The sequence below is a fragment of the Carnobacterium sp. CP1 genome, assembly GCF_001483965.1.
Taxonomy (GTDB): Bacteria; Bacillota; Bacilli; order Lactobacillales; family Carnobacteriaceae; genus Carnobacterium_A; species Carnobacterium_A antarcticum.
This window is the reverse complement of sequence record NZ_CP010796.1, coordinates 1-57,671: the sequence shown is the minus strand read 5'-3', so window position 1 is coordinate 57,671 and position 57,671 is coordinate 1. Positions and strand designations below refer to the sequence as shown.

Here is a 57,671-nt window from a genome sequence, read left to right as displayed (position 1 = left end):
AATCAAACCCTGGTCCTAAGTTAGCCGTTGTCGCAGGTACTTGGATCGTTATCATATCAATGCCGCGCCTTTTCTTAAATGATCCCGCATATCTTCTAAATCATCCATTTTAGCGATTGGGATTTCAGTTACACTCATCGCTGTGTCGGGGTCTTTCAATCCGTTGCCTGTAAAGATACAGACCACTGTTTCTCCTTGTTGAATAGCGCCGCTTTTTACATTTTTGATCACACCAGCTAGCGAAGCTGCCGACCCAGGTTCGATAAATACGCCATCCATCGCCGCAATTTTTTTATAAGCTTCAATGATTTCATCATCTGTGACAGACTCAATGATTCCCTTAGATTCATCACGTGCAGCTTCAGCTAAATTCCAGCTAGCAGGATTTCCGATGCGAATAGCTGTTGCAATCGTTTCTGGCTGCTCGATCACTTTTCCTTTCACGATTGCAGCGGCGCCTTCAGCTTCAAAACCATGCATTCTAGGCAGACCCGTTTGATGCAAATCGTTCCATTCTTTGAACCCTTTCCAATAAGCAGAAATATTGCCGGCGTTGCCGACAGGAATCGCTAAAACATCGGGTGCTTTTTCAAGTGCTTCACAAATTTCAAAAGCTCCTGTTTTCTGTCCTTCCAAACGATAAGGGTTAACAGAATTCACTAACGTTACAGCCTCTGTTTCAGCCAATTGACGAACAGCAGTTAAAGCTTCATCAAAATTTCCCTGAATCGAAATGATATCAGCTCCATACATCACTGCTTGTGCTAATTTTCCTAAAGCTATCTTCCCTTCAGGAATAACGATATAAGCTTTCAAGCCCGCACGAGTTGCATAAGCAGCCGCTGAAGCGCTGGTATTTCCTGTAGAAGCACAGATGATCGCTTTTGCGCCCTCTTCCTTTGCTTTGGCTACAGCCATGACCATTCCTCGATCTTTAAAAGAACCAGTAGGGTTTAATCCTTCATATTTTCCATATAGAGTTACCCCTAATGTTTCAGACAAATTAGGTAAAGAAATCAATGGTGTATTTCCTTCGCTTAATGAAATCATAGGTGTGTTTTCAGTGACCGGCAGCAACTCTTTGTATTTATCTAATAAGCCTTTGTACATTATTTCCCCTCCATAACTTTAAAGCACGCCAATAATTTCATGCCTTCGGTTTCTTTCAGTGTGCTGAGAACAGCTTTTTGTTGAATTTTATTCATTGTATGTGTCACAATAACCACTTTAGCAGACGCTTCCGGAAGCGGTTGTTGGATGATTTGGTCAAATCCAACAGCTGATTTGCTGAAAATAGTGGTCAATTCTAAGAAACGTCCTGTTTGGTCTTGCATTTCAATGGCAATGTAATATTTAGATTCCACCGCTTTATCTTCCGTAATCGTAGTCTCGTGCTGATAAGAATTAAAGACGTTTCCTGTAGTACCCAAACCGATATTTTTAGCAACTGTAATAACATCACTAACCACACTAGTAGCTGTTGGCAACGCCCCGGCTCCTGGTCCATAAAACATCGTTTCGCCAACTGCTGCTCCAACAACAAAAACAGCATTATTTTCGTTTTGAACGCCCGCTAAAGGGTGGTTTTCTGGTACGAGCACAGGTCCAACATCTACATGTACACTACTGTCGTTCATTCCAACAGCTGAACCGATGAGCTTGATTCGGTAACCTAAACGTTTAGCCATTTCGATATCTGCCAGTTTAACATTGCGAATGCCTCTTGTTTCAATTTGATCTAATTCAACATTCATTCCAAATGCCAGCCGTGTTAGAATCACCATTTTTCTAGCAGCATCGATCCCATCTACATCATTGGTCGGATCGCTCTCAGCAAAACCTAAATCTTGCGCTTTTTTCAATGCTTCTTCATATGTTTTGTTTTTGTTCGTCATTTCAGACAGCATAAAATTGGTTGTCCCATTCACAATACCGAAGACCTTTTGGATATTGTCTGAAGCTAGGCTGTCAACGATCGTTCTTAAAATAGGTATGCCGCCTGCTACGCTGGCTTCATAATATAGGTCACAATGGTACTCTTTTGCTAAGGCAACCAGTTCATTTCCATGAAGAGCGATCAAGTCTTTATTAGCCGTTACTACATGTTTGCCTGCTCTTAAAGCTTGAGTGATATAATCTTTAGCTATTTCAATGCTTCCCATGACTTCTATGACAATATCGATTTCAGGATCCTCTAAAATAGCCGCTGCATCTGTAGTCAGCTCGATTCCTTCAGATAAGGCTCCACGATTTTTTTCGGTGTTTCGAACCAACACTTTTTTTACATTCAATTCTTCGCCTGTTACTTGGCTGATTTTATTTTCATGGTGTTTCAGAATGCTGAGGACGCCACTTCCAACTGTTCCAAAGCCTAAAATCCCGACTTGTAATTGTTTCTTCATCCTTAAGATCCTCCTTTATTTTCATTACATGATTAAAACATTTTAATGCAATCCTAATTGTACACAGGATTAAGTATACCTAATTATTAATAAGATAACTACCCCTTACTGTAGTAAAAATTGCACTTAAGCAGAAACCTACAAGCAGCAATCAAATCCTTGGAGATAGTTAAAAGCTTTAAAATAAAAAAAAGAGAACAACTATGGGCGCTCCCATCTTTGTTCTTCTCTTTGATTTTTAATCTTGCAACAATTCAAAAATTTCAATTGCAACTAAATCCAAATCATCAAATTGGTAAATTTGGTGAGTTGAACTATCTTCTAATTCAAAAGTAGCAGTTTTCGCATCATAAGAAATCGAGCAACGTTCGTTACCTTCCTTTTCGAATCTACGAACTTGAACTTCACTATCTTTATCCTCTAGCATAGCTTCCAATCGACGTATGATCGCCTGTAATTGTGAAGGTTTCATAATCTCGTGCCCCTTTCAAACTTGACTCAGTAATTATTTTAACAGATTTCCCTTCAAAAGACAGTAAACTCATCTCTTTTTCATAAAAAAAATACTTTTTAAATAGGCAAATTTGGAGCAAAGCTTATGATAACACTCTTTGTTAGGTTATTGGATGAAAAATTTTTATAGGCTAAATAAAAAAATAGCAATCTCAGCATCGCTAAGATTGCTATTTTTTATTTTATTGGTCGTTTTCCTTCAGACCACCAAAGTTTGATAAAAGCTTGCGTTCCATCTTCTCCGTGACCGTTTTTTTCCAATTTTTCATACAGTTGTTCAGCTAAATCAGTAGAAGGCAATTCAATTCCCATCCTCTTAGCTTCATCCAACGCAATTTTCAAGTCTTTCACAAAATGTTTTACAAAGAATCCAGGTGAAAAGTCTTCTCGTAAAATTCGCGGACCATAATTAGTTAATGACCAGTTATTGGCACTTCCGCCTCCAACAGTGTCTAAGACTTTGTCTAAATCTAATTCTGCTGCATCTGAATAGACTAGCAATTCTGTCATCCCAGTCATAGTGCCAGCAACCATGATTTGATTGGCCATCTTAGTGTGTTGACCTTTTCCAGCAGATCCTTGTAAATTTACTTTGCTTGAAAATACTTTAAATATAGGTTCCGCCTTAGTATAAGCTGCTTCGTCGCCTCCTACCATTATGGTTAAGGTGCCTTTTTGTGCTCCTAGATCTCCGCCAGAAACCGGAGCATCTAACACAGATATCCCTTTTTCTTTTCCGGCTTCATAAATTTTCAATGCCAAAGAGGGAGTACTGGTAGTCATATCTACTAAAATATGGTCAGCTGTAGCTGCTTGGAAGATACCTTTTTCACCAAAATAAGTTTCTTCCACATCTTTTGGATAACCGACGATCGTAAAAACAACGTCGCTTTTTTCTGTAACTGCTGCAGGATTTTCAACCCACGCAGCACCTAAGGAAACAAGTTCATCGGTCTTACTCTTAGTACGATTGTAAACATTGACGGGATAACCAGCTTTCAATAAATGTTTTACGATGGATGAGCCCATTACACCCGTTCCTATAAAGCCAATTTTTTTCATCTCTTTTTAGCAGCTCCTTTTCATTCCAATGATTATAGTATACCATCTCAATGGAATTCTGCATAAAAAACGCTTTAACACGTTCCCGTTAATTTAAGTAGATGAGCATCTTTTTTAACATTTCTAATGTATTCAAGTAAATAAACTGAACCCCAATTCTTCTTTAGCTATTGGCTTGCTGCTGATAAAACTCCAACCAGACTTGAGCCAAACGCTCTTCGGAATAAGCTTCGCTCCCAGCTAATGCTTTTTGAAGCAAGTTTCGGTAAAAAACTGGATCGTTCTTTAATTGTTCGATTTTCGCTTTCATTTCTCCTTTATCTTTAGCGGCTGCATAATAGCCCTCTAATATTGGCAAGTACAATGATAAATCCCGCAAGATTACTGGAGTTTCACAAGAAAAGGCTTCGAGAATGCACATAGGAAACAATTCCTCGTAGGAAGGCAGTAAAAAAACATCAGCCATATTATAATAATTGAGCATTTCTTCTCGTTTGAGTATCCCAGTAAACAGCAAATTCTCAGGAGGGTGTTCCATTAGCTTTTTAAATTTCTCGTACCCATCGGTTATTTTTCCAAATGAAAAACCTCCTGCCCAGATAAACTGGATCTCTGGCATTTCTTCAGCGAGAGCAGCAAAATCCAGGACTCCTTTTCGTTCTTGGACCTGCCCAGCACCCAAAACAATAAACTGGTCTTTCGACAGTCCTAAAGCAATTTTCAGCTGTTGGATAGTTTTAGGTTCTAAACGGTGAAACTCCGTTTTTGTTACAAAATTTGGGATATACGTAACGTTTTCCTTTGCTATTCCATATTTTGCCAATTCCTTAATAAACGATGGATTAACTACTACTAAATGGTCCATTCGTTTATAAAAAGCTATTACATAATAGAAAAAAAGTTTTTCTATCCACTTCGGCAACTGGATGCTTCCTTTTAGCGTAGATGGCAAAAAATGAACATAACCAACTCGTCTACCAAAACGCCGTCTAAAAAAAGTACTAATATAATAAGTTGGATCAATGGTATGATAATGGCTGATTTGCGTTTTAGTGTAACGGTTGATTGAAACAACCAGACTAGCGCTGTGATACTTTTTTAATAAATGAACTAGCTCCTGATAAGCACTGCCTACGCCTTGCCCTGCTACTCTATCAGCAGAGGAGAACATCGTTAAGTGAATCATTTTCTTCCCCTCCTTACTTAAAAAATCATTTGTTAAAACGAATGGCTGCTTCTTTTTCATATGAATATTGTCGAATGGTTTCTCTATAAAATTGAAGGACTTTTTCGCAAAACACCTCCGATGAGATTGAATTTAAAACTACTTTGCGTTCTTCTTCACTTTTTTCGCGTTTTTTAACTTGGCTTAGATAACGACAGATTGCTTCTGCTATTTCTTCATCTTCTTGAAACAATGCTCCAAAACCGCCGATTTGCAGCAAATTCTCCGTATAATCATTTACGCGTGCAATGATATCTGTTCCAGAAGCAATTGCTTCGATATAAGTCAACCCTTGCGATTCTGAATCAGAAGCGCTCACAAATAAATCAGCTGCTTGATAATATGCATGTACCTGTGAGCTTTCAACTTCACCGACAAAAATAATACTATCGGTCAATGCTAAAGAATCAACCAGATTTTCAAGTTCTTTTTTAGCAGGACCATCGCCAACAATCACTAATTTAGCAGTTGACTGCTGTTGCAAAACATCAGGCATCGCCTTAATGAGCAATTCGATGCTTTTTTCTTTTGCGACACGGCTTAGCGATAATAATAAAGGAGCGTCTGCAGAGATATTAAGTTCTTCTCGAATAGCACGATTAGCTAATGTTTCAAAGCGTTTCAAATCGACTCCTGTCGGGATCACTTCTATTTTTTGTGTCACTCCATAGTTTAATAGCTGACGCTTAGCTTTTACGCTTGGTGCAATAACAGCAGCAGATTGATTGCAAAAAAATTTCGATGCTAGCTTCACATGGGTTGGCCGAACGACTTTTCCTTTTGCAATATAATGAAGATAATCTTCATACATTGTATGATACGTATGCACACAAGGAATTTTTAATTGGTAAGCTACATATTTCCCTGTTAACCCTAAACTGAATTCTGTTTGAGTGTGAACGATATCTAACTGCAATTCTTTTGCCCTCTTTAAAGCACGATGAGCTCCTTTGATAGCCACACGCCGGTCTTGGAAAGAAAAGAATGGAACACTCGTAAAACGTACGATGTCTTCTTCCTCTCCATGAACCTTTGGATCTGTGGTCGTAAAAATAAACACCTCATGACCTTGATTTAGAAGCTCTTCTTTCAACGTCTTAATGGAGGTCGCAACGCCACTTACTTGCGGGAAATAAGTGTCTGTAAAGATTCCGATCTTCATGAATTTTCACCCCTTTATCTAATTATACTTGTTTTTTTTAAAAACCATAAATTTTAGCCTTTTTCACAAGTTAAACCACTACTGCATTTCAATAAATCGCTCTTATGTCTTTAGTATACTTAAAAAATAACGTTTCGCCTCCAACTAAAGCAGGATTTTTTTTAATGCGGCTCCCTTTTTTGGTTTTTTTATAAATTCTCTTACTCATCAACTGTTGTTCAAAGACAAAAAAAGCTGTAAGAATCAATTGATGATTCTTACAGCTTTTTTATTTAATGCTTATTTTGTATACGTTTCTACTAATTTAACTACTTCTTCAGCAGTGTCACAATCGTTGATTGCTTTTTCTGCTAATTCAGCCATTTTCGTAGTATCTAACCGTTTCATAAGACTGCGTGTTTTTAGAATGCTTGATGCACTCATAGAGAACTCATCCAAACCTAATCCCATTAATAATGGAACAGCTGTTTGATCTCCAGCCATTTCGCCACACATACCAGTCCATTTGCCCTCTTTATGAGAAGCATCAATCACGTTTTTAATCAAACGTAAGATTGCTGGATTGTATGGTTGGTAAAGATAAGAAACACGTTCATTCATACGGTCTGCTGCCATTGTGTATTGAATCAAATCATTCGTTCCAATACTGAAGAAATCAACTTCTTTAGCAAATTTGTCTGCAATTACAGCTGCTGCTGGAATTTCAATCATGATACCAACTTCGATATCTTCTGAAACTTCGATGCCTTCATTTACTAATTTTTCTTTTTCTTCAAGCAACATACCTTTAGCTTGACGGAATTCGCCTAAAGTTGCGATCATAGGGAACATGATACGCAATTTACCAAACACAGATGCACGTAAAAGTGCACGTAATTGGGTTCTAAACATATCCGGTTCAGCTAAACAAATACGAATTGCACGGTAGCCTAAGAATGGGTTCATTTCATGCGGCAATGTCAAGTAAGGCAATTCCTTGTCTCCACCAATATCCATTGTCCGTACGACAACAGCTTTATCTCCCATTCCTTCTAAAACAGCTTTATAAGCTTCAAATTGGGCTTCTTCTGTTGGGAAATCCGGTGAATCCATGTAAAGAAATTCTGTTCGGTATAATCCAACAGCTTCTCCGCCGTTATCTTTGACACTCACTAAATCTTTAGGCGTTCCAATGTTAGCAGCTAATTCAATGTGTTTGCCATCAGCTGTAAGAGTTTTTTCGTTCTTCAATTTATTCCATTCAGCTTTTTGAGCTGCAAATTGAGACGCTTTCTCTTCGTATTCAGATACATCTGCAGTTTCTGGGTGAACCAAAACATCCCCTTGTAAACCATCCACAATTAGAAGATCGCCTTCTTTTACAATAGCTGTAATTTCTTTTGTTCCTACGATTGCAGGAATTTCAAGTGAACGAGCCATGATTGCAGAGTGAGACGTACGGCCACCAATATCCGTTACAAATGCTTTTACAAATTTACGGTTTAATTGTGCGGTATCGCTTGGGGTTAAATCATGTGCAATGACAATTACTTCTTCATCAATCATTGATGGGTTTGGTAATTTCACTCCCAACAAATGACTTAATACACGTTTAGTAACATCTTTAATGTCAGCTGCACGTTCTTGCATATAAGGATTGTCTTCCATTCCTTCGAAAATGCCGATAAACATATCCGTCACTTCTTTTAATGCACTTTCAGTGTTCACTTTGTTATCTCTTATGTTACTTTCGATGCTCCCAATTAATTCAGGGTCAGAAAGAACCATCAAATGAGCATCAAAAACTTGAGCTTCTTCTTCGCCTAAAGCTTCAGCAGCTTTAGTACGAATCAGCTCAAGTTCTTGAGTAGCTTTATTTAACGCATTTTTCAAACGTTCAATTTCTGAATCAGAATTTTCAACTGAGAATTTGTCGAAAGATAAATCGGGTTCAACAAGTAAATAAGCTTTTGCTATTGCAATGCCATCACTTGCCGCAATCCCTTTCAATTTTTCAACCATTACTCAGCTAAACCTTCTTTCTTCATCGTTTCTTCGATGCTGTTGATTGCTTCAGCTTCGTCAGTTCCATCGGCAGTAATCACAACTTCTGCACCTTGGCCAACGCCTAAAGACATAACACCCATGATAGATTTTAAGTTAACAGATTTACCTTTATATTCTAGGTTGATATCTGAATTGAATTTGCTCGCTGTTTGCACCAATAAAGTTGCAGGACGTGCATGAATCCCTGTTTCAGCTATTACATGAAAATCGCGTTTTTCCATAATGTTTGATCTCCTTTTAGTAAATAATAATTTATCAGGGCCACTCTCAAATGACTGTTTCTTCCAAATAAAACGCATTGAAACAAACATTCCATGAAATAACCCTTTCATCTTTATAGACTACCATTTTTAAGTAGTTTCTACAACCATTTTCTCTTTTTCTTTTGTATTTTCCCTGTATATTCTTTACTCAGCGAAAGTTTGATACCGGAAAACAACTTCTCCATTGTGCTTTGCTTCACCAATAATCTGATCTTTTTTTTCATGGTTCAGCCATATTTCTCTGAATTGCATGAAGTCTTCTTTTGCTATCAACAGTTCTTTTAAATCTCCATTGATTAGTTTTTCAACTTCATTTGCCATCTCTCCGCTTTCCATTTCTTCACTTCTTTCATCTTTTAATCTTTATAATTGTAATGCATTTTTTTACTAAAAGATAGTGCATTACACTTGAAAGTCAGACAAGGTCAGTGTATAATAAGAACATAAGGTCAGGGAAGGTCAGAGAAAGGTCATGTACAGTTGATTTTCAATTCTCCAGTACTGAATCGTTCATCCGCCCTTTTCTTGTAAACTTTAATTACTGAAAGGTTGTGCATGTTATGTTATGTCAAAACTGTAATCAACGAGATGCAACAATTCATTTATATACAAATATGAATGGCCAAAAAGGTCAATTAGATATTTGCCAAAATTGTTATCAACTACTAAAAAACGCTAATGAAAGTGGAAGTTCCAGAAATAATCGTCCTACACCTCAAGATCCTTTTGGATTCGGCGGATTGGATAACTTCTTCCGTTCTATGCAAAATCCAACTGGTCAAGGTGTACCACCGACTCAAAGTGGCGGCAATTCCGGAAACGGACAACCGCCTACTAATAAAAAAAGTGGTTTATTAGGCGAATACGGTACGAATTTAACAGATTTAGCTAGAACTGGAGCTATCGATCCTATTATCGGACGAGATAAAGAAATCGAACGAGTCATTGAGATTCTAAATCGTCGAACAAAAAATAATCCAGTTTTAATTGGCGAACCTGGGGTTGGTAAAACGGCAGTCGTTGAAGGACTAGCTCAAAAAATCGTTGACGCAGAAGTTCCTCAAAAACTAATGGATAAAGAAGTTATTCGTCTTGATGTAGCTTCTCTTGTTCAAGGAACCGGTATCCGGGGACAGTTTGAAGAGCGGATGCAACAATTGATCGATGAGTTGAAAAAGAATCCGCAAATCATTCTCTTTATTGATGAAGTGCATGAAATAGTTGGTGCTGGTAGTGCTGAAGGCAGCATGGATGCCGGAAATATTTTGAAACCAGCATTAGCGCGTGGCGAATTGCAGATGGTCGGTGCAACAACATTAAAAGAATACCGTTCAATCGAAAAAGACGCTGCTTTAGAAAGACGGATGCAGCCTGTCCGGGTAAGCGAACCGACTGTTGATGAAACAGTCGCGATTCTAAAAGGAATTCAAAAGAAATATGAAGATTACCATCAAGTCGCTTATACGGATGAAGCCATTAAAGATGCCGTCATGCTATCACATCGCTACATCCAAGATCGTTTCTTGCCAGATAAAGCAATTGATTTGCTAGACGAATCCGGTTCTAAGAAAAACTTGACGATTCAAGCAATCGATCCAAAAATGATTGAAGATAAAATTGCTGAAGCTGCACATCAGAAACAATTAGCTTTACAGCAAGAAGATTATGAAAAAGCCGCTTTTTATCGTGACCAAGCAACTAAATTTGCGGCAATGCGCGATCAACAACAACCCGATTCGGAACGCCCGGTTGTGACTGAACAAGATATGGTCAATATTATTGAAATGAAAACCAATATCCCAGTTGGGGAATTAAAAGAAAAAGAACAAACCCAATTAAGAAACTTAGGTACGGAATTAAGCAAACATGTGATTGGACAGGATCAAGCAATTGATAAAATTTCCAAAGCTATTCGCAGAAGCCGTATTGGATTGAACAAGAAAAATCGCCCAATTGGTTCTTTCTTATTCGTAGGGCCAACTGGTGTTGGTAAGACAGAGCTAGCCAAACAATTGGCGCTAGAGTTATTTGGAAATAAAGAAGCTTATATCCGATTCGATATGAGTGAATATATGGAAAAACACAGTGTTGCTAAGCTGATCGGTTCTCCTCCAGGATATGTTGGATATGATGAAGCTGGACAATTGACTGAAAAAGTTCGTCATAATCCTTATAGTATTTTACTATTGGACGAAATCGAAAAAGCCCATCCAGATGTCTTGCATATGTTCTTGCAAATTTTGGAAGATGGTCGTTTAACCGATGCACAAGGACGCACAGTCAGCTTTAAAGACACTATTATCATTATGACGAGTAATGCTGGCACAGGATCTGTGGAAGCTAATGTCGGTTTTGCTGCCGCTTCTAAAGGAAATCAAAAATCCGTTTTAAATCAGCTCACTGATTTCTTTAAACCTGAATTCATTAACCGCTTCGATGCGATCGTTGAATTCAATTCTTTAAAGAAGGAGCACCTGCTTGTCATCGTGGATCTAATGCTGCATGATGTTAATGAGATGTTGAAAGACCAAAACATTTCAATTGAAGCAGATCAACAGGCGAAAGAAAAATTAACTGAACTAGGTTATGATCCTCAATTAGGGGCTCGTCCATTGCGCCGTGTTATTCAAGAACAAATAGAAGATCGCATTGCTGACTTCTATCTTGACCACCCTGAAAGCAAGGACTTGGTCGCTACAGTCAATGATGCTGGTGAAATAGTCGTAAACGCTAGACAAACAGAACCTTCTATCGTTCAAACCCATCAAAACGATACTAAAGAAAACTAATTATTGATTAAAACGAGTTTGAGACTTTTCTCAAGCTCGTTTTTTTGTTTTTTCATTTGCACTCTGTATTGACTATCTGTTTTATAGAACATTAATTATTAAATCTCTGTTAAAAGTGATAGCTTTCTTATTTTCAATATGAAAAAACAATGATTCAGCTAATATGCTTTGAGTTTAGCCGGTTTTAATTATATAATACTCTTAACATATACGTTATAAAAAGAGGTGAACTGCAATGAAATTAATTGATGTCACAAATAACCATACAGCTTTAGTAACGGAACAACTTGGAAATACAGATGCCAACTTTATTAAAGTCTATTCTTTAGGTCCAACTACGGTAGTTTTTTCAGGTGCTCCTACTCATAAAGACGTTCTTTTATTAAATAAAGAACGCAATATTAAAAATGCAGAAATACAGTACGCTATTGATCATATTTTACAAACTACACCAAATAATGTAGACATTTTGCATGCACCTAATATTGTTGAGCTTTCAATACCTGTTAACGACTAGCAGCTGATTGCATTATTTTTTGCTCTTTTTTATTTTTTTGTTAAGCTTAATAAAAAGAACGCCTTTTTTTTGAAGGCGTTCTTTTTATTCTTGAGTCTCTTAAATTTGATACTAAAAAATCAGAACAGCGACAATTATCATCTTTCATTAGACGACTTACTCATTTTCCAATACAGTCAATTCAGCTGCACCTAGTTTTTGTATTCTAAAGCTTCCGGCCAGAACAGCACTACACTATTATCTTCGGCTCTGCTTCCCGAGACAAATGCATCTTTTCCGGGCTTTAAGGCTAGGATTCCTTCATCATAGAGATGCTCCACAGCATCTACGATATCTCCATCAGAAAGCGTCCCCTTAAGACCATCCATTTTTTCTTTTATACCCTCTCCGCTTTTATAAATAGAAATAATTTCATTTCTTAATTCTTCTTGATTCAATATGAACCCCTCCTGTCTATTAATTTAAATAAAGTATAACAATTAATGTAAGGGTTTTCCGTTTTTCTGTTTTGTCCTGCCCTGATCAACGTTAAAAAGACCAAGCAACTGTATACATCAGCATAACTTGGTCTCTTATCAAAAACTCAAAAAATTTAGTACTTATTTTCAAAAATTGATGGCTGCAGCTTACAACAGCGAAGACAACTCTACATTCGGATATTTATCCGCAAACCATCGCATGGCAAATTGATTCTCAAATAAGAATAACGGATGATCGTAGCGATCGCGTACCAATAAATTACGACTAGAAGACATATTGACATCTAAATCTTCTGGTTTGATCCAGCGGGCAATTTTGCTTCCAATTGGAGTCATGATCACTTCTGAATTGTATTCATGTAACATCCGGTATTGAAATACTTCAAACTGTAACTGCCCCACTGCCCCAAGAATATAATCTTCTGTATGGTATGTTTTATATAATTGGATGGCTCCTTCTTGAACAAGCTGTTGAACTCCTTTATGGAATGATTTTTGCTTCATGACGTTTTTAGCAGAAACTTTCATAAAAAGTTCAGGTGTAAATTGTGGCAATTTCTCAAATTCAACATTTAATTTGCCCTCGAAAATAGTATCTCCAATTTGGAAATTTCCCGTATCGTAAAGACCGATGATATCTCCAGCTACCGCTCGTTGAACTGTCTCGCGGCTTTCAGCCATAAACTGAGTTGAATTAGACAGTTTTATTTTCTTTTTCGTTCTTGCCAGTGTGACATCCATCCCTCGATCAAATTCACCCGAACAAATCCGGATAAAGGCAATACGGTCACGATGGGCCGGATTCATGTTAGCTTGAATTTTAAAGACGAATCCTGAAAACTCATTTGTGTAAGGATCGACTTCTTCCCCTGCTGTATCTTTGTGCGCTGTTGGACTTGGTGCAAACTCAAGAAAAGTGTCTAAAAATGTTTGGACACCAAAATTCGTTAGCGCTGAACCAAAGAAGACAGGAGTTAGTTCGCCATTAGCGATTTTCTCTTCTGAAAAAGCATTTCCCGCTTCATTCAACAATTCAATGTCTTCTAAAGCTTGTGTGTATAAAGAAGACTTTTTAATAGGATGGTCGCCTTCAATTTCTCCGGCTGCATTTAATTCAACAACTCTCTCATTGTCTTTACCATTTACTTCTGGACGGTGAATTTCAATGCGTTTATTGTAGTTGTCATATAAACCTAATAAGCCTCTTCCCATACCAATTGGCCAATTCATTGGATAAGAATCGATTTCTAAAACTTCTTCCAATTCTTCTAATAATTCCAGCGGTTCTTTTCCATCTCGATCCAGTTTATTAATAAACGTAAAAATAGGAATCCCACGCATACGGCAAACTTGAAAAAGCTTCTTCGTTTGAGGTTCAATTCCTTTACCGCTGTCAATCACCATAACGGCACTGTCGACGGCCATTAATGTTCGATACGTATCTTCTGAAAAGTCTTCATGTCCTGGTGTATCCAAGATATTTATTTTCTTCTCTTTGTACTCAAATTGCATTACCGAACTAGTAACTGAAATACCACGTTGTTTTTCAATTTCCATCCAGTCTGAAGTTGCAAACTTGCCTGTTTTTTTACCCTTTACTGTACCAGCTTGGCGAATAGCTCCTCCAAAAAGCAGCAACTGTTCTGTTATCGTTGTTTTACCCGCATCCGGATGGGAAATGATCGCAAATGTTCTTCGCGACGCCACTTCATCTTTTAAATATTGTTCCATTATTAATCCCTCATTTAAGTTGTTTATTTATCATTATTTATAGTTACCGGCATGTCGTTACATGTCAACACCCTTTTCTATCTCATTAGTTATCTCATCTATTTTTATCATTAACCAAATTATTATAGCATACACATATAGATTAAGTTTAATTTTTTTTACTTTTTGTTAAACCCGTATTTTCCGACATACCCTTCAATTGACCAAATGTTCACCTTTTTTTCTATTGCTGTTTGCTCAGCACTCTGCAAACGGGACAGATAAAGTTCATTGCCTTTTTCGTATCCTACCCTGGCTAAACCTTCACGAACAAGCACTTCTTGAACCAGTTCTCCATCAGCAAAAAGATAAGCCAAAACTCGATCATAAGTATCAAGTCGTTCATGTGTGTCTTCATATTCAATAGTCAAGTTCTTTCCTTCTAAGTAGGTTATTAAAAATTCTTTTGCTTCTTTGCCATAGGGCTGACTGGAGCCCGTTTTGGTTCTGCTGCTTTCCGGCGTATCAATTAACAGCAAACGCAATTTTTGTTCTTGGCTTCCATCACTAAAGACCAATGTATCTCCATCAATGACACGTTCCAATTCGACTGATAATTGATTTTCTACTGATTGCCCGGAATAAGGAAGACTCGGTTCTTCATTGATCACATAGTTTCCTATTCCTGCAATAAGAAGTGCAATTATGCCTGAAAGGATTTTTTTATTTATCTTTATTTTTTTCATACTCTTTCTCCTTATAAAAAGGCCTGCTGTTCGAAAGAACAGCAGGCCTTTGCTGCTGCTTTGATATAAAGCAGCTTTTATTTAGTTTCTTCAGCTAATTTTCTTTCTTGTTCTACAGCTGCTTGCGCAAGTATATTCAAGTAGTTCCATGGACGGTCAAAATGAGGTTGGAAGAAGAAATCAACATAAGCTAAATCTTCAATAGTCATTTTATTTTGAATGGCTAATGATAATGTGTTTGCAGATTGTGTCACATCATATTTAGACATGATTTGTCCACCAACAATTCGTGTTGTTCCTACTTCATAGACCAATTGCATCAATACTTCTTCAGTTGTCGGCATAAATTCTGGACGGTAGTTGTCTTTCACTAAGACCGAACGTACCTCTAAATCAAAATGCGGCGCTCCACTTGTGGTGACTCCTGTTGAACCGATGTTATATCCAAATAAATACAAACCAGAAGTTGATTGTGTACCTCTATACTTAACTTTTGGTTCTACAATATTCTTCCCAACTAACATTCCCATCCGTACGGCATTTGTAGCTAACGGAATATAAGCATGTCCGCCATTCGGGTTGTAGTTGACTGCACAACTATCTCCAGCAGCATAAATATCTGGATTGCTTGTTCTCATATAATCGTCTACGATGATTGCGCCATTTGGCAACATATCAACTTTTCCTTGCAACAATTCATTGTTGGGACGGAAACCGACACACATAACCACTAAGTCAGCTTCGTATTCGCCTTCTGTTGTAATAACAGATTTCACTTCGCCAGCTTCGTTAGCAGTAAATCCATTCACTGCTTGATTTAAAGCTAGTTTGATACCACGTTCTTGTAAATCGTTTTCCAATACATCTGTAAACTCTTTATCCAAATATTTATTTAAAATGCGGTCTAAACCATCAATTAAAGTCACTTCTTTGCCAGATTCAGCAAATGCTTCTACTAGTTCGATACCAATATATCCGCCACCGACTATTGTGATTTTTTTCGCATCTTTAGCTTGAGCAATAAGTTCATTTGCTTGTGTATAGTTTTTACACAATAAAATCTTTTTGTACTCAATGCCTGGAATTGGAGGAATAATTGGCCAAGAACCTGTTGTATTAACCAATTTATCATATGTTTCTTCGAAAACTTCGCCTGTTTTTAAATTTTCTACAATTACTTTTTTAGATTCTGTATCAATTTCTTTAATGTTGTGTTCCATTTTAACATTTGCACCCATTGAAGTAAGTTCTTCAGGGTTTGAATAAAATAGTCCTGCAGGATCTTTCACAACACCCCCGACATATAATGCAATTCCACATGATAAGAATGAGATATTATCATTTCGTTCAAATACTGCAACTTCTGCTTCGGGGTTTTCATTTAGGATAGTTTTAACAGCTGATGTGCCTGCATGCGTACATCCGATTACTACTACTTTCATCTAGTGTATCCTCCTATTGAATCAACTAATTGATTCGTTTATTCTAATGTGTGCTAAAGGCTAATCTAAGCGTTTCTTATTTAACCTTAGTACACTATATCACAAAGAATTGGAAATTCCAAACATTAAGAAGAATTTCACGAAGTTTTTTTAACTTTTGTACCATACCCGAAAATTACAGAAAAAATCGGCAGGCATGAATCCGGTTCAATACCGAATCCATGCCTGCCAATTAGCTGCTTAATATAAATTCTAACTTTTAGAAATCACATCATTTTTGGTTTTTGGTGCTTTTTTCTTAAATTTATCATGTCTTTCAAATAAACGACTACCGTTTTCACTACAGCATAAAAAGGTACACCTAAGATCATGCCTAAGAGACCCGCTAAGTTGCCTGCCACTAACAAGATAATAATGATCGTTAGAGGATGAATAGCCAACGTTTTACCAATGACATTCGGTGAAATAAAATTCCCGTCGACTTGCTGCACGACTAATACAACTAATGCTACTAATAAAGCTTTAGTGGGAGAAATAGTCAATCCGATGATGACTGCAGGTGCTGCACCGATGTAGGGTCCAACATAAGGTATGATATTTGTAACTCCTGCAATAATGCCTAATAACAAAGCATAAGGCATCCCTATGATCAAATAACCAATATAGGTAAACACTCCTACTAATAAACATACTAACGCTTGGCCGCTGATATAAGAAGAGATCGTATGGTTCATTTGCCCAAGCAATTCAATCATCTGTCCGCGGTATTCTTTTGGAAAAAATTTAGCAACGGCTGGACGGAAGTGTTTTCCATCTTTAAACATATAAAACAAAATGATTGGAGCAGTTACAATAACGATTGTGGTATTTGCTACCGCTCCGAAAATAGAACCGATACTAGTGGTGATACCTGAAAATACACTGTTCGCTATATTGCCAATGGATAGGTCCATTTTATTCATCGAATCTTCTAAGTTGAAATCAGCCAACCAAGGCTGTTGAACTAAATCTTGAGAAAATTTTTCCAATGACTGCATGAGACTTGGGATACTTGCAATCAATTGTCCAATTTGATTAACTAAATTTGGCAAAACAGAAACAATCAGAAAAATAAGACTGCCTAAAAATAAAAGCAAAACAACGATAATGCCATATTTTCTTTTAATGTTTATTTTCTCCAATAAATTAATCAAAGGATTTAAAAGGTAATATAGAAATCCTGCTACCAAAATGGGGGTAAATAAAGTCGATACAAAAGTAGTCAACGGCTGAAAAACAAAATTGATTTTCGAAGATATAAAAATCAAAGTAGCTACGATCAGCAGCCAAGTCGTCCAGAACATTAATTTTGAGTTTTTAAAATAATCCATCTTTTCCCTCTATTTCTAATTAACCCTGCATAGAGCTAAATAAGTATTTTTCAATTAATTGTTCAGTAGCTTCAATCGATTCCTTATGTGTTCGTTCATACGCATGGCTGGCATCAATTCCTGCGCCTACTAAAGCATGACGGACATCTGCTCCGGCTTTCATAGCAGCTGAAGCATCGCTTCCATAATAAGGATAAATATCTAATTGATAAGGAATAGCATAGTCTTCGCACAATTGCGTCAACTGACGCCTCAGTTGGTAATGATAGGGCCCGCTGCCATCTTTGGCACAAATCGAGACAGAGTATTCATCTGTTTGTTGGTCGTCGCCTATAGCACCCATATCAACAGCTAAGTAGTCTACTACTTTTTCAGAAATATTGGAATTTCCTCCATAGCCAATTTCTTCATTAGTTGAAATGAAAAAGTGAGTGGTGCATGGCAAGGAACTCGTTTTATTTTCAGATAGTTTTTCCAAAATAGACAATAAAATAGCAACACTCACCTTGTCATCTAAGTGGCGAGACTTAACAAAGCCGCTTTCAGTTACTTCAGTACGTGGATCAAAGCTGATAAAGTCTCCTACTGCAATGCCCAGCTCTCTAGTGTCTTCTTTTGAAAGGACTTTTTCATCAATCCGAATTTCCATGTTCTCTTGGTTTCTTTCAGCTGTTCCCGCATCCTTATAAACATGTACACTTGTTTGATGCATTAAGATAGTACCTGTATACGTTTTTCCTGAAGAAGTATGAATGGTGCAATATTCACCCTCAATAGCATTGTAACGAAACCCGCCAATCAAGTCTATTTTCAATCGGCCGTCAGGTTTTACAGCACGAACCATCGCTCCAAGCGTATCTACATGGGCTGTTACAAAGCGTTGCTGCTGGTGATCCTCTCCTCTAACAGTCACCATTAACCCACCTTTATTATCTTTATGCCCTTCGTAGCCCATCACCAACAACCTATCCTGTATCTCTTTTATAATTTCACTGGTATTGCCTGTTGGAGAAGGAATAGAAGTAAGGTGTTTTATCCATTCCATCGTTTTATTGCTGCTCATTTAAATGCCCTCCATTTTTATGTACTTGTACTGTCATAAGTATAATCTATTGTTTGGTAGAAATAAAGATTTAACCTAGCTGTTTTATTTTGTAAAGAGTTTACGTACCTTATGCATTCAAATCTATTCATAAGGTACATATCCTGCTTTTGCGTACCTTATTGTCTAGGTTTGTCACGTAATAAGGCCCGTATCGATTTTTATGTGCCTTACGAGTGCTATTAAATCTTTCATACGGCACACAACCATTTTTCTCCAATCCGATCGAACCTTTTCGGCCACAACCGAAAAGTGCTCTTTAAAAGTTGCTTCTCTATAGAATCAGACTGTTTACTTTTAATGCAACACTAGTGATAGAAACTGAGAATAATATATGGTACCCTTAACACCACATTGAAATAGAAAGAAGGTAAACGCATGCACTTTATTTGGACTTCTGATTTGACTTCTCCTACTTACCACGATGCTTTACAAATTCGACATACGGTCTTTGTAGGCGAACAAGGCGTTCCAGAAGAAATGGAAATAGATGAACTAGAAGGTGAAACGGACTACATCGTCGGGTATGTGGATGACCACCCAGTAGCGACAGCTCGTGTTTTACCAATTGGGCAAGATACCTATAAAATTCAACGAGTGGCTGTTCTAAAAAATTACCGCGGCAAGCAATTAGGCAAAAACTTAATGTTGGAAATTGAACGATATGCTCATCAAAATAAACGGTCTTATTTAACTTTAGGCGCACAAGACCACGCTATTGGTTTTTACTCGAATCTAGGCTATGCTATCGTTGGCGACGGTTACTTAGATGCAGGCATTCCGCATCACGATATGAAAAAAGAAATCATTTCCGCTAATTGATTATCACTAAAAAAAGAATTGTCCGCTATCTTTTCAGAGCGGACAATTCTTTTTTTAATTACTTTATCCATTGTTATCTTGCTGTTGCTGCTTTGTTTTCTTCAACAAAGCTTCTCGTTTAGCTTTCATTCGTGCCATTCGTTCACTTTTTTCATTTGGCAGCAAGGTTAATTGAGGAGCTGTTTGATTGTCTCTTCTCTGATAATCAATTTCAAAAACGTCTCCTAACTCTGATTCCACCGGGAGTGATTGAACAGCGATATGAATGGGTTCACTGCCATCATCGGGAATCAAGCGGGCTACTGCCCCTTCAATTTCTTCAAGAACCACTTTCATTTCAGTGTTCTCCTTTCTCCGTGTCAATGCTGTAATTGCCGTTTGGATTAACTCTCACCGTCACCGTTCCGTCTTCCGCAGTACCATAAATAGGGATTTCATGAAGCTCAAATCGTTCTATGGTTTCTTTATTAGGATGACCGTAACTATTAGTGAGCCCAGCTGAATAAATACTGAATCCTGGCTGAATCGCTTCGATCCACTCATCACTTGAACTCTCTTTGGATCCATGGTGCCCCATCAAAAGAAGCGTCGATTTCAGCTCTGCGCCGCTGTCGATAATCGCTTCCTCTACTCTGCTGGAAGCATCTCCACTGAGCATTGCGCTAAAATCACCCATGGTCATTTTTATAACAATGGAATCATCATTGGGATTGCTTCTCGGATCAACTGTTGGATTTAACACTTCAAGTAGAAAGGGCCCTATTTGATGGTTTTCTCCACTTTTAGGTTCAGCATATTGGGCATTGCTCTGAGCTAGAGCATCCAAGATACGTTCATAGATCTTACTCGTCGAGTCGTATCCGTTCATCCACACTTCTTGGACGTTATAGTATTGTAAAATCAAATCGCCATAACCGATATGGTCTGAGTCATTATGCGTAAAAATCAACAAGTCGATTTTGCCGCCGGTACCAATATACTGGTCTAAATACGATAATATTTTTTTGTCTTTGTCTTCATAACGACCTGTGTCAATTAAAATGTTTGTTCCATCTTCAGATTGGATCAACGTTGCGGAACCTTGGCCTACATCTAAAAATCGAAACTGTCCAGCTTGAACTTCTTGTTCTTTAAGTTCTTTCTTTTCATTTGACCAACCCATTTCTTCTTGAAAGAAAGCTGTTACCTCTTCTTTAAACTGAAGAATACGTTCATTAATAGAGTAGTCGGGATTTTCGCTTCTTCCTAAAGTCAAGCCGATGGTAAATGAAAAAAGAATAATCAATCCCATTATCCCAAATTGAGTCCGTTGTTTTTTTTGTTTTTTTGTTAATTTTTTTGGTTTCTTTCGATACGCCACTTTTTTTCAATCCTTTACTGTTAAAAGACAACTTTCTAAAAAATAGAAAGTTGTCTTTTGGTTCTGTATTTTCAAACTATTGGACACCATTATTATCCTGTTTGGACAAAAAACGACATAAAGTAAGCCGCGATGTTAAAATAAATCAAAACACTGGTTAAATCGCTCAGTGTTGAGATAAAAGGACCACTGGCAACAGCAGGGTCAAACCCTATCCGATCCATTAAAATAGGAATAAAGCTTCCAGCTAAATTAGCTACTATGATAGCAAAAAACATGGCTATTCCGACAACAAATCCTAAAATAAAATTTTGTTTCCAAATACCAATCACAATAAAAATAGTTACTCCTGTCGTTAAACCCGTCACGATTCCGGTTAAAACCTCGCTCAGAATCAAACTTCCAAACCCTTTACTTTTATCATCGTTATCTGCTAGTTTTCTTACAGCAACAGCTAAAGACTGTGTCCCAGCGTTACCGGCGGTTCCTGTAATCAAAGAGATGAAGACTGCTAAAATACTCGCTTCGCTTACCAACACTTCATAACGGCTAATCAAAGTCGCTGTTCCCATCCCTAAAAATAATAGCGTAATCAACCAAGGCAATCGTTTAGACGCGGCAACAAAAGGATTTTCCGATTGTTCTCCAACATCTACCCCAGCTAAACCAGAGTAATCACTTTCAGCTTCTTCATCAATGACATCAATAATATCATCAACCGTAATGATCCCTAAAAGATACTCATCATTATCGATGACCGGAACTGCTAAAAAGTTATAATCCCGAATAGTCTTAGCGACATCATTTTGGTCGTCGGTCACATTTACTGAGACTGGACGATCCCCCATGACTTCTGAAACCAATTCATCGTCGTCATGTGTAATCAATTCTCTAAGCGAAATAACACCCACTAACCTTTCAGCCGGGTCGACAACGTAAATATAATAAATCGTTTCTGCTTCCGCTGCTTTGCTTTTTAAAATAGCCATGGCTGAACGAATGGTCTGGTGAGCTTCAACGGAGACATACTCAGTTGTCATGATCGCTCCAGCTGTTTCATCTTCATAATGAAGCAATTCTTTAATCTCATTTGCACTGTCTTCGGTCATCAAATTCAAATAATTACGCAAATCCGGTTTGTCTAGTTGCTTTAAAACATCCACAGCATTATCGGTATACATTTCACTCAACATATCGGCTGCATATTGTGGATCCATTTCTTTTAAATAAACTTCTACGGATTGCTCGTCTTCTTCAATAACTTCAAACATATCAGCCATTTCTTTTGGCGAAAGAAAATAATACATTCTTTGGCGATCTTGTTCAGATAAAGAAAGGTAGTATTGCCCTTGTTCGTAGACATGCAGCGATAAAAACTCTTGGCGGAATCCTTTAATATTTTCTTCGCTTAAGTACAATTGTGCTAATGCTAATTTTTCTTCTATTTCTACTGGCGCTTCATTCAAAAAAAGCTCCCCCTTTCTACCGGTGATTTTCTATTGCTCGTTGGCGTTCAAGCCACTCAGCAATATCGACCGGATAGTCCGCCTCTAAAACAATCTTTTCTTGTGTAAAAGGATCAATGAAATCTAGTTCACGACAATGTAAAGCTTGTCTTTTGACCCATTGATTCCACTCTCCGCCATAAAGGTCATCTCCCATAAGCGGGTTTCCGATATGAGTAAAATGCACTCGAATTTGATGAGTTCTGCCAGTATGCAACTGAATATCTACTAATGTCGCTTCTTCAAATTCTTCTCTTACCCAATATTCTGTCAAGGCCATCTTTCCATCTGGATGGACGATTCTCTTGATAATGGAGTCTTTTGGTCTAGCAATCGGCGCTTCAATTATCCCATGCTGGTTTTCTTTTAATTTTCCTGTTAATAAAGCAATGTATTTTTTGTGCAATTGTTTTTTTCTCAGCTCTTTATCCAATAAAGCGTGCGCGTAACCATGCTTAGCAAAAAGCATCAACCCTGTCGTATCTCGATCCAAACGCGTCACAATATGGATGACTTGATTTTTATATCCTTGTTTAACGTAGTATCCTTTCACACGATTGGCCATTGTTCCTGCTGGATGAACCTTAGATGGAATAGAAGCCACACCAAAAGGTTTGTTTACTACTAAAAAATTAGCATCCTCATAAACAATGTCAATAGGGATATCGATGGGAATGGTTGTATCATGCCCTTTTTCATCTGGAATGGTTATTTCTACCACATCACTTTTTTGTAAATGATAGAGCACATTTTCAATTTGATTGTTAACCGTAATTTTACCGCCTTGAAACTTCACCTTCGCCAGCAAACTGCGTGAAATCCCTTTTGTTCCTAAAAATGTTTTTACTTGCTGTTTTTCTGATGATTGATAAGTCCAGCTAAATTTCATATTTATTTTTCGCTCCAATAAATGCGTCTTCTACTCGGCTCCAAAAATGCGTATGGCGGTAACGAGCAAAATGAATGCGTTCTTTTGCTATCCGATATTGTAAATCGATAATATTTTTCTCAGATGACGATAGTTGATCGATAGTCAAAACAAACCCATCAGTCGTTATAGGTTTAATTCGGATCCATTCATCTGGTGCAACGATCATCGGCGAACTTAAGGTCCGAAAGACACGGTTGTTGATCGAAGCTATTTCAGCTAGCTGCATCGCTTCCAACCTCGGGTGAATAATTGCTCCTCCAACCGATTTATTATACCCCGTTGACCCAGTAGGCGTAGAGATACAGATGCCGTCTCCTCTAAAACGCTCAAACAGTTCATCTTTAATAAATACATCGCATACCATCGTACCATCGACTCGCTTCATTGTCGATTCATTTAATGCTAAAAAATGGGACGGTTCTTTGCGCCCTTGATAAGTGGCCCGCACATCCAATAAAGGGTAACTGATGCTTTCTCCTTTATCATGAATTAAACTTGTCACTAGTTCTGACAATTCATAGTCTCTCCAGTCCGTATAGAAGCCCAAGTGTCCTGTGTGTACTCCCACAAAACGCACACGGTCTAGCATATGTGCGTAACGGTGAAATGCAGACAACAATGTACCATCCCCGCCGATCGTGATGACTAAATCAGGATGACGTTCATCTATTTTGAGCGCTGCTTTTTTAAGGAGCAAACGCAGCTCTCCTGCTAAAGTAATGGAGCTTTCATTATTATTATGGACAATTGCAATTTTCACAGTTACCCTCCTTTCTCCTACAGTGTTTCAAAAAAACTATGGTTGCTTTTTGTTTTCCGTTTCTTCTGTACTGCTTCTTTTACTATATGAAAACATATGTTGCGCTTCTTGAATCTCTTCACGAATTTGAGACATTTCTTCATCTAATTGAAATACTGCTTCAGCTGCTCTCTTCAATCGAAGTTTGATATCTTCAGGAAATTCGCCATTGTATTTGTAATTTAATGAATGCTCTATCGTCGCCCAAAAGTTCATCGAAAGCGTTCTGATCTGCACTTCTGCTAAAATAATTTTTTCTCCTTCGATTACTTGTACCGGATATTCAAAAACAACATGATACGAACGGTAACCACTTTCTTTTTTATTGGTGATATAATCTCGTTCTTCAATGATCTTTATATCGTTTCGGTTTCTTAATAACCGCACTACTTCATGAATATCTTCTACGAATTGACACATGATTCGCAAACCGGCAATATCTTGCATATCCGTTTCTAAATGTTTCAAAGGGATATTGCGCAATTCAGCTTTTGCTAGAATACTGTCGACAGGTTTGACCCTTCCTGTAACGAATTCAATTGGCGTGTGCAAATTTTCTTTTCTAAATTGTTTTCGGATTCCTTTTAATTTGATTTTTAATTCTTCCACTGCTTGTTGATAAGGTACTAAAAACTCATCCCAACTCTGGTTTTCTTCCATCAATCATACCTTCTTTACCTGTCATTTCAATACGGTTTCATTTATTTAATACATACAAGTATATTTTAACATATATGTATTAAAAGAAGAAATATCCCCTGATGAAAATAAAAAATGGTATCATAGATAGATGCCTTTTACTATTAAGTTCTTAATCCATACCCTAATAACCGAAAATGAATAAGGAGACGAATATAAGCATGAGCGAACAACTAGAAATTGAATTCAAAAATATGTTAACGGCTAGCGAATACCAAAAGCTGCTGCTTTATTTTCAAGCGAAAGAAAAGAGCTTTTTCTTTCAAGAAAATCATTACTATGATACAATTCATGAAGATTTAAAACACCTGAGATGCGGGTTAAGAATCCGTATCATGCCAAATTCTGCTGAATTAACACTTAAAACTCCTTTAGGCGACCATTTACTAGAAACAACAGACCCGCTGTCTTTAAAAACTGCTAAAGAATTGATTTCGAAAAACAGCATTTTACAAACTGGGGCAGTAGCCAAAAAACTCCAAAGCTTAAAAGTAGATCCTGATAGTGTTCAATTGATTGGTTCACTTAAAACCAAACGTTTTGAAAAAGAAACTAAAGATGGATTATTTGTCTTAGACCATAGTTTTTATGGAGAACAAACGGATTTTGAATTAGAGTTTGAAACTCATGATGCAGATAGCGGAGAACAAATCTTTAATCGTTTTTTAGAAGTGCATCATTTAATGAAACGACCTTCTAAAAATAAAATAGTAAGAATGCTAGAAGCCTTCTCATTAAATTCTCCAATAACGGATTGAATTTTAATTTGTGGCAGATTTGTTACAAATTTGTTTTGTACCCATTTAGAAATAAGTTCTTTTGTTACTTTTTTTCAAAGATATTTGTTAAGGTATATATGTTGCTGGTAGGAGCAACACGCGTAAAAAAATATATGAAGCTAAGGTGAATTGTTATGCTCTCAACCACGCATTCCGAAAAAGGGAATCATTTTAAACAAGTTATTGAGATTTATTTATTTATTAATCCCATCGGTTCTGTTTGTTATCAAGCAGAAAAAGGGGTAATGGACTTTATACAATCTTGTGAAGAAAAAGTTCATTTTCATTTTATTCCTGTCCACAATTTCAAGACATTCTCTGATTACATGAAGGCATTAGAATTGCCAGCAAAAGATCTAAACTTAAGAAACGAGCTTTTTTCTCAAACTTATGAAGCTTGTTTGGCTTACTCGGCTGCTTGTATGCAAGGCAAGAAAAAAGGCCGCGTATTTTTAATGGCTATGCAGCAAGCTTTAACTATTGACAATCTCCCTTTCTCTCAAAAATTATTGCAACAAATCGCTTATGAATCAAATTTAGATATCCCGATGTTTTTAGAAGATAAGAAATCAGAATTTGCTAAAGCAGCTTTTGAAGCTGACCAAAAAATTGCTCGTGAAATGAACATTCTTACAACTCCTTCTTGTGTAGTCTTTAGTGACCAGCACAAAGATCATGGACTTTTGATTGAAGAATACATTACGGTAGATTTACTGGAAAAATTATGTGCCCAAGGCTCAGAAGTTTATGAAAGCAATCCGATTGCAATTGCTTCCAATCAATTGCCTGTCGTGAAGAAAAATCATCTGCACGTTCTTTAAGCAAAAATAATAGTTATTCAAAAAAAAAGAACCTATCCATATGCTATTCCCGAAACTGACAGTTTTAGGAGCAGTACATGGATATAGGTTCTTTTTTATGCTTTCTTATTCGCTAGCTTTAAGCCTTCAACGTTTCAATCAACGTCTCCAACTCATTTAACCTAGTTTCAAAAACAGTCATCGCTTCTTGAATATAGTTTTTTTCTGTCATATCTACTCCTGCTTTTTTCATGACTTCAATCGGATAATCACTACTGCCTGATTTCAAATAAGTCAGGTAGTTCTCTAATGATGTACCTTCTTCATCTTTTAAGATTTTGGCTGCTAACGCTGTTGCTGCTGAAAACCCTGTTGCATATTGGTAAACATAATAATTGTAATAAAAATGAGGAATACGCGACCATTCAAATGCAATTTCAGAATCTTCTTCAACTGCTGGACCATAGTAGCGTGCATTCAATTTTCCATAAGCTTGATTTAAAAAATCACTGGTTAAAGGTGTGCCTTTTGCTGTTTCTTCATGAATAAAATGCTCAAATTCAGCAAATTGTGTTTGCCGGAAAATAGTTCCTTTAAAACCATCTAAATAATGATTTAAGATATAAGCACGCACTTGAGGGTCTTTTTGAGTTTCTAATAAATATTCGGTCAAGATATTTTCGTTAGTTGTCGAAGCAATTTCAGCTAAGAAAATAGAATAATCTCCGTAGACATATGGTTGGTTTGCTCTAGTAAAATAGCTATGCGCGCTATGTCCCAGTTCATGAACTAACGTATATAAATGATTTAATGAATCGTGCCAGTTTAGTAAAATATAGGGATTGGTTTCATAAGCTCCTGAAGAGTATGCACCGCTACGCTTGCCTGCATTCTCTACAACATCGATCCAACGCTCTTGAAAAGCTTTCTCTAACACAGCTAGGTATTCTTCTCCTAGTGGTTTTAAGGCTTCCATTGTTGTTTCTTTAGCGTCTTCATAAGTGAACTTGATGCCTGCTTCTCCAGTAATAGGCGTATACATATCGTACATATGCAATTCGTCAACGTTTAATAGTTCTTTTCTTAAAGCTACATAACGATGAAGCAGCGGCAGATTATCATCGACAACCTCTAATAACGTATCGTATACTGTTTCAGGAATATGGTTTGCTGCCAATGCTTTCTCACGTGCAGATTGGTAATGATGCACTTTTGCATTGTAATTATGGTATTTAACATGCGAAGACAAGGTACTAGCGAAGGTATTGTTCAACCCCTGATAGACTTGGTATAAATTTTTAAAAGCAGCTTCACGTACAGAACGATTCATACTTTCCATCAGTTGTCCATAGACTCCGTGCGATAATTGGATATCGTCGCCGTTCTCATCTTTGATTACTGGAAACTGTAAGTCAGCATTATTCAAAACATTAAAGGTCCGGCTTGAAGCTCCAAAAATTTCTCCTGCTCCTGCCAAGAGAGCTTCCTCATTAGCTGACAGAATGTGTTTTCTAGAAGCTGTCAATTGATCAATGTAATGTTGATACATAACTAAATCTTTGTTTTCTTTTAAATAACCAGACAATTTTTCTTCTGGGATTTCTAATACTTCAGGTTCAAACCAAGAAATTGCTTCTCCTGCTTTAGTTGCTAGTGAAGAAGCGCGGTCGTACATTCCTTGATATACGGCGTTGGCTGTATCTTGATCATTTTTTAAGTGAGCGTAAACATACAACGTTTCCAGCTCGTTGGAAATTTCAAGAATATATTGAATACAATGCAAGAACGTTTCAGCACTTTCTGTTAATCTCCCTTTAAATGCAGCTATTCCAGCTATCTTTTGTTCCAATTCTTGATAGGCTGCATGAAACGCTTCATCAGACTCAAAAATAACATTTAAATCCCAAGTCAATGCTACGGGGACTTCTTCACGTTTTGGTAATTTTTTTGATTCTTCCATACTAATCCCTCCTAATTTTCATCACTTTTTAATTTTAACATACCTTTCACATAAATAAAGGTTCTTTTATGTGAGTGCCCCTTATGGAGTCGCTTTTTAGGATGTATTAGTGAAATATAAAGAATCTTCACTATTTTTATTTGGCTGGAGAAGAGTTAGTACAGTTATTTTCATCATGTTTTCATGATTACACGGTAGGTATTAAAGCAATAACCACACATTAAAGTTTCCAAAAGAGATGTTTTTTTCCCTCTTCAGTTCTCCATAGCCGTTTTAGTCCCAGAAAAGTCTTTTATTTTTTCTTGTTCATTTAGATAATAATAAGGTTTAGCTTTTATCCGCCACTCTTTTTTGGTTATTTTTTCTAAAATTCCTTGAGTAGTTAAGGATTCAATGAATGGTAAAAGGGAATCGATTTGCTCATTTAAAGTGACTAATGGCATTGTAAAAAACACTAGCTGCTGCTTATCTATCATTCTTTTTATTTGATTGTCAATTTCTTGCTTAGTTAGAATAGTTTTCAATTCTTTTTGAACGAGCCATTCGAGTAAGATATATTTCCAAAAATGAGGCATTGTTTTAATGGCAACTTTGTTTTCAACTGGTAGATACACCTCCTTGGGCAACGAAACAAGCGAATGCCCATGGCGGTAAATATATTTTTGAAAAGCTACCATTTCAGGCTCTTGGTATCTTCTCCTACGATTCAAGAGCAGATGGCTCTGCAGCAGTTCTTTCTTCAGTGTCTCTTGTGGGCGACAATAAAAAGGTGATTCCATTTTTATTTCTATAGCTTGCTTCATAAAAAGATCAGAAAAATGTCCTGCTGATTTAAATGTTGTCTTTTCACATGCTACTTGCTGTGACACTTTTTTTGATGGATATTAGAAATTAAATGCAACTGTCGTTGGTAAACATCTAAACTATAAAGGTAATAACCATATGTTTTATTTTTTTTCATAAATAAACGCTGAAACGAAGTAAGTTTTTGTGTAAATTTAAATTTTGATCCCAAAATCCAATAAACTTCATACTGGTTGTTCTGATAGCCTTCTGTTCGTTCGATCATTCTGTCCGATGATAATGAGCTGCATTGAAACTCAATGACTATTGGAGTCTTTGAATTTAACCAAACAAGTAAATCTGGCCGTTGTTTTAAGCCCGGCAAATAGGCTTCTAACTGACAAGGAACTCCTTGTTTGACAAACCACTCAAACAGCAATTTTTTCCCTAATAGATGTTCTTCTGTCTCACCTTCAGAAAATACTTGGCAAGTCGTCTGATGATAATGGGCAAAATGAGCTTGTTTTAATTTTCCTTGTTTTAAAAAAACCGGTGCTTGGCAGCAAGGGCAGATATATTCTTCTTTTTTAGTGTTTGTTCTCCTTTCTGTTTTCAGCTTATCTGCATAAACGTGTTGATTTTTTTGATTTAACGCTACTAACATATACATCACTTCCATTCCTCAGGTTTATTGAACTATCCGCAGAATGGCCTAATTTCTGTTTCTAAAAAAGAACAAACAAAAAAGGAACTAAGAGGCTTTCCGTCTCTTAGTTCCTTCACCTATATACTTATTTGAAATAGTAACGTGTTAACTCTAGTGCGCTGTTTTCCATGATCAATTGTCCATGCTCAGTCAACACACCATGAGTAATGGGAGTCTTTTCAGCAAATTCAAGTGCTAAAGAAACCTCTTCATCAACGCTTCGTTCAATCATCTCTTCAACAAAGAAAACTAAATGCAAGAAATAATCGCCTTTATATAAATAAAGATTCGATGCTGCATTGTCTAGATACAATCTTTTTGATAGTGAAACCATGTCTTCGAATTGATTGAAACGCAAGACAACTTCTTCAATTTCTTTATTTGGATTGCCTAAATAATTTTCTACGTTATCTGTTTGTCCATCTTGAACTAATTGTTTTTTTATCAACTGTGAAAAATCTCCTGAACCAAAATTATCAGATGCTGAAGAAAAGTCAATATCTTCGCTTAATGGACCACCTTTACTAATGAACAATTCTAAACCACTGCCATTAGGTAAAACCTGAAATGTAATTGCATCAGATTCATGGAACTGTTCATCCACGTCGACTTCTTCCAAAATACTGTAAAAGAATTCTTCAATCTGTTTATGATTCCCTAAAAGATCTAAAAAGGTTATGCCTCTTTCTTCCAAATCAGCATTTCCAATGAGTACACGGATTGTATTTTCATTTATGTGTTCCATTTCCATAGTCCTACACCTCATTTCTTCATTTCTGCGGTTATCTTCAAATAATCGCAAGAACTATTTATACTAACTATTTTAAAGCAAATATATTAAATGTAAAGATAAAAGTGTCCGAAAAAAATAGCTGCTTCGAGAGATCCTCTTCTTACGAGCTCTCATTAATTAAAGCAGGCCCAATCCCACTTTTAAACAAGCAAAAAAATACTTTGCATTTATTAACTCTGTTTAGTTTATTAGTTTAATAAATACGGAAAAGCCTGGAATAGAATTACTTAAAAGCAATTCTGTTCCAGACTCTATTAAATCATTCTCTCAAATTTAATACCCAACGATTTTTTGTGCATGCTGTAATTCAAGCGCACGAACTTCTCTAGGTAAAAAGCGTCGAATTTCATCTTCATTGTATCCTACTTGCAATCTTTTATCATCTAACATGATTGGTCGACGTAAAAGCCCAGGATTTACTTGAATTAAATCAAACAAGTTTTGAAGAGGTAAATCATCTAAATCAACATCTAATTCTTGAAAGACCTTTGATCTAGTAGAAATGATTTCTTCTGTTCCATCTTCCGTCATCCGCAAAATTGATTTAATCTCAGGAATAGATAAAGGTTCAGAAAAAATATTTCTTTCTGTATAAGTAATGTTGTTTTCTTCTAACCACGCACGAGCTTTGCGGCATGAAGTACAACTAGGTGATGTATATAAAGTAACCATATGTTATGTCTCTCCTTTTTTAGTCGGATAGATAGCCAATAAAATAATTTTAATGACACCCTTAACTGGCTTACAAGACCTATTATACACTACCTAAAAAAATAATACTACCCTTTTTGTCAAAGTTCCGTCACTTTTAAGACATTTTTCGTTGTTATCTCTGTACTCCACGATTTTCCGTTCACATTTAACTCAACAAAATCCTTTATGCATCAACGTTCATAGTCAATAATTGTATATTGATAATCATTACAATTAAGTCTTTATTGTAAATAAGTTTTTTTGCATTAAAAAATAGAAGACATAAAAACAGACATTTCTAATATATTAGAAATGTCTGTTTTTCGACTTGAATTTATTTCGCGTAGTTCGCTTTTTTTTCTTTCAAAGCTGCTACATCTGATTCACGACAGTAAACAAAATGTCCTGGTGTAATTTCTCTTAATTCTTCTGCTTCTTCATTTGCTTCTCTACGAATATAAGGCGTCCGGACACGATTGCGCTCATACTCAGGATCCGGCAATGGAACAGCAGACAATAAACTTTCCGTATAAGGATGCAAAGGTCTATTGTAAACTTCGTCAGCAGCTGCTAATTCAAGTAATTTACCATTGTTCATTACTCCAATACGGTCACTGATATATTTCACCATTGATAAGTCATGGGCAATAAACAAGAACGTCAAATCTTGCGTTTTTTGTAATTCCATTAACAAATTTACTACTTGGGCTTGTATAGAAACATCTAAAGCCGAGATAGGTTCATCCGCAATAATAAATTTTGGTTTAACTGCAAGAGCTCTTGCGATTCCGATACGCTGACGTTGGCCACCTGAAAATTCATGCGGATAACGTGAAGCATGGTCAGGATTTAGTCCGACCGTTTTCAGCAACTCATCTACTTGACGATTACGGTCTTCAGTTGAAGTAGCTAAATTATGAATATCAATTCCTTCGGCAATAATGTCGCGTACTTTCATTTTCGGATTTAATGAAGCATAAGGATCTTGAAAAATCATTTGCATATCTCTTCTGAATGACAACATTTCCTTTTTACCTTTAATACTGTGGACTTTAGTTCCTTGAAAATCTATTTCGCCAGCTGTTGGGTTGTAAAGACGAATAATTGAACGACCAGTTGTCGATTTACCTGAACCGGACTCTCCAACTAAACCGAAAGTCTCCCCTTTATAAATGTCAAAAGTCACATCATCTACTGCACGAACTTCATTTTTAGTCCCACTGTTAAAGTATTGCTTTAATCCTTTAACTTCTAATATTTTTTCTCTGTTCTCCATTTTTAGACGCCTCCTTTTACTTCATGGTTAGCATCAAAAACGGCTGAATCTTCATTGTGTTGATGTTTTGAAAATTTTTGCTTATAGATTTCTTGACGTGCTTTAATTTCAGCAGGTGGTTCAACTGCTGGTGCATTAGGGTGCAATAACCAAGTTGCTGCATAATGAGTCTCAGAAACTTTAAACAAAGGCGGTTCTAATTCAGTATCGATTTTCATCGCAAACTCGTTACGAGGAGCAAAAGCATCTCCTACAGGTGGATCCAGTAAGTCCGGAGGCGTTCCTGGGATTGCATAAAGCGTCTCTTTGATCTCTAATGTAGGCATTGAACTAATCAATCCCCAAGTATATGGGTGTTGTGGATTATAAAAAATCTCATCAACAGTTCCTACTTCTACGATTTTTCCAGCATACATAACCGCTACGCGGTCAGCTACGTTAGCTACTACGCCTAAATCATGTGTAATAAAAATAATCGAAGTTGAAATTTTCTTTTGCAGTTCTTTCATCAAATCAAGAATTTGCGCTTGAATTGTTACGTCTAAAGCTGTTGTCGGTTCATCAGCTATCAAAATTTCCGGATTACAAGCTAAGGCAATCGCAATAACGATTCGTTGTCTTTGTCCACCTGAAAATTGATGCGGGTATTGTTTCATACGTTTTTCAGCATGAGGCAACCCTACCAAATTTAACAATTCTAGAGCACGCTTAGATGCTTCATCTTTATTTAATTTTTGATGAAGGCGAATCGGTTCAGATACTTGTTTTCCAATCGTCATTGTCGGATTAAGCGACGTCATCGGATCTTGGAAAATCATAGCGATATCCTTTCCTCGGATGCCTTGCATTTCTTTTTCGGTTTTTTTAATTAGGTCGCTGCCATTGAACAAAATCTCGCCTTGCTCAACATTAGCGTTTTGAGAAAGCAAACGCATAATACTGCGAGTCGTCACGGATTTACCAGAACCAGACTCACCGACGATAGCTAATGTCTCCCCTTTTTTTAAATTGAAACTGACACCACGAATGGCTTTTACTTTACCAGCATAGGTGTCGAATGTGATATTCAAATTCTTAACTTCTAATACATTATTCATTCGGATTCACCTCGCTAATCTTTCATTTTTGGATCAAATGCATCACGTAAACCATCAGCTAGCAAGTTAAATGAAATCATCAAAATACAAATAACAGCTGCCGGATACCACATCAAATGTGGTAAGAAACGGAATGTTTTGTAACCATCGTTAATCAATGTTCCTAAAGAAGCCGTTGGTGCTGGAATACCAATACCAATGAAACTTAAGAAGGCTTCAAAGAAAATAGCCGCTGGAATTGAAAACATTGTTTGAATGATAATAATCCCTGATAAATTTGGAATCAAATGTTTAATAGCAATTTTAAAGGGAGACTCTCCCAATGTTTTTGCTGCTAAAATATATTCTTGGTTTTTCAACTTCAATGTTTGTGCTCGAATAACCCGAGCCATTGAAATCCAACCTGTAATCGCTAAAGCGATAATAATTGATTTAATACCTGGGTCTAAGACTAATAACATTAAGATAACCACAACTAAGTTTGGCACACCGGATAAAATCTCCAATAACCGTTGCATAGCGTTATCAACTTTTCCGCCAGCCCAACCTGATACTAATCCATAAAGAACACCTATGGTTAAGTCAAATAACGCTGCGACAAAGGCAATCAAGAGCGACACGCGGGTTCCGTGTAAGATACGCGAAAGCAAATCACGGCCTAAGCCATCTGTTCCTAAAATATAATAAGCATCTGTTGGCACACCTTGCTGTTCGTATTTGTCCACACGTGTATTCCCCATAACTTGCGTTCCGTTTAAACCATCAATGTTTAATCCTGGAATTTTAGGCGGCAAGTTAGCATGTGAAACCGTTTGGTGGTTCGGATCATGTGGCGAAATGACCGGAGCTGCAATACTTAAGATAACAAAAATAATCAGTACAAACAAACTAACTACCGCAGCTTTATTTTTCTTTAATCGTCTCCAAGAATCCTGTAGAAAACTTAAAGAAGGCGCTGCTATTTTTTCATTATCTGCTGCATTTAAACTACCAGCTGGAACAAACATTTCAGGAGGCAAGGTAGTTGTCTCATCAACAACAGCTTTTTGTTTTGAATCACTCATTAATTGTCCCCTCCTTCAGTTGCAACACGAATACGTGGATCTATTACTCCGTAAAGAATATCCACTACTAAGATAATGCCTACAAGCATTGCAGAGTATAAAACTGTTACACCCATGATCGTAGGATAGTCATTAGTCATAATTGATTTAACGAATTGTTCACCAATCCCTGGAATAGCAAAAATATTTTCAACAACCATTGAACCGGTCATTAAACCGACAGCCATAGGCCCCAAAATGGTTACCAAAGGAATCAAGGCATTCCGAACACCGTGTTTAAAAGCTACGATCCATCGGCTCAAACCTTTAGCTCGTGCCAATTCGACATAATCACTGCCAAGAACCTCTACCATCTCAGTTCGAATAAAACGAGCCGAATCTGCAAGAGGCGAAATGGCGAGTGCTAAGGTCGGTAAGACAGATGACTGAAATCCATCATTCCACAAAGCGATCGGGAACCACTTTAAGTAAACTCCAAAAATCAGCTGTAACAGTACTGCAATAACAAAGTTTGGTATCGACCGCCCTAAGATTGCTGTAAAGGTAGCTGTTGTATCGATCCAAGTATTCTGATTCATAGCGGCTATAACCCCTAAGATAATCCCTAAGACCGTTCCTAAGACTACCGCCTGAATCCCCAGCTGCATGGATGGCCCTACCCGCGTAGACAGCAATTCTGTTACAGGAGTGTTATTGAATTGAAAAGAAACACCTAAATCTCCTTTCAATAAGCCGGTTATATAAACTAAGTATTGAACCGGAACAGGTTCATTTAGTCCATATTTTTCATTCATGATAAAGATTTGTTCCTCTGATAATTTATCCTGGTTACTGTATGGAGTACCGGGTAAGAGCTTCATCAGGAAGAATGTGATCGATGCAATTAAGAATAATGTCAAAAACATATACAAGATACGTTTCCCAAGAAATTTAGCATAACTTTTCATCGATTTAAGCACCTCCAACGATTAATTTTAATTCTATTCAAAAAGAGAATATACTATATAGAATAGCTTGTCAAAAGCATAATTGCAAAAGAATTTTTGTTTCACCCATATTATAATGCCGAAAAATTAAAAACAAATGGCATAAACACAGCTGATGCTACCCGTTTGTTCATCAAATTGTTATTTTATTTTTCCGTTGTATTTATATTTGTTTTCATGTAAATTTAAATAGAGTACGAATCTTCTGGAGGTTAAAAAATGAGATTTAAACTTACTGCTACTAATCTTATTATCATCATTCTTATTTTATGCTTAATTTCTGAATTGATTCTCTATCAAAAAATCAGTTTTTTACAGACAACTAATCTTACTTTTATGATTGCTGGCGCTTTTTTGATCATCGGATTATTTTGGGCTACTCTTCATTCAGGCGTTTTTGACTTCTTTCATTACAGTATGAGAAGAGTTGCTGCTATAGCAAAACGGAAGGAACCTTTGGTGGATGATGAAACTGAACTTATGGCTTTATCAAGAGCTGTTGGAACTGGTTATAAATACCCGTTAAAAGTAGGTTTTGGCTTATTGATCATTTGTCTTATCGCTTTAGCCGGTCATTACTTATTTTAAATAAAGAATAGAGAAGTTAATAGACTCTTTGCCCATTTTTGGTTTTATAACGTATAATGAATGTATTGCAATTTTCAAAAGGAGTGTTTTTATGCAAACCATCTTTTCAGGAATTCAGCCTAGCGGGATTCCTACTATCGGAAATTATATTGGAGCCATGAAGCAATTTGTTGCTTTACAAGAAGACTACAATAGTTATTACTGTATCGTTGACGAACACGCTATTACAATGCCTCAAGATCGGTTAAAATTAAGAGAACAAATCAAAAGTCTCGCTGCTTTATATTTAGCTATTGGATTAGATCCTGAAAAATCGATTATCTTTATTCAATCGGAGGTTTCAGCCCATGCTGAGGCGGCTTGGATCGTTCAATGCAATACATCCCTTGGTGAGTTAGAACGAATGACTCAATTTAAAGACAAATCTTTGAAAAATAAACGTGCAGGAGTGTCTGCTGGATTATTGACTTATCCTCCTTTGATGGTTGCCGATATTATTTTATACCAAACTGACTTAGTTCCTGTCGGAGATGATCAAAAGCAACACTTAGAACTAACACGTGATTTCGTAGAACGTTTCAACAATAAATACAGTTCTGGGCAGCCTATCTTGACTTTACCTGAAGTGAAGATTCCTGAAGAAGGCGGACGTATTATGAGTTTGCAAGAACCAACAAAAAAAATGAGCAAATCTGATAAAAATGCTAAATCATTTATTTCAATGTTAGATGAGCCTTCTATTATTCGTAAAAAATTTAAAAGTGCTGTAACAGATTCAAGCGGAATCATCGAGTATGATCCGATCAATAAACCAGGTATTTCTAATCTCTTGGTTATTTTCTCTGCTTTTTCTGGCCAAAGCATTGACTCATTAGTCACAATGTATACCGGCAAAGGATATGGGGAATTTAAAGATGAATTAGCAACAGCTGTCATCGCTGTCATGGAACCTATTCAACAACGACATGCAGAACTGCTGAAATCCGACGAACTAGACCTCATCTTAGATCAAGGAGCTGAATCAGCTCGAAAAGTTGCGAATAAAACATTGCAAAAAATGAAAAACGCTGTTGGACTTGGAAGAAAATCACGTTAAAATCAAACAAATAATGGTTGTACAATATTTGACGTTGGTGAGTGAAAACTTGCTAACGTCTTTTTTCGTGAAAATAGAAAACAAGTGAGTTCTCCTGTAGAATTAAAGTCACCACAACTCATTCAAAGGAGAGAACTCACTTGCCTACATCAAATGATATGCGAAAAGTACTAGATATACAAGACAAAAACATTGTTTTTGAAGAGAATTGCGTAGAATACGGTCAATTCAAAGGGAAAAAATGTAAATTTATTAAAGGTCGTTTGACCTACATTCCTCAGGAATGTATGAAGTGCCATATACCAAACGAGCAGTATACCGTCTATTGTAACGGGACGCAGGTTCGCGCATTACTTTGCCTATGAGTGGCGTTCATCCCACCTATTTACTGCTTAAAAAGCAACGATTCAAGTGCAAAGAATGCGAGGCTACATTTACTGCGAAAACGCCTCTATTGAAAGAAAATTGTTTTATTTCAAATCATGTAAAAGCACAAATTTTAGATAAATCGTCTATGGCTCAATCTATAAAAGATATCTCTAGTCAAACGGGAGTTTCTTCAGCAACGACGCAGCGCGTTATTAACGAGCAAGCTAAGAATTACAAACCGCATTACTTCTGGCTTCCTAAACATCTTTCGTTTGACGAGTTTAAGTACGCCAATAGCACAATGGCTTTTGAATACATTGATGCCGAAAAAGGAACGATCATTGATATCTTGCCTTCTCGAGACAGTCGAACAATAAAAGACCATTTCCTTTCACGGTATAGCCTAAAGGCTAGAAAAAAAGTAGAAACCATTACAGTCGATATGAACGCTGGTTACGTCAATTTTATTCCCATTCTTTTTCCAAACGCCAAGATCATTATTGATCGTTTTCATATTGTCCAGCTGATTAATCGTTCACTGAATCGTACAAGGATAACGGTTATGAATCAATTTCATACCTCAAATGGAGAAGATATGAAAAAGTACCGTCGATTAAAACGGTTTTGGAAAAAAATCTTAAAGAAAGAATCTGAACTGTCTTATACAACCTATACTTATTATGCTTTATTTGGTCTACGCTTAGAATCAGCGATCGTCGACGAACTGTTGGGCTACAACACCGTTCTGAAAGAGACTTATGAGGTGTATCAAACGATTCTAAAGGCTCTTGAAGAGAATGACTATGATGAGCTAGTAAAGATTTTAGAAAAAGATTATCCACTTATTTCAAAACCAATGAAGACGAGCCTCAAAACATTGAAAAAACATACGAAGCACATAAAAAATACCGTTACCTATAAGTATTCAAACGGAAAAATTGAAGGAATCAACAATAAGATCAAAGTTCTTAACCGTGTGGCCTACGGCTACCGAAACTTCGTGAACTATAAAAATCGTATTCTTCTGCATTTTAATATGAAACCAGCGGCTATTAAACAGAACGAAAAAACACTTTTCATAGCAGCATAACGCCTACCATGAAAAGTGTTCAAGTTTTTTTAATTAAATAAGGGACTAAAATTCTTTACCAACGTCAGTTGACGTAGAACCATTTAAAGTACAAAAAAACTCTCAAAAACAGATGATAACATCCATTTTCGAGAGTTTTTTCATTACGCCTTTTATAAGTAAGGGTAAAAAAATCAGCTTTTAGAGCATTATTTTCCTAAAGCAGTTTTAGCTTGTTCGGTTAATGCTGTGAATGCTGCTGCATCTGTAACAGCAATATCAGCTAGCATTTTACGGTTGATATCAATTTCAGCTAATTTAAGACCATGCATAAATGTGCTGTAACTCATGTTGTTCATGCGAGCAGCTGCATTGATACGTGCAATCCATAGTTTACGGAAATCGCGTTTCTTTTGACGACGATCTCTATAAGCGTATTGATATGATTTCATAACAGCTTGTTTAGATACTTTGAATAAAGTATGTTTAGAACCATAATACCCTTTTGCTAATTTTAATATTTTTTTGTGACGTTTACGAGTAACCGTTCCACCTTTTACACGTGGCATATTAATTTCCTCCTCTAAGATGTTTTCTTTCTAAGAAAACTCTTTTCAATAATGTTTTAAGGCTATGTTAAGTTAACGAATGAACTAAACTTTATCAGGAATTATTTCCATTGAGATAACATTTGGCGAATACGTTTGTAATCACCAGTTGATACCATTCCTGCTTTACGTAATTTACGTTTTTGTTTTTGAGATTTGTTAGCGAACATATGGCTTGTTTTAGCATGGTGACGTTTTAATCCGCCGCCGCCTGTTCTTTTAAAACGTTTAGCTGAACCACGGTGTGTTTTTTGTTTTGGCATTTAATTTTTCCTCCTCAAAGTCTTCTTACTTTTCAGTTTTTGGCGCTAAAATCAAGAACATACTACGTCCATCCATTTTAGCAGCTGATTCGATACTAGCGATATCAGCAGTTTCTAATGCTAACCGATCTAAAACTTTCTTACCAATCTCTTTATGAGTAATGGCACGACCTTTAAATCGAATTGATGCTTTAACTTTATCGCCTTTTTCAAGGAACTTACGAGCATTACGTAATTTCGTGTTAAAGTCATTTAAGTCAATTGTAGGACTCAGACGGACTTCTTTCAGTCCGACGACTTTTTGGTTTTTACGAGCTTCACGTTCTTTTTTCTGTTGCTCAAAACGGAATTTGCCGTAATCCATGATTCGTGCTACGGGTGGTTTTGCTGTGGGCGCTACTAAAACTAAGTCTAAGTTTGCTGCTTCTGCAATTGACAAGGCTTCACTTTTGGTTTTAAGACCAAGTTGTTCGCCTTCGCTACCTATAACGCGCAATTCACGTGCACGAATGCCGTCATTTACCATCATATCTTTTGCTATGGTCATACACCTCCATTAGATTTGAGAGAAAGAACAGCAGAAAAAAATAGACGAGTTCACTATGAACCCGCCTATAAATAATTTCCAACTTACGCCGTGCGTAAGTCATCATCGTTTATATCTAGCCCAGAGACTTTTAGTCAACTAAGGCGAGAAGCGAGGGCTCCTGCTTTGTTTTCTCAACTTATATATCATACCATGATTATTTATCTTTGTAAACTGTTAACGGCTAAAATTTTCAATTTCTTTTTTTACGGCTTCTAAAAATTCAGAAACTGGCATTATTTCTGTTTCTTTTTCGCCATACTTCCGGACAGCGACACTTGATTCAGCTACTTCATTATCTCCCAATACCAATTGATACGGTATCTTTTGTGTTTGTGACGCTCTAATTTTATATCCCATTTTTTCATTCCGGTCATCTACTTCCACGCGCATACCGATTGCTGCCATTTTTTCTTTCAGTTCATAAGCATAATCTGCATGCATCTCAAGGTTTACCGGAATAATCGTAGCTTGCACTGGCGCTAACCACGTTGGGAATGCCCCTTTGTACTCTTCAATCAAGTAGGCAACGAAACGTTCCATTGTAGAAACGATTCCGCGATGAATAACGACTGGGCGATGAGTATTTTCACCATCTTCTCCAACATAAGTTAGATCAAAACGCTCTGGCAACAGGAAGTCCAATTGAACGGTAGAGAGAGTTTCTTCAATTCCAATGGCTGTCTTCACTAAAACATCTAGTTTTGGACCATAAAAAGCTGCTTCTCCTTCGGCTTCAAAGTATTCCAGTCCCATCTCATCCATCGCTGCTTTAAGCATCGTTTGAGCTTTTTCCCACATTGCGTCATCATCAAAATATTTATCTGTGTTTTTAGGATCCCGATAACTCAAACGGAAACGATAATCTGTGATATTAAAGTCTGCATAAACAGCTAACAACAATTCCATTGTGCGTTTGAATTCTTCTAAGATTTGATCTGGACGAACAAACGTATGCCCATCATTTAAAGTCATTTCACGAACGCGTTGCAATCCTGAAAGAGCTCCACTTTTTTCATACCGATGCATTTGACCTAATTCAGCAATTCGAATTGGCAATTCACGGTAACTGTGCAGGTCATTTTTATAAACCATCATATGGTGCGGGCAATTCATTGGGCGCAAGACGAGCATTTCGCCATCTCCCATATCCATTGGCGGGAACATGTCTTCATGATAGTGATCCCAGTGTCCAGATGTTTTATAAAATTCAACATCGGCCATGATCGGAGTATAAACGTGTTGGTACCCTAAACTCAATTCACGGTCAACGATATACCGTTCTATTGTCCGGCGAATGGTTGCCCCTTTTGGTAACCAGAATGGTAACCCTTGCCCAACTTCAGGACTGATCATAAATAAGTCTAATTCTTTTCCTAATTTACGATGATCGCGCAGTTTAGCTTCTTCACGCATTTTGATAAACTCTTTCAAGTCTTTTTTATCAAAGAAAGCTGTCCCATAGATCCGTTGCATCATTTTATTGTCTGAATTTCCTCGCCAATAAGCTCCAGCAAGCGAAAGCAATTTAAAGACTTGGATCCGTCCAGTTGACGGAACATGGACGCCGCGGCATAAATCCACAAAATCTCCTTGATCGTAAACTGTGATCGTTTCATCTTCTGGCAGTTCAGTGATCAATTCGACTTTATAAGGATCTTCCTTAAATAACTCAAGAGCTTCCGCACGTGTAACTTCTTTGCGGACAATAGGATTATTTTCTTTCACGATTTCCATCATTTTAGCTTCGATAAGCGGTAAATCTTCTTCCGTAATCGGCATTTCTGTATCTGTATCATAATAAAAGCCGCTTTCAATAGCAGGACCTACACCAAATTTGATTTCAGGATATAAACGACGTAACGCATTTGCCATTAAATGAGCACTTGAATGGCGTAAAATCTGTAACGCATCTTCATGATCCGGTGTGATGATTTCAAGTGAACCATCTGCTTCTAACGGTCGAGTGTAGTCTACCAATTCTCCATTGAACTTCCCTGCTAATGCTTTTTTAGCTAAGCTTTTGCTGATGCTTTCAGCAATATCTTTTGTTGTCGAACCTGCTGCAAATTTTTTTACAGCGCCATCCGGCAAAGTAATATTGATTTCTGACATGTTTCATTCCTCCAATGATTCAAATTTTTTTCTATCAAAAAAGCCTTTCAAGCTGTGACCAAATAAAAAAGCCCCTTCTATGCTAGTTACCTAACATAAAAGGGACGTAAAATTCGTGGTTCCACCCAGATTTAGAATCCCCCATTCACAATCAACAGGAATTCTCTCTAAGCTGGTAACGTTGGCTAAACGACCGGCTGCTAATACTTAACGGTTCACAGCGGCACTCGAAAGGGGTCAACATAAGATCAATTTTAGGAAACTTGCAGCAGTTGTTTCCCTCTCTTAAAAAATTGCTTTCTTATCTCGGTGTCTTTCTCAAAGATTTTATCTATTGATGTAATTAAACCATTCTTTCAGGATAAATTCAAGTAAAGTTTCATTAAATGATCATGCCGCTCTTCATTTCATCGTTTATTGGTATGGAGTTAAGATAATCTGCGGTTTTCACCGATCATTTTGATTTCTTTAGATAAATATCGAACACGTTCCATGATCCGTTGAGCTTTTAATGGTTCATCTTCTCCCCGTTGCGTCATTCGCAAATGCTCTTCACCCAATTGTTTCATATCAAAATTGGAAGAAAAAAACGTTGGCAATTGTTCTTGCATACGGTACTGCAAAATGACACCTAAGACATCGTCTCTAATCCAACTAGACATTGAATCAGCACCTATATCATCCAACATTAAAATAGGAGCTTTTTTTACAGCTTCTAATTTTTCTCCGGTCGTATTCTGGCCAATGGCTTGTTTCATTTCTACTGCGAAAGAAGGAAAATGCATCAGTGTAGAAGGGTATCCTTTTTCAGCCAGCTCATGAGCAATAGCCCCAACAAAAATGATTTGCCAACACCAAATGCTCCTTGTAAATACAATCCTTGATGAAAAGCTTTCGGATCGTCTAAATAGTCTGCAATAAAATCATATGCAGCGGTGATGGCGACAGCTCGTTCATCGGTTAGATGAAACCGTTCAAATGTCGCTGTTCTGACGTCTTTAGGCATATCCATGGAATGAATCCGACTTTTAATAGCCTGTTCTTTTTGTTTTGCGATCAATTCAGCTGTGGGGACATAAGTGACGTCAATAAAATAATAATTCATCACTAGTTGAGGGTGATATCCAGGAGCCATCATCCCGGTTTTTTCTTGGTACTTTTTCTTTTCATTTACAAATTCATAAAGCTTGGCATAACTTTTCACAATAGCTTCGTTGCTCAATTTTCCTCGGTTCTCTTCGATGAACTGTTGCACATCAGGATCGTCTAGTACATCTTGGATCAGTTTTTCATATTGATCAGATAAATTTCGTTCTTTCAGCATTTTTGTTAGACTCTTGCCAATATCTTCCATTTTTAGTCACCTTCTTTCCCAAAGTTTTGGATTTTTTTCAGCCGTTCCATAAAGGCTTGTTTTTCAGCTTCGCTCATCGGCTGTTCAGCTTTTGCTGTATTTCCTTCTTTTGCCCATTCTGGCAGGGTTTCTGTTCTCGTTTTTACAGGTTTCCCATAATTAGTCTGTCTTTGGTTCCCATATTGTTTTTTGACTGTTTGTTGTTTTTCAGCATTTTCTGAATACATTTTTTTAACTTTTTGAAGAGCCATCTCGGGAGAAAACACTTTATTTTGGGCCCAGTCATTTGAAATTTTATAAGCTAAAGCTTTTTCAAAAATAGGATTGTCTCTAGCTACGAGAATATAATGAATTAAAATATTGACAACAGAAGAAGGCAAATTAGCTTTTCGAAGGATCTCTTCTAATGTCCATTCTTCATTTTTAGTCACATAACCGCCTTTTTGATCTTTGATCGAAGTCATAAAATCATAAGGACTAATTTGTTCGCTCACTTCGATGATTTTAATCTCATCTTCTGATAAACCTTGTTGTTTCAAATCATTTTCACGAACTTTTTGTTGTTTTTGATCAACTTGGATATCTTTTTCAACCACATCTTGCAACTGAACATTCTTTTGATTGTTTTTGTGATAATCATGGTAGACGACATTTTTTAATTTTCGTTCGTCAATATTCCCTGTTTCCATATCGCTAGCTTCTAAGATATACCGCTGCATGGCCAATTCATTAATACCATACATCGTATGCAAAACTAAAATCGTTTTTTCCAAATCTTTTGTAATTGCCGAACGATTGATATAGTGGCTGTTTAGCCCTGTATAAAAAAACTTAAAGTCAAATGTTTGAGCATCAATCGTCGGCCCCTCAGGCTGGGTTGCCCCTACTAATTCAACTGGTTCTTTCAATAACGCTTTTTCTTGTTTAAATAATTCTGCATCAAAACGATAGACATCTAAAAACGACTTTGTAACATCTTGAAATTTTTCTTTATTAAGAGGGGCCACTACAAAACGGCTTCTTAGGTTTCTAAATTTTCGTTCTCCGATCGTTTCAAAGAGAAGCAAACTTAGCAAGTCATCGTTAAAAAACACCGCACTAGATTGAGGTGCCAGTAGTTCATAAACATACAGCTTCTCTGGATCCGTTTGAAGATAACTTTTTAATAATCCGATAGCTTCTAATTTAATTCTTGCTTGATAGAGTTCGGGGATGCCTACATTCAGCAATGTCAACAATTCTGAATGTAAAATCCCTTCGCTCCAATAAGATTCTTCCCCAATTTCGGTCCATAACGTCATATACAAACTATAAGCTGTTGCCCCAATGAGAGGCTGATATAAAAAAGTCAGGATTTTTTGATCCATATCCGAAAGCAAGGCATTTTGTCGGACCATGAATCCGTCTTTTGGACTCATGTTTTTCCAAGGATAACTCAAATGCCGTCACACCTTTCTGATTCCATTAATTCTTTTCTGATTTCTTTTTTTCAAATTCTTGCAGTTCTTTTAAGAAAACGCTCATATCTTTGAATTGTCGGTACACACTTGCAAAACGAATATAAGCAACATCATCAACTTCTGCTAGTTTTTCCATGATGTATTCTCCAATAATAGCGGATGAAATTTCATTTTCTCCTAAACTGCGGATTTTATTTTCAACGTCGTCAACTATTTTCTCAACTTGTTCCACTGCAACGGGTCTTTTTTCACAAGAGCGAATGATGCCCCGCAAAATCTTTTCACGGTTAAATTCTTCGCGTGTGCCATTTTTCTTTATCACCAGTAATGGTGCTTGCTCTACTCGTTCAAACGTTGTAAATCGGAAACTACATGCTTCACATTCTCTTCTTCTGCGAATAGCACGTCCATCATCTGCAGGACGGCTATCGACAACTCTAGAACCATTATTTTGACAACGAGGACATTGCACTATTCATCATCCTTTTTTTTATGATTTCTCGCATTTTTTTATTACACTCGCCACGATTATACCCTATTATACCACAGGTAGTACCGAGGTGAAACACCAGAAAAGCCCCGCTAATACGGATGGTTCTTGATACGATAAAAAGAATGAGTCTACTTTACACTCATTCTTTCATCTAAAAATCTTTTAGTTAATTTAGAGCAGCGGTTTCTTCAAAAAAATGATCCAACCATTCCATTACTTGTTTTTTAGTTTCTTGACGTGTGCCATTATTATCGATCACTACATCCGCTCTTTTTATTTTTTCAGCAATAGGCAATTGGGCAGCGATCCTCTGTTCAGCTGTTTCACGCGTCAAAGTATCCCGCTCCATCAGTCTGGTAAGTTGTGTCTTTTCTGATAAGGCAACTACCATAACTTGATCCACTTCTGTTGAATAATTGCTTTCAAACAATAAAGGAATATCTAAGATGATCAGCGGCGGATTTGTTAATAAATAATGCGTTTTTTGTTCTCTGATCCATCTACGGATGTGTTTTCCTAAAAGCAAGTTTAGCGTTTCTCGTTGTTGGCTGTCTGCAAAAACAATCGTTCCTAATGCTTTACGGTCTAAAGAACCATCCGGTCGAAGCACTTCCTCACCAAAATGCTCTTGAATATCTTTTAAACCATCTGTTCCTGGCTCAACCACTACTCGTGCTCCAATATCTGCATCTACAACTGGTATACCTTTTTCTTTAAAAATTTCGCTAACAGTTGTTTTCCCCGTGGCAATGCCTCCTGTTAATCCTAAAACAAATGTCATCTGCTTCACCTCTTTTTTCATCCTGTAATCCGCTTTGTCTCCTGTTACTTTTGACAGCTCGGGCAAATGTGGGTGCCTCTTTGAGCCACTTTCAACTTTTGAATAGGTGTTCCACAGTAAATGCAGGGTTCATTTGTCTTTCCGTAAACATGCAGCTTCACTTGGAAACTACCGGCTTCTCCTAGAGCATTTTTATAAGTTCTAATAGTAGTCCCGCCAGCTTCCACAGCTTCCCCTAGCACTTGTATGATTGCTTCGTGGAGGCGTTTGGTTTCTGATAGTTTTAAGGTATTAGCCGGTCTTAGCGGGTGGATTTTAGCTTTAAAAAGGGCTTCGTCTACGTAGATATTTCCTAACCCTGCTACAACTTTTTGGTCTAACAACAAAGGCTTGATTGCCCGCGTTTTTTGTTTGAGTGTTTTTTGAAAAGAAGCAAGCTTAAACGTTTCTGGTACAGGCTCAGGACCTAATGTTTTCAAACCAGCAACACTTTCTTGTTCTCCTAATGGAACAAGAGTCATTCGGCCAAATTTCCGAACATCCAGGTAACGCAGGTCCCAGCCATCATCTAAATGAAAGACCACATGAGTGTGTTTCTTTAGCGGAGTTTCTTTCGCTTCTACTTCGTATTTCCCTTCCATCCGTAAATGGGATACCATCGCCCAGTGAGTGAAGAGAAAAATCAAGTATTTCCCTCTTCGTTCGAAACCAACCAACTTTTCTCCAATCAGCTGGTTTGCAAATTCTTCACTGTGAATGGGTCCAGAAATAATCCGGTCCCAATATACATCAACCCCTACAATGGTCCTGCCTTCGACAAGTTGGGCCAAACCTTTTCTGACCGTTTCCACTTCTGGTAATTCTGGCAATCTTTTAGCAACTCCTTTTCATCCTAGCTTGTTTTATTTCGCTTCGTACCAATTGTCGCCGCTGTCGCTTTCTACCTTTAACGGTACATTCAAATCTACTGCATTTTCCATCACTTCAGCAACCAATTTCTCAAGGATTGGAATTTCAGCTTCAGGCGCTTCAAAAATCAGCTCATCGTGTACTTGCAATAACATTGTTGCTTCTAATTTTTCTTCTTTCAACCGCTTATCCATTTCAATCATTGCCACTTTAATGATATCTGCAGCACTGCCTTGAATTGGAGTGTTCATTGCTGTGCGTTCAGCAAATGAACGTAAATTAAAATTACGTGAATTGATATCTGGTAAATAACGACGTCGATGGAAAAGTGTTTCAACGTACTCTTTATCTTTGGCTTCACGAACGATTTCTTCCATATAGGTTTTAACCCTGGGTATTTAATAAAATACGTATCTATAAAGTTCTGAGCTTCTTTACGGCTGATTTCTAAATTTTTTGATAAACCATAATCACTAATGCCGTATACAATGCCAAAGTTAACTGCTTTAGCACGACGGCGCATCTCAGAAGACACATCTTCTTGCTTTTCAATTCCAAAAACACGCATGGCTGTACTGGCATGGATATCTTGACCTTCAATAAAGGCAGCTTTTAAATGTTCGTCATCAGAAATATGCGCCAGAACGCGTAATTCAATTTGCGAATAGTCAGAAGCAAATATTTTCCACCCTTTATGGCTGGGAACAAAAGCTTGTCTGATCTTTCGTCCTTCTTCTAAACGAATAGGTATATTTTGCAGATTTGGATCAATAGAACTTAAACGCCCTGTTTGTGCAATAGTTTGCATGTACCGTGTATGGATCTTACCATTGTGTCCATGGATGACTTTTAATAAACCTTCAATATACGTTGACTGAAGTTTAGCGATTTGACGGTATTCTAAAATATCTGCCACGATGGGTGCTTGGTCTCGTAGTTGTTCAAGAACGTCTACAGCTGTTGAATACCCTGTTTTAGTTTTTTTGATAACTGGATAACCCATTTTTTCAAACAAGATGACGCCTAGCTGCTTAGGCGAATTCAAATTAAATTCTTCTCCCGCTTGCTCGTAAACTCGCTTTTCAATAGCTAACAAACGCTCTGCAAACTCAACTTTCATTTCTCGCAATCGTTGAGCATCCACCTTTATTCCTGTGATTTCCATCTCTGCTAAAACCATCGCCAACGGTAATTCCATATCGTAAAACAATTCGCTTTGGTTGTTTTCAGCTAAATGCTGTTCAAGTTGAGCACTTAAAACTAAAATTGCTTTGACTTTCCGCGCTAAATGATCTTGCATCACCGCCGGATCTTCCGGCAGATGAATTTTAGCCCTTTACCATAGACACTTTCGTCCGAAGCTACTTCAAAGTAATGATGTTCTGTTGCTACTTCTGATAAATCTTTGCTATTGTCTTTAGTATTCAATATATAAGAAGCCAGCAAAATATCGAATTGTATATTTTCAACATCGATACCATACCGTTTCAATACCACAAAAGTACGTTTAGCATCGAAAACTTGTTTGCTAAACTTCGGATTTTTAGCCCAATCTTGAAAATCTTTTGAATTTAAGACCAATTCCGGTTCCCCAACATAGATATGATCAACATTTCCCCAACTGATACTAACGATATCCGCTGTATGGTAATTGTCGGTCAGCATTTCAACATAGAGAGCCATTTTATCGCTGAACATCTCTGGTGAAATTTCCGTTACAGTTTCATAGACGATTGCTTCGCGGTTAGCTTCGTTTTCAGCATCATGTTCTGTTGTATCTAATCGGCTTAAATGTGTTTTGAAATCCATTTCTTTATAAAAATCAATCAATTTTTCCGTATTTGGTCCGGTATAAGCTAGATCTTCTATCTTAATGGTGATAGGCGAATCTTGATCAATGGTGGCTAAGCGTTTGCTTAAGAACGCCGTTTCTTTTTCATTGATCAAATTTTCTTTCATTTTGCTTTTCTTCATCTCGTTAACGTGATTGTAAATATTTTCAACTGAGCCGTATTCTTTTAATAATTTTAACGCTGTTTTTTCACCGATTTTAGTTACCCCTGGTATATTATCCGAAGCGTCCCCAGCGAGACCCTTCATGTCAATAATTTGCATCGGGGAAATTCCCATCTCTGCTTGAATAGACTCAACGGTGTATTCTTTCAGTTCGCTAACGCCTTTGACAGTGATATCCACCCGTACATTTTCTTTAGCTAGTTGTGTGAGATCTCGGTCGCCCGAAACGACGACCACATCAAATTCAGCAGGATTTGCTTGTGCTGACAAGGTTCCTATAATATCGTCCGCTTCATAATTGTCTAATTCATAATGCTTGATACCGAAGCCATTTAACAACTCGCGCAAATAAGGCATTTGTTCCGAAAATTCACTCGGTGTTTTTGATCTTCCGCCTTTATACTCTTCAAAAAAAGCATTTCTAAACGTCGTTTTTCCGGCATCGAAAGCAACTAAAACATGAGTAGGCTTTTCTTTAGTCAAGACATTTTCGATCATACTATGAAACCCATAAAGAGCATTCGTGTGTAAACCACTTTTATTTTTAAACCGTTCAAGCTGCTGGTGCAAAGCAAAAAAGCTCGGAATGCAACACTATTCCCATCGATTAATAATAATTTATTTTTTTGAGTCATAAAAAAGCTCCTTTGTTTTCAGTTCTATAAGGATTATTTCTCCCGTTCATCTTATGAAATGAACCGATCGATATGCCCCTTTTCTTCATTAATATTTTACCAAAAAAACCTTTAGATAGCGAATCTGGTAAAAGACGACTAGACTCACAAAGACTGGGGGAAAAAGTGTCTTTGCCACTTTTTCCCCCAGTCTCCATTTTGTTATTTATTTGCTTAATGTGGAACGGCTTAATAAGGTTTCATAAGCCAATTCGAATTTTTGAACATCTCCTGCACCCATAAAAATAGCAACTGCATCGTGGTGTTCCAATAAAGGTGACATGTTCTCTTCTTTCAAGATCAAAGCACCTGTATCGATTTTTTCAGCTAGGTCTTCGATTGTTACATCACCTTGTTGCTCACGTGCTGAACCAAAGATATCACATAGATAAACCGAATCGGCTAAATTAAGAGCTTCTGCAAATTCACTTAACATAGCTACAGTCCGAGTGAACGTATGTGGTTGGAAAATTGCAATGATTTCTTTATCAGGATACTTTTGTCGAGCAGCATCAATAGTTGCCCGTATTTCTGAAGGATGATGAGCATAATCATCAATAATGACCATATCTGCCATCAATTTTTCACTGAAACGGCGTTTAACACCAGCAAATGTTCTAAGATTAGCTGCCACTTTGTCTTTATCAATATTTTCATAATGACAGATGGCAATGACCGCTAAAGCATTTAGAATGTTGTGTTTGCCATATGTTGGAATTACAAAGTGGCCATAAAATTCATTTCTAATGTAAACGTCAAAACTTGAACCGGTGATTGAACGACTCAAGTTTTTAGCTTGGAAATCGTTGTGATCTCCGAAACCATAATACACAACAGGAACATTCGCATGCAATTTCACCAATTGCTCGTCATCTCCACAAGCAATAATGGCTTTTTGAACCTGTTGAGCCATCACACTAAAGGCGTCCACTACATCTTCCAAACTAGTAAAATAATCTGGATGATCGTAATCAATGTTGGTAATAATAGCATAATCAGGATGATACGCTAAGAAATGACGACGGTATTCGCACGCTTCCAGTACAAAGAAATCTGCATCGGGAACACCATGCCCGGTACCATCGCCGATCAAATAACTCGTATCTACAATTGTACTCATGACATGAGCCAGAAGTCCTGTCGTACTCGTTTTTCCATGTGAACCTGTAATCGTGATACTAGTATAGTGTTTCAGTAAATCACCAAGGAAATCCTGGTAACGTATTACTGATAATCCCAGTTCTTTAGCAGCAACAATTTCTTCATGTGAATCCGGAAAAGCATTTCCGGCGATAATGGTCAAGCCATTACGAATATTTTTTTATCAAAAGCCAGAATAGGAATACCGGCTTCTTCAATGTTTTTTTGTGTAAAGAAGTACTTGTCTACATCAGAACCTTGGACCTTAAAACCTTTATCATGAAGGATCAAAGCTAATGCACTCATGCCTGAACCTTTAATCCAACGAAATGATAGATTGTTTCATTATTCATTTTTATAAAGCCTCCATTATTTAGCTACATTTTGTTTGTTATTAGACTAAGTAACCCTGCTCTAAAGCTTGTTTTGTTTCTTTTTGATGACTGAATGGGTTTCAAAAAAATCTTTTGTCCTATCAGCACCATCTGCTTAAGGCGGGAATCAATTAAATTCATTGCTTTGTTAATTGTTTTTTTCAAAAATATCCTTTGCAAAATACAACGAATACAGTATACCATGATTTTTTTTTTTAGCCTACCAATAATAAGCTTCTGCTTGAATCTTAATTTAAACCAAATATTGGCAGCGAATACATGTAATAAATGAAACCAATTTCTCATCTAAATAGACTAATGGATACTTAATACTAATAAAGTTAGCGGTATAAAAAAAGATTCATAGACAAATCGTGTTGGGAATTCTTAGGGGAAATGAATTTCTGCCGGAATTTCAAAATCGTAGAAGATAAATACCTTTATTTGGCTTACCAATACCAAAAAAGCTGAGACCAAATGTCTCAGTTAGTATGTTTTATAGGTATTTTCTTCATAGTCGGCTTTAGTGATAAAACATCACGTGGTTTTGAGCCTTTATTAGCAGAAATCAAGTTCTCACTTTCAGCGATTCAATTAAATTAGATGCTCGATTAAACCCAATTTTAAACTTGCGTTGTAAAGAAGACGCTGAGACTTGACCTTCATCAATAATAAACGGCAAAATTTCACCAAATAATTCATCTTTATTTTCAACAGCTTCCACTCTAGCCAAAGGGTTTCAGGTTCAAAAAGATAATTGGTTTTCCGTTGATCTTTTACATGTTTTACAATAGAATCAATTTCCTTTTCTACATAAGTCCTTGAATTCGGATCGGCTGACTGGCTCCATTCTCCAAGAATAGCATATCGCCTCGTCCTAATAATTTTTCTGCCCCTCCACTGTCCATAATAGTACGGGAATCCACTTGACTAGAAACCATGAAAGCAACTCGTGTAGGAATATTATTTTTAATCGTTCCAGTAATAACATCAACACTCGGCCGTTGTGTCGCTACTAAAGATGAATGCTGCAGCTCGTGCTTTTTGTGTAATACGCACAATAGAATCTTGAACATCGCTGCTTGCAACCATCATCAAATCGGCTAATTCATCAATAACAATCACAATGTAAGGCAACCTCAAGCCATAATCTCCATGCTCTTCAGCTTTTTCATTAAAGCGCTGAATGTTTCTTACCCCAGCAGCTGCTAATTTTTGATACCGCTCTTCCATTTCATTAACAGCCCATTTCAATGCTTCACTCGCTGCTTTAGGTTCTGAATAACCGGTGACAAAAGATGTGGTATCGCATTATAAGGTGCTAACTCAACAGCTTTCGGATCAATTAAAATCAGTTTAACTTCGCTTGGCTTAGCCTTATACAACAAGCTGACTAAGATAGAGTTGATAAATACACTTTTCCCTGATCCTGTTGCGCCGGCAATTAAACCATGCGGCATTTTATCAATCGTTGAAACCACTGCATCACCAGCTAAATTGACACCGATCGCAACTGTTAACGGAGAAGGATTGTTTTTGAATCCTCACTCGCCATTACTTCTGAAAGCATAAAGGTCTTGAATTTTTATTTGGTATTTCAACCCCTACCGTACTTTTCCCAGGAATAGGAGCTTCGATACGGATATCTTTCGCTGCTAGAGCCAATTTCAGATCATCGGATAAATTAGTGATTTTATTTACTTTTACACCTCGACCCAGTTGCAATTCGAATTGGGTAACGCAGGACCAACTGTCCACCCTACTACTTGAGCGTTGATATTAAATGCTCTAACGTCTCATTTAGTAACTCGGCTTGACCTAATACCCAATCATCCACAGCATTGCTTTTAAATTCAACCGGTGGATTTAACAATTCTAATGAAGGAACTGGTAAGCACTTAACTCTACTTTTCTTCTAATCCTCTTCTAATTTCTGTGGCAACTAATGGCTGTTTTTCATTTTTTCAGTTGTTGAGTGTTGTTCTCATTTGATAATTCATTTCTCGCAGAAACAAAAGTTTTTTCTTGATGAGGCAAATCATTCGTTGGTTTTTCTGCTGTCATGGCTGTTTCCGATACTGAAAGTGTAGCTGGCTCCTCATTTAATGACTCCTTATGAGGCAGCTCAGCTCCGTTCTCTGTTAGGATGATCGGTGCTGCTGACGAGATAGTCTGATCTGCTTTTCATCCCCATGACGATCCGGCAATTCTTTTTGAAGCTCTCTGTTTAATTGTTCCTCTAGTTTCTTTTGGGGTAGTTCTTTTCTTCAAGAATGTCCGGTTCTTGTTCTTTAAAGGTTTGTTTATCTAAATAATGCAGACGACTCATTGCTGCTTTAAATTCCAACATTTCATTTCTTCAGCTGTCAGTTCTTCAGTTGTTGATTCAGCTAAAGAAGCTTCCGTGCTTTCAGACAAGTCTGCATCCATTGCTGCACTGGTTTCGTCTTCTTTTGGTGCGAAGCATCTGCATCAATAACAGTTGATTGAATCTCATTGTCTGGCACCGCAGCTTTATTCTCTTGGCTCTCTTCGATTGATTCATTCGCTTCTTCTATCGCTGACTCTTTTTCTAAGGTCGGCAATGGTTCTAAATTAACGGCAAGGTCCGTTTCTTTAGGTTCTTCAGATACTCTTAAGGTTTCATTTGGAACAAGTATTTCGGGTCTTCAGGCATAACAATTTCATTGTCGGTACCTTTTTCATTAAAATACCCTGATACATTTTTTCCATTATTTAGACGGGTATCTTGATCCTCTTCGATCATTCCTGCTAATGAACGCCTTAACGTTCTTTTGCGCTGATTAAAAGAACTAGATTGTTTTTCTTCTTCCGGATTCTCTAAAACAACAGGCTCCTCTGGTGTCGTTGCTAAAAGGTACAGCATGTTCTTCTTTAAATAAACTTTCCATTTTTGCAGACAAATGATCAACCAATAAAATAAATTCATTGGCTTCTTTTTTAATTCTTTGTGCTATCTTTTATAATCAATCTTTTTTTTCTCTTTTTATCATTCTCTTGAAATCCATAATAAGGCGAAGGTATTTTTTGAACTTTAAAAGGAGTCGAACTCCGTCCAGTTTGAAACGGCATATCGTCATTTTTCAAAGCTTCTTTGGCTTTTTCATGGTTTCTTATTCGATTTCCCATAGCTTCTTTTCTTTTTTAATTGGGATTTTGAGTAGCGATAACTTTAGATTTTTCCGTTCGCTGTTTTCGTTCTAGATTGTTTTGACTAATCAACTCAGAAAAAAGCATTTCCGACCCTTTCGTAGGCAGTTCGCGGTTAATTTTATGGGTTGTTCAAGTTGGCTATTTTTTGTACGAGTAAAAAGGCTCTCTTTCTTCGCTACGTTTCAGAGTCACGATAGAAAGGAAACTTGGTTTTATGTGACCGTTTCTGGCCCTTTTGATAACTTGGTCCATCATATTTTGGCATGATGACGCTCCTTTCCTCTCTGTAGTTTCGTGTCTTAGTTTAACACAAATATCAAAGGCATTGTAGGGCTAATCTTACTCATTTGTTTAGAATAAATATGAAAACGAAATAAGACAGTAGTCATTATTGCACTACTGTCTTATCTTATTTCATTTATTTAGTTCATTTGAAATGCTTCTCCTGTTACAGCTGATCCAGGTAAAACTAAAATACCTTTTGTCGCTTCCGGGTTTTCTATGCCTAGTTCTTTAGCTGAACAAACCATACCGTGACTTGGTTCTCCCCTTAACTCGCCATCCCAAATAATCAAACCATTTGGCATCATAGCACCTACTTTAGCCACAACGACCTTTTGCCCTTTAGCAATATTCGCTGCGCCGCAAACAATTTGAATCACTTGTTCTTGATCTACTTCTATTTGTGTAATAGAAAGGTGATCAGAATCTGGATGAGGCACACATTCTTTTACTTCACCAACCACAAACTTAGGAGTTGTGTCCGCTACTAGCTGTTCATTAAAACCGGCTTTTGATAAGCAGTTATTTAATTGATCCACTTGTTCCGTTGTTAATGTCACAGGCCCTTTCCCTTCAAGTTGAAGCACATCTGACACTTGGAAGAAGTTAAAGCCAATCGTTTCGCCTGTTTCTGATTAAAGATGCGTGTAATATTTTCTTTTGTTTCAAATCCTTGTTCTGCAAACACACTTTTTCCTGTCATTAAGATTAATGTGTCCCCTATGCCATCCCTATTGTAACTGCTTATTATCATGTAATTTTCTCATCCTTTTTCTGTATTTCTTATTACTAAGACATCGCATGGAGCTTGTCGAATAATGTATTCACTAACGCTTCCAATCATCCAGCGCTCAACCATATTCAACCCTGTTTTTCCAACAACGATCAAATCACTACGGTGTCGTTCAGGGATATCTTTTGCTAACTCTATTTTCGGAGACCCTTTTACAAGTTCCGTCGTTACTTTATCTAAACCTGCTGCTTTAGCTTTATCGCCATATTCTTTCAACAGCTTTTCCATTTCAGTTAGATCAAATTCAAGAACGTCAAAACTGGCGCTTTCAATCCCCATATTATAAGAACGCGTATCAATGACATGTGCAATAACTAACTCACTATGATTTCGTTTAGCGATTTCAACAGCTTGTTCAAAAGCTTCTTTAGCAGAATCGCTTCCATCAACAGCAACTAAAATATGAGCGTATTGTTGAGTATCTTGTAACATATCCTCATCTCCTTATAATTTATATGGTGCTAGATAAGCTTAGTATATTACAATGTTTCGATAAAAGCTTCAATTTCCTCTTTTGTTTTACGATCTTTGCTGACAAAGCGTCCAACTTCTTGCCCTTTTCAAAAGCTACAAAACTGGGAATACCAAAAATAGCTAATTCTCCACACAAATCAATAAAACGGTCTCGATCCACTTCAATAAACTGAACCTCAGGATAGCTTTCAACAATTTCTGGCATGACTGGTTTTATAAATGTACAATCGCCACACCAGTCTGCCGTGAAAAAGAATACCACTTTATCGGCTTGTGTAAGCAAATCAAATTCTTCAACGGTTGCTAATTTTTTCATTTTCGCACTCCTTTTATTGATTTAATTGTTTTCATAATTTCAAATGTACTGCGATCCAACGTACGGGCAATTTGAAGAACCATTTCTTTAGCTGCAGCATAGTCATCAATATGAAAAACCGTTTGATGAGTATGGATATAACGTGCACACACACCAATTACTGCGCTGGGAACTCCATTATTCATAACATGAGCCGCCCACCAGCATCTGTTCCGCCTTTAGAAACAAAATTGATAAGGAATATTGTGAGTCTCAGCTGTATCCAATAAAAATTCACGCATACCTTTCAACGTGATCATACCTGGATCTTGGATTCTCAGTAAAAATCCTTCGCCTAAATGTCCAAAATTCGCTTTATCACCCGTCAAGTCATCGGCAGCAGAACAATCAACAGCAAAAAATAAATCAGGTTTGAATTGATGAACCGCTCCTTTAGTTCCTCGTAAGCCGACTTCCTCTTGAACGTTTGCTCCAGCAATCAAAGTATTTGGCAATTCTTCACCATCAACTCTTTGAGCGCTTCTATCACGACAGTCGTTCCATAACGATTATCCCAAGCTTTCCCAAGTATTTTTTTGCCGTTTGGCCATCTTAACCGTTTCAACATCGGCACGATAGTATCGCCAGGTCGAACACCAAAAGCTTCGCTTCTTCTTTAGAATCAAAACCTGCATCAAAAAGGATATCGCCTATTTCCGGTTTCCCTGCTTGTCCATCTTTCCCTCTCAAAAGATGCGGCGGCACAGAAGATGAAACACAAGGTAATCTCCCTTTGCTGTCTGCAATGTGAACCGTTGTGCCGAAACAACATAAGGATCCATCCGCCTAGAGGAACCACGTTAAAAAGTCCTTGTTC

At 37.2% G+C, this 57,671-nt stretch carries 50 protein-coding genes and 7 pseudogenes (1 of these 57 running past the window's edge); 8 read left to right on the top strand and 49 right to left on the bottom strand.

Annotated elements, in window-relative coordinates:
- The 10 genes from thrB to ykzS form a co-directional block, all read right to left on the bottom strand.
- Positions 1-52: the beginning of a homoserine kinase gene (gene thrB / locus NY10_RS00300; RefSeq protein WP_058920178.1), read on the bottom strand. Its footprint begins 818 nt before the window's first position; the window shows 52 of its 870 coding nt (coding positions 1-52); it begins with the start codon at positions 50-52; the stop codon falls past the left edge of the window.
- On the bottom strand, positions 52-1,110 hold the full coding sequence (gene thrC, locus NY10_RS00295) for a threonine synthase (RefSeq protein ID WP_058918110.1): 1,059 nt from the start codon (positions 1,108-1,110) through the stop codon (positions 52-54). The genes thrB and thrC overlap by 1 nt, the downstream gene beginning before the upstream one ends.
- Positions 1,110-2,402 (bottom strand): homoserine dehydrogenase, encoded by a 1,293-nt coding sequence (locus NY10_RS00290; RefSeq protein ID WP_058918109.1) that lies wholly within the window; start codon positions 2,400-2,402, stop codon positions 1,110-1,112. Before NY10_RS00290 ends, thrC begins: the two co-directional genes overlap by 1 nt.
- A gap of 238 nt (positions 2,403-2,640) precedes the next feature.
- Positions 2,641-2,874, bottom strand: coding sequence for a YkuJ family protein (locus NY10_RS00285; protein ID WP_058918108.1), 234 nt, complete (start codon positions 2,872-2,874; stop codon positions 2,641-2,643).
- Positions 2,875-3,092: 218 nt separating this feature from the next.
- Entirely contained in the window at positions 3,093-3,977 is an 885-nt protein-coding gene (locus NY10_RS00280) for an NAD(P)-dependent oxidoreductase (protein ID WP_058918107.1), read from the bottom strand.
- Between the two features lie 163 nt (positions 3,978-4,140).
- Entirely contained in the window at positions 4,141-5,163 is a 1,023-nt protein-coding gene (locus tag NY10_RS00275) for a glycosyltransferase family 4 protein (RefSeq protein WP_058918106.1), read from the bottom strand.
- Positions 5,164-5,188: 25 nt separating this feature from the next.
- Positions 5,189-6,364 carry a glycosyltransferase family 4 protein gene (locus tag NY10_RS00270; protein WP_058918105.1) on the bottom strand — a complete coding sequence of 392 codons (1,176 nt, stop codon included), beginning with the start codon at positions 6,362-6,364 and terminating at the stop codon, positions 5,189-5,191.
- Between the two features lie 279 nt (positions 6,365-6,643).
- Complete coding sequence (gene ptsP, locus NY10_RS00265) at positions 6,644-8,365, bottom strand: phosphoenolpyruvate--protein phosphotransferase (protein ID WP_058918104.1); 1,722 nt, start codon at positions 8,363-8,365, stop codon at positions 6,644-6,646.
- Positions 8,365-8,631, bottom strand: a complete 267-nt coding sequence (locus tag NY10_RS00260; protein WP_058918103.1) for a phosphocarrier protein HPr — start codon at positions 8,629-8,631, stop codon at positions 8,365-8,367. The genes ptsP and NY10_RS00260 overlap by 1 nt, the downstream gene beginning before the upstream one ends.
- Before the next feature lie 186 nt (positions 8,632-8,817).
- The gene (gene ykzS, locus NY10_RS00255; RefSeq protein WP_058918102.1) at positions 8,818-9,009 is read right to left on the bottom strand and encodes a protein YkzS; all 192 of its coding nucleotides are present in this window, start codon (positions 9,007-9,009) and stop codon (positions 8,818-8,820) included.
- A gap of 224 nt (positions 9,010-9,233) precedes the next feature.
- Between ykzS and NY10_RS00250 the strand changes: the two genes are divergently transcribed.
- Positions 9,234-11,462 carry an ATP-dependent Clp protease ATP-binding subunit gene (locus NY10_RS00250; RefSeq protein ID WP_058918101.1) on the top strand — a complete coding sequence of 743 codons (2,229 nt, stop codon included), beginning with the start codon at positions 9,234-9,236 and terminating at the stop codon, positions 11,460-11,462.
- A 235-nt stretch (positions 11,463-11,697) separates the two neighbouring features.
- Positions 11,698-11,979, top strand: a complete 282-nt coding sequence (locus NY10_RS00245) for a DUF1827 family protein (RefSeq protein ID WP_058918100.1) — start codon at positions 11,698-11,700, stop codon at positions 11,977-11,979.
- Positions 11,980-12,170: 191 nt separating this feature from the next.
- On the opposite strand, the gene NY10_RS00240 is transcribed toward NY10_RS00245, so the two are convergent.
- The 6 genes from NY10_RS00240 to NY10_RS00215 all read right to left on the bottom strand — a co-directional run bounded on the left by NY10_RS00240 (position 12,171) and on the right by NY10_RS00215 (position 18,789).
- Positions 12,171-12,416: a hypothetical protein gene (locus NY10_RS00240; protein ID WP_058918099.1), complete on the bottom strand. Its 246-nt coding sequence runs from the start codon at positions 12,414-12,416 to the stop codon at positions 12,171-12,173.
- Between the two features lie 189 nt (positions 12,417-12,605).
- Entirely contained in the window at positions 12,606-14,189 is a 1,584-nt protein-coding gene (locus NY10_RS00235) for a peptide chain release factor 3 (protein WP_058918098.1), read from the bottom strand.
- Between the two features lie 158 nt (positions 14,190-14,347).
- On the bottom strand, positions 14,348-14,914 hold the full coding sequence (locus NY10_RS00230; protein ID WP_231726750.1) for a thermonuclease family protein: 567 nt from the start codon (positions 14,912-14,914) through the stop codon (positions 14,348-14,350).
- Positions 14,915-14,991: 77 nt separating this feature from the next.
- The gene (locus NY10_RS00225; protein WP_058918097.1) at positions 14,992-16,356 is read right to left on the bottom strand and encodes an FAD-dependent oxidoreductase; all 1,365 of its coding nucleotides are present in this window, start codon (positions 16,354-16,356) and stop codon (positions 14,992-14,994) included.
- A gap of 266 nt (positions 16,357-16,622) precedes the next feature.
- A complete protein-coding gene (locus NY10_RS00220; RefSeq protein WP_058918096.1) occupies positions 16,623-17,726 on the bottom strand; it encodes an AI-2E family transporter in 1,104 nt (367 codons plus the stop codon).
- Positions 17,727-17,745: 19 nt separating this feature from the next.
- Positions 17,746-18,789, bottom strand: a complete 1,044-nt coding sequence (locus NY10_RS00215) for a M42 family metallopeptidase (protein ID WP_058918095.1) — start codon at positions 18,787-18,789, stop codon at positions 17,746-17,748.
- Between the two features lie 417 nt (positions 18,790-19,206).
- On the opposite strand from NY10_RS00215, the gene NY10_RS00210 reads away from it, so the two are divergent.
- Entirely contained in the window at positions 19,207-19,650 is a 444-nt protein-coding gene (locus NY10_RS00210) for a GNAT family N-acetyltransferase (protein ID WP_058918094.1), read from the top strand.
- Between the two features lie 63 nt (positions 19,651-19,713).
- Here NY10_RS00210 and NY10_RS00205 read toward each other — a convergent pair whose 3' ends face one another.
- The 6 genes from NY10_RS00205 to yjbM form a co-directional block, all read right to left on the bottom strand.
- Positions 19,714-19,986 (bottom strand): DUF3006 family protein, encoded by a 273-nt coding sequence (locus NY10_RS00205; protein ID WP_058918093.1) that lies wholly within the window; start codon positions 19,984-19,986, stop codon positions 19,714-19,716.
- A gap of 1 nt (position 19,987) precedes the next feature.
- Positions 19,988-21,010 (bottom strand): ComEC/Rec2 family competence protein, encoded by a 1,023-nt coding sequence (locus NY10_RS00200; protein WP_058918092.1) that lies wholly within the window; start codon positions 21,008-21,010, stop codon positions 19,988-19,990.
- Between the two features lie 92 nt (positions 21,011-21,102).
- Entirely contained in the window at positions 21,103-22,476 is a 1,374-nt protein-coding gene (gene mgtE, locus NY10_RS00195) for a magnesium transporter (RefSeq protein ID WP_058918091.1), read from the bottom strand.
- A gap of 16 nt (positions 22,477-22,492) precedes the next feature.
- Positions 22,493-23,404, bottom strand: a complete 912-nt coding sequence (locus tag NY10_RS00190) for an RluA family pseudouridine synthase (protein WP_058918090.1) — start codon at positions 23,402-23,404, stop codon at positions 22,493-22,495.
- Positions 23,394-24,206: an NAD kinase gene (locus NY10_RS00185; RefSeq protein WP_058918089.1), complete on the bottom strand. Its 813-nt coding sequence runs from the start codon at positions 24,204-24,206 to the stop codon at positions 23,394-23,396. Before NY10_RS00185 ends, NY10_RS00190 begins: the two co-directional genes overlap by 11 nt.
- A 36-nt stretch (positions 24,207-24,242) precedes the next feature.
- Positions 24,243-24,905: a GTP diphosphokinase gene (yjbM, locus tag NY10_RS00180; RefSeq protein ID WP_058918088.1), complete on the bottom strand. Its 663-nt coding sequence runs from the start codon at positions 24,903-24,905 to the stop codon at positions 24,243-24,245.
- A gap of 200 nt (positions 24,906-25,105) precedes the next feature.
- Between yjbM and NY10_RS00175 the strand changes: the two genes are divergently transcribed.
- A complete protein-coding gene (locus NY10_RS00175) occupies positions 25,106-25,702 on the top strand; it encodes a CYTH domain-containing protein (RefSeq protein WP_058918087.1) in 597 nt (198 codons plus the stop codon).
- Positions 25,703-25,857: 155 nt separating this feature from the next.
- Entirely contained in the window at positions 25,858-26,544 is a 687-nt protein-coding gene (locus tag NY10_RS00170) for a DsbA family protein (RefSeq protein WP_058918086.1), read from the top strand.
- Positions 26,545-26,662: 118 nt separating this feature from the next.
- Here the strand turns inward: NY10_RS00170 and pepF are convergent, their stop codons facing one another.
- The 9 genes from pepF to opp3b all read right to left on the bottom strand — a co-directional run bounded on the left by pepF (position 26,663) and on the right by opp3b (position 35,842).
- Positions 26,663-28,483 (bottom strand): oligoendopeptidase F, encoded by a 1,821-nt coding sequence (pepF, locus tag NY10_RS00165; protein WP_058918085.1) that lies wholly within the window; start codon positions 28,481-28,483, stop codon positions 26,663-26,665.
- Positions 28,484-28,737: 254 nt separating this feature from the next.
- Positions 28,738-29,286, bottom strand: coding sequence for a hypothetical protein (locus NY10_RS00160; protein ID WP_058918084.1), 549 nt, complete (start codon positions 29,284-29,286; stop codon positions 28,738-28,740).
- A 50-nt stretch (positions 29,287-29,336) separates the two neighbouring features.
- A complete protein-coding gene (locus tag NY10_RS00155) occupies positions 29,337-29,936 on the bottom strand; it encodes a competence protein CoiA (protein WP_231726813.1) in 600 nt (199 codons plus the stop codon).
- Between the two features lie 121 nt (positions 29,937-30,057).
- Complete coding sequence (locus tag NY10_RS00150; RefSeq protein WP_058918082.1) at positions 30,058-30,723, bottom strand: adaptor protein MecA; 666 nt, start codon at positions 30,721-30,723, stop codon at positions 30,058-30,060.
- Between the two features lie 315 nt (positions 30,724-31,038).
- The gene (gene spxA, locus NY10_RS00145; protein ID WP_058918081.1) at positions 31,039-31,437 is read right to left on the bottom strand and encodes a transcriptional regulator SpxA; all 399 of its coding nucleotides are present in this window, start codon (positions 31,435-31,437) and stop codon (positions 31,039-31,041) included.
- Between the two features lie 355 nt (positions 31,438-31,792).
- The gene (locus NY10_RS00140; RefSeq protein ID WP_058918080.1) at positions 31,793-32,734 is read right to left on the bottom strand and encodes an ABC transporter ATP-binding protein; all 942 of its coding nucleotides are present in this window, start codon (positions 32,732-32,734) and stop codon (positions 31,793-31,795) included.
- Positions 32,735-32,736: 2 nt separating this feature from the next.
- A complete protein-coding gene (locus NY10_RS00135) occupies positions 32,737-33,831 on the bottom strand; it encodes an ABC transporter ATP-binding protein (protein WP_058918079.1) in 1,095 nt (364 codons plus the stop codon).
- Between the two features lie 14 nt (positions 33,832-33,845).
- Positions 33,846-34,838, bottom strand: a complete 993-nt coding sequence (gene opp3C, locus NY10_RS00130; RefSeq protein ID WP_156413299.1) for an oligopeptide ABC transporter permease — start codon at positions 34,836-34,838, stop codon at positions 33,846-33,848.
- Positions 34,839-34,894: 56 nt separating this feature from the next.
- Positions 34,895-35,842, bottom strand: a complete 948-nt coding sequence (gene opp3b, locus NY10_RS00125; RefSeq protein ID WP_058918077.1) for an oligopeptide ABC transporter permease — start codon at positions 35,840-35,842, stop codon at positions 34,895-34,897.
- A 258-nt stretch (positions 35,843-36,100) separates the two neighbouring features.
- Between opp3b and NY10_RS00120 the strand changes: the two genes are divergently transcribed.
- The 3 genes from NY10_RS00120 (at position 36,101) to NY10_RS00110 (ending at position 39,024) form a co-directional block, all read left to right on the top strand.
- Entirely contained in the window at positions 36,101-36,469 is a 369-nt protein-coding gene (locus tag NY10_RS00120) for a DUF3899 domain-containing protein (RefSeq protein WP_058918076.1), read from the top strand.
- Positions 36,470-36,560: 91 nt separating this feature from the next.
- The gene (gene trpS, locus NY10_RS00115) at positions 36,561-37,565 is read left to right on the top strand and encodes a tryptophan--tRNA ligase (protein WP_058918075.1); all 1,005 of its coding nucleotides are present in this window, start codon (positions 36,561-36,563) and stop codon (positions 37,563-37,565) included.
- Between the two features lie 361 nt (positions 37,566-37,926).
- Positions 37,927-39,024, top strand: a complete 1,098-nt coding sequence (locus tag NY10_RS00110) for an ISL3 family transposase (protein WP_197408968.1) — start codon at positions 37,927-37,929, stop codon at positions 39,022-39,024.
- Positions 39,025-39,212: 188 nt separating this feature from the next.
- Here the strand turns inward: NY10_RS00110 and rplT are convergent, their stop codons facing one another.
- The 18 genes and pseudogenes from rplT to NY10_RS00005 form a co-directional block, all read right to left on the bottom strand.
- Positions 39,213-39,572, bottom strand: a complete 360-nt coding sequence (rplT, locus tag NY10_RS00105) for a 50S ribosomal protein L20 (protein WP_058918074.1) — start codon at positions 39,570-39,572, stop codon at positions 39,213-39,215.
- A 101-nt stretch (positions 39,573-39,673) separates the two neighbouring features.
- Entirely contained in the window at positions 39,674-39,874 is a 201-nt protein-coding gene (gene rpmI, locus NY10_RS00100; protein ID WP_058918073.1) for a 50S ribosomal protein L35, read from the bottom strand.
- A 25-nt stretch (positions 39,875-39,899) separates the two neighbouring features.
- Complete coding sequence (infC, locus tag NY10_RS00095) at positions 39,900-40,421, bottom strand: translation initiation factor IF-3 (RefSeq protein WP_058918072.1); 522 nt, start codon at positions 40,419-40,421, stop codon at positions 39,900-39,902.
- A 216-nt stretch (positions 40,422-40,637) separates the two neighbouring features.
- Positions 40,638-42,575, bottom strand: coding sequence for a threonine--tRNA ligase (gene thrS, locus NY10_RS00090; protein WP_058918071.1), 1,938 nt, complete (start codon positions 42,573-42,575; stop codon positions 40,638-40,640).
- Between the two features lie 428 nt (positions 42,576-43,003).
- Positions 43,004-43,929: pseudogene (gene dnaI / locus NY10_RS00085) on the bottom strand (primosomal protein DnaI).
- 2 nt (positions 43,930-43,931) lie between these two features.
- Positions 43,932-45,368: a replication initiation and membrane attachment family protein gene (locus NY10_RS00080; RefSeq protein ID WP_058918070.1), complete on the bottom strand. Its 1,437-nt coding sequence runs from the start codon at positions 45,366-45,368 to the stop codon at positions 43,932-43,934.
- A gap of 25 nt (positions 45,369-45,393) precedes the next feature.
- Positions 45,394-45,861: a transcriptional regulator NrdR gene (nrdR, locus tag NY10_RS00075; RefSeq protein ID WP_058918069.1), complete on the bottom strand. Its 468-nt coding sequence runs from the start codon at positions 45,859-45,861 to the stop codon at positions 45,394-45,396.
- Positions 45,862-46,048: 187 nt separating this feature from the next.
- Positions 46,049-46,663, bottom strand: coding sequence for a dephospho-CoA kinase (coaE, locus tag NY10_RS00070; RefSeq protein WP_058920176.1), 615 nt, complete (start codon positions 46,661-46,663; stop codon positions 46,049-46,051).
- A gap of 44 nt (positions 46,664-46,707) precedes the next feature.
- Positions 46,708-47,532, bottom strand: coding sequence for a DNA-formamidopyrimidine glycosylase (gene mutM / locus NY10_RS00065; RefSeq protein ID WP_058918068.1), 825 nt, complete (start codon positions 47,530-47,532; stop codon positions 46,708-46,710).
- 33 nt (positions 47,533-47,565) lie between these two features.
- A pseudogene (gene polA, locus NY10_RS00060) lies at positions 47,566-50,223 on the bottom strand (DNA polymerase I).
- Between the two features lie 205 nt (positions 50,224-50,428).
- A pseudogene (murC, locus tag NY10_RS00055) lies at positions 50,429-51,755 on the bottom strand (UDP-N-acetylmuramate--L-alanine ligase).
- 503 nt (positions 51,756-52,258) lie between these two features.
- Positions 52,259-53,664: pseudogene (locus NY10_RS12370) on the bottom strand (DNA translocase FtsK); the annotation flags it as partial.
- A gap of 502 nt (positions 53,665-54,166) precedes the next feature.
- Positions 54,167-54,361: a hypothetical protein gene (locus NY10_RS00035; RefSeq protein ID WP_058918065.1), complete on the bottom strand. Its 195-nt coding sequence runs from the start codon at positions 54,359-54,361 to the stop codon at positions 54,167-54,169.
- A 50-nt stretch (positions 54,362-54,411) separates the two neighbouring features.
- Positions 54,412-54,726, bottom strand: coding sequence for a hypothetical protein (locus tag NY10_RS00030; protein WP_058918064.1), 315 nt, complete (start codon positions 54,724-54,726; stop codon positions 54,412-54,414).
- A 646-nt stretch (positions 54,727-55,372) separates the two neighbouring features.
- Positions 55,373-55,983 (bottom strand): annotated as a pseudogene (gene ytpR / locus NY10_RS00020) (YtpR family tRNA-binding protein).
- Positions 55,984-55,995: 12 nt separating this feature from the next.
- Entirely contained in the window at positions 55,996-56,457 is a 462-nt protein-coding gene (locus tag NY10_RS00015) for a universal stress protein (RefSeq protein ID WP_058918062.1), read from the bottom strand.
- A 47-nt stretch (positions 56,458-56,504) separates the two neighbouring features.
- A pseudogene (locus NY10_RS00010) lies at positions 56,505-56,815 on the bottom strand (thioredoxin family protein).
- Positions 56,812-57,559: pseudogene (locus tag NY10_RS00005) on the bottom strand (zinc-binding metallopeptidase family protein). The pseudogenes NY10_RS00010 and NY10_RS00005 overlap by 4 nt, the downstream one beginning before the upstream one ends.
- Positions 57,560-57,671: the final 112 nt, after the last annotated feature.

What these genes read in the sequence shown, in the direction of transcription:
- thrC (WP_058918110.1), bottom strand. Translation starts at nt 1,110, where the DNA reads ATGTACAAAGGCTTATTAGATAAATACAAAGAGTTGCTGCCGGTCACT.
- NY10_RS00290 (WP_058918109.1), bottom strand. Translation starts at nt 2,402, where the DNA reads ATGAAGAAACAATTACAAGTCGGGATTTTAGGCTTTGGAACAGTTGGA.
- NY10_RS00285 (WP_058918108.1), bottom strand. Translation starts at nt 2,874, where the DNA reads ATGAAACCTTCACAATTACAGGCGATCATACGTCGATTGGAAGCTATG.
- NY10_RS00280 (WP_058918107.1), bottom strand. Translation starts at nt 3,977, where the DNA reads ATGAAAAAAATTGGCTTTATAGGAACGGGTGTAATGGGCTCATCCATC.
- NY10_RS00275 (WP_058918106.1), bottom strand. Translation starts at nt 5,163, where the DNA reads ATGATTCACTTAACGATGTTCTCCTCTGCTGATAGAGTAGCAGGGCAA.
- NY10_RS00270 (WP_058918105.1), bottom strand. Translation starts at nt 6,364, where the DNA reads ATGAAGATCGGAATCTTTACAGACACTTATTTCCCGCAAGTAAGTGGC.
- ptsP (WP_058918104.1), bottom strand. Translation starts at nt 8,365, where the DNA reads ATGGTTGAAAAATTGAAAGGGATTGCGGCAAGTGATGGCATTGCAATA.
- NY10_RS00260 (WP_058918103.1), bottom strand. Translation starts at nt 8,631, where the DNA reads ATGGAAAAACGCGATTTTCATGTAATAGCTGAAACAGGGATTCATGCA.
- ykzS (WP_058918102.1), bottom strand. Translation starts at nt 9,009, where the DNA reads ATGGAAAGCGGAGAGATGGCAAATGAAGTTGAAAAACTAATCAATGGA.
- NY10_RS00250 (WP_058918101.1), top strand. Translation starts at nt 9,234, where the DNA reads ATGTTATGTCAAAACTGTAATCAACGAGATGCAACAATTCATTTATAT.
- NY10_RS00245 (WP_058918100.1), top strand. Translation starts at nt 11,698, where the DNA reads ATGAAATTAATTGATGTCACAAATAACCATACAGCTTTAGTAACGGAA.
- NY10_RS00235 (WP_058918098.1), bottom strand. Translation starts at nt 14,189, where the DNA reads ATGGAACAATATTTAAAAGATGAAGTGGCGTCGCGAAGAACATTTGCG.
- NY10_RS00230 (WP_231726750.1), bottom strand. Translation starts at nt 14,914, where the DNA reads ATGAAAAAAATAAAGATAAATAAAAAAATCCTTTCAGGCATAATTGCA.
- NY10_RS00225 (WP_058918097.1), bottom strand. Translation starts at nt 16,356, where the DNA reads ATGAAAGTAGTAGTAATCGGATGTACGCATGCAGGCACATCAGCTGTT.
- NY10_RS00220 (WP_058918096.1), bottom strand. Translation starts at nt 17,726, where the DNA reads ATGGATTATTTTAAAAACTCAAAATTAATGTTCTGGACGACTTGGCTG.
- NY10_RS00215 (WP_058918095.1), bottom strand. Translation starts at nt 18,789, where the DNA reads ATGAGCAGCAATAAAACGATGGAATGGATAAAACACCTTACTTCTATT.
- NY10_RS00210 (WP_058918094.1), top strand. Translation starts at nt 19,207, where the DNA reads ATGCACTTTATTTGGACTTCTGATTTGACTTCTCCTACTTACCACGAT.
- NY10_RS00205 (WP_058918093.1), bottom strand. Translation starts at nt 19,986, where the DNA reads ATGAAAGTGGTTCTTGAAGAAATTGAAGGGGCAGTAGCCCGCTTGATT.
- NY10_RS00190 (WP_058918090.1), bottom strand. Translation starts at nt 23,404, where the DNA reads ATGAAATTTAGCTGGACTTATCAATCATCAGAAAAACAGCAAGTAAAA.
- yjbM (WP_058918088.1), bottom strand. Translation starts at nt 24,905, where the DNA reads ATGGAAGAAAACCAGAGTTGGGATGAGTTTTTAGTACCTTATCAACAA.
- NY10_RS00175 (WP_058918087.1), top strand. Translation starts at nt 25,106, where the DNA reads ATGAGCGAACAACTAGAAATTGAATTCAAAAATATGTTAACGGCTAGC.
- NY10_RS00170 (WP_058918086.1), top strand. Translation starts at nt 25,858, where the DNA reads ATGCTCTCAACCACGCATTCCGAAAAAGGGAATCATTTTAAACAAGTT.
- pepF (WP_058918085.1), bottom strand. Translation starts at nt 28,483, where the DNA reads ATGGAAGAATCAAAAAAATTACCAAAACGTGAAGAAGTCCCCGTAGCA.
- NY10_RS00160 (WP_058918084.1), bottom strand. Translation starts at nt 29,286, where the DNA reads ATGAAGCAAGCTATAGAAATAAAAATGGAATCACCTTTTTATTGTCGC.
- NY10_RS00155 (WP_231726813.1), bottom strand. Translation starts at nt 29,936, where the DNA reads ATGTATATGTTAGTAGCGTTAAATCAAAAAAATCAACACGTTTATGCA.
- NY10_RS00150 (WP_058918082.1), bottom strand. Translation starts at nt 30,723, where the DNA reads ATGGAAATGGAACACATAAATGAAAATACAATCCGTGTACTCATTGGA.
- spxA (WP_058918081.1), bottom strand. Translation starts at nt 31,437, where the DNA reads ATGGTTACTTTATATACATCACCTAGTTGTACTTCATGCCGCAAAGCT.
- NY10_RS00140 (WP_058918080.1), bottom strand. Translation starts at nt 32,734, where the DNA reads ATGGAGAACAGAGAAAAAATATTAGAAGTTAAAGGATTAAAGCAATAC.
- NY10_RS00135 (WP_058918079.1), bottom strand. Translation starts at nt 33,831, where the DNA reads ATGAATAATGTATTAGAAGTTAAGAATTTGAATATCACATTCGACACC.
- opp3C (WP_156413299.1), bottom strand. Translation starts at nt 34,838, where the DNA reads ATGTTTGTTCCAGCTGGTAGTTTAAATGCAGCAGATAATGAAAAAATA.
- opp3b (WP_058918077.1), bottom strand. Translation starts at nt 35,842, where the DNA reads ATGAAAAGTTATGCTAAATTTCTTGGGAAACGTATCTTGTATATGTTT.
- NY10_RS00120 (WP_058918076.1), top strand. Translation starts at nt 36,101, where the DNA reads ATGAGATTTAAACTTACTGCTACTAATCTTATTATCATCATTCTTATT.
- trpS (WP_058918075.1), top strand. Translation starts at nt 36,561, where the DNA reads ATGCAAACCATCTTTTCAGGAATTCAGCCTAGCGGGATTCCTACTATC.
- NY10_RS00110 (WP_197408968.1), top strand. Translation starts at nt 37,927, where the DNA reads ATGAGTGGCGTTCATCCCACCTATTTACTGCTTAAAAAGCAACGATTC.
- rplT (WP_058918074.1), bottom strand. Translation starts at nt 39,572, where the DNA reads ATGCCACGTGTAAAAGGTGGAACGGTTACTCGTAAACGTCACAAAAAA.
- rpmI (WP_058918073.1), bottom strand. Translation starts at nt 39,874, where the DNA reads ATGCCAAAACAAAAAACACACCGTGGTTCAGCTAAACGTTTTAAAAGA.
- infC (WP_058918072.1), bottom strand. Translation starts at nt 40,421, where the DNA reads ATGACCATAGCAAAAGATATGATGGTAAATGACGGCATTCGTGCACGT.
- thrS (WP_058918071.1), bottom strand. Translation starts at nt 42,575, where the DNA reads ATGTCAGAAATCAATATTACTTTGCCGGATGGCGCTGTAAAAAAATTT.
- coaE (WP_058920176.1), bottom strand. Translation starts at nt 46,663, where the DNA reads ATGACATTTGTTTTAGGATTAACAGGAGGCATTGCCACGGGGAAAACA.
- NY10_RS00030 (WP_058918064.1), bottom strand. Translation starts at nt 54,726, where the DNA reads ATGAATTTATTTTATTGGTTGATCATTTGTCTGCAAAAATGGAAAGTT.
- NY10_RS00015 (WP_058918062.1), bottom strand. Translation starts at nt 56,457, where the DNA reads ATGTTACAAGATACTCAACAATACGCTCATATTTTAGTTGCTGTTGAT.